The 54872-nt window shown below is 70.4% G+C and carries 58 protein-coding genes (1 of these 58 running past the window's edge); 29 read left to right on the forward strand and 29 right to left on the reverse strand.

Annotated elements, in window-relative coordinates; translation table 11 throughout:
* The first annotated feature begins 142 nt into the window (after positions 1-142).
* The 6 genes from I5Q34_RS05365 (at position 143) to I5Q34_RS05390 (ending at position 6328) form a co-directional block, all read left to right on the forward strand.
* Complete coding sequence (locus tag I5Q34_RS05365) at positions 143-676, forward strand: MarR family winged helix-turn-helix transcriptional regulator (protein ID WP_199890985.1); 534 nt, start codon at positions 143-145, stop codon at positions 674-676.
* A 48-nt stretch (positions 677-724) separates the two neighbouring features.
* A complete protein-coding gene (locus I5Q34_RS05370) occupies positions 725-1060 on the forward strand; it encodes a DUF3817 domain-containing protein (RefSeq protein WP_199890986.1) in 336 nt (111 codons plus the stop codon).
* Between the two features lie 123 nt (positions 1061-1183).
* Positions 1184-2884 (forward strand): methylmalonyl-CoA mutase, encoded by a 1701-nt coding sequence (locus I5Q34_RS05375; RefSeq protein ID WP_199890987.1) that lies wholly within the window; start codon positions 1184-1186, stop codon positions 2882-2884.
* 269 nt (positions 2885-3153) lie between these two features.
* Complete coding sequence (locus I5Q34_RS05380) at positions 3154-4299, forward strand: serine hydrolase (RefSeq protein WP_199890988.1); 1146 nt, start codon at positions 3154-3156, stop codon at positions 4297-4299.
* Positions 4300-4403: 104 nt separating this feature from the next.
* The gene (locus I5Q34_RS05385; protein WP_199890989.1) at positions 4404-5402 is read left to right on the forward strand and encodes an alpha/beta fold hydrolase; all 999 of its coding nucleotides are present in this window, start codon (positions 4404-4406) and stop codon (positions 5400-5402) included.
* A 53-nt stretch (positions 5403-5455) separates the two neighbouring features.
* Positions 5456-6328, forward strand: a complete 873-nt coding sequence (locus I5Q34_RS05390; protein WP_199890990.1) for an SAM-dependent methyltransferase — start codon at positions 5456-5458, stop codon at positions 6326-6328.
* Positions 6329-6346: 18 nt separating this feature from the next.
* Here the strand turns inward: I5Q34_RS05390 and I5Q34_RS05395 are convergent, their stop codons facing one another.
* From I5Q34_RS05395 to I5Q34_RS05405, 3 genes are read right to left on the reverse strand one after another with little or no spacing between them, the layout of a single operon-like run.
* A complete protein-coding gene (locus I5Q34_RS05395) occupies positions 6347-6772 on the reverse strand; it encodes a hypothetical protein (protein ID WP_199890991.1) in 426 nt (141 codons plus the stop codon).
* Positions 6773-6809: 37 nt separating this feature from the next.
* Positions 6810-7193, reverse strand: a complete 384-nt coding sequence (locus I5Q34_RS05400; protein ID WP_199890992.1) for a toxin Doc — start codon at positions 7191-7193, stop codon at positions 6810-6812.
* 3 nt (positions 7194-7196) lie between these two features.
* Positions 7197-7448 (reverse strand): antitoxin MazE7, encoded by a 252-nt coding sequence (locus I5Q34_RS05405; protein WP_199890993.1) that lies wholly within the window; start codon positions 7446-7448, stop codon positions 7197-7199.
* Between the two features lie 178 nt (positions 7449-7626).
* Here I5Q34_RS05405 and I5Q34_RS05410 point away from each other — a divergent pair, with 178 nt between their 5' ends.
* The gene (locus I5Q34_RS05410; protein WP_199891317.1) at positions 7627-8412 is read left to right on the forward strand and encodes a helix-turn-helix transcriptional regulator; all 786 of its coding nucleotides are present in this window, start codon (positions 7627-7629) and stop codon (positions 8410-8412) included.
* Complete coding sequence (locus I5Q34_RS05415; protein ID WP_199890994.1) at positions 8409-8612, forward strand: DUF397 domain-containing protein; 204 nt, start codon at positions 8409-8411, stop codon at positions 8610-8612. Before I5Q34_RS05410 ends, I5Q34_RS05415 begins: the two co-directional genes overlap by 4 nt.
* A 23-nt stretch (positions 8613-8635) precedes the next feature.
* On the opposite strand, the gene I5Q34_RS05420 is transcribed toward I5Q34_RS05415, so the two are convergent.
* Positions 8636-9280, reverse strand: coding sequence for a TetR/AcrR family transcriptional regulator (locus I5Q34_RS05420; RefSeq protein ID WP_199890995.1), 645 nt, complete (start codon positions 9278-9280; stop codon positions 8636-8638).
* Between the two features lie 218 nt (positions 9281-9498).
* On the opposite strand from I5Q34_RS05420, the gene I5Q34_RS05425 reads away from it, so the two are divergent.
* From I5Q34_RS05425 to I5Q34_RS05440, 4 genes are all read left to right on the forward strand, one after another.
* Positions 9499-10470 (forward strand): tetratricopeptide repeat protein, encoded by a 972-nt coding sequence (locus I5Q34_RS05425; RefSeq protein WP_199890996.1) that lies wholly within the window; start codon positions 9499-9501, stop codon positions 10468-10470.
* 585 nt (positions 10471-11055) lie between these two features.
* Positions 11056-11712 carry a DUF6230 family protein gene (locus I5Q34_RS05430; RefSeq protein WP_199890997.1) on the forward strand — a complete coding sequence of 219 codons (657 nt, stop codon included), beginning with the start codon at positions 11056-11058 and terminating at the stop codon, positions 11710-11712.
* 118 nt (positions 11713-11830) lie between these two features.
* Positions 11831-12328, forward strand: coding sequence for a DUF6114 domain-containing protein (locus I5Q34_RS05435; RefSeq protein WP_199890998.1), 498 nt, complete (start codon positions 11831-11833; stop codon positions 12326-12328).
* Positions 12329-12339: 11 nt separating this feature from the next.
* The gene (locus I5Q34_RS05440) at positions 12340-13608 is read left to right on the forward strand and encodes a hypothetical protein (RefSeq protein ID WP_199890999.1); all 1269 of its coding nucleotides are present in this window, start codon (positions 12340-12342) and stop codon (positions 13606-13608) included.
* An 84-nt stretch (positions 13609-13692) separates the two neighbouring features.
* Here I5Q34_RS05440 and pyk read toward each other — a convergent pair whose 3' ends face one another.
* From pyk to pta, 3 genes are all read right to left on the reverse strand, one after another.
* Positions 13693-15120, reverse strand: a complete 1428-nt coding sequence (gene pyk / locus I5Q34_RS05445) for a pyruvate kinase (RefSeq protein ID WP_199891000.1) — start codon at positions 15118-15120, stop codon at positions 13693-13695.
* 96 nt (positions 15121-15216) lie between these two features.
* Positions 15217-16434 (reverse strand): acetate kinase, encoded by a 1218-nt coding sequence (locus I5Q34_RS05450; RefSeq protein ID WP_199891001.1) that lies wholly within the window; start codon positions 16432-16434, stop codon positions 15217-15219.
* Between the two features lie 44 nt (positions 16435-16478).
* The gene (gene pta / locus I5Q34_RS05455; protein WP_199891002.1) at positions 16479-18575 is read right to left on the reverse strand and encodes a phosphate acetyltransferase; all 2097 of its coding nucleotides are present in this window, start codon (positions 18573-18575) and stop codon (positions 16479-16481) included.
* Positions 18576-18860: 285 nt separating this feature from the next.
* Here pta and I5Q34_RS05460 point away from each other — a divergent pair, with 285 nt between their 5' ends.
* Complete coding sequence (locus I5Q34_RS05460; RefSeq protein ID WP_199891003.1) at positions 18861-19886, forward strand: ATP-dependent 6-phosphofructokinase; 1026 nt, start codon at positions 18861-18863, stop codon at positions 19884-19886.
* Between the two features lie 84 nt (positions 19887-19970).
* Here the strand turns inward: I5Q34_RS05460 and I5Q34_RS05465 are convergent, their stop codons facing one another.
* Positions 19971-20282 (reverse strand): hypothetical protein, encoded by a 312-nt coding sequence (locus I5Q34_RS05465; protein ID WP_199891004.1) that lies wholly within the window; start codon positions 20280-20282, stop codon positions 19971-19973.
* A 169-nt stretch (positions 20283-20451) separates the two neighbouring features.
* Positions 20452-21378 (reverse strand): alpha/beta hydrolase, encoded by a 927-nt coding sequence (locus tag I5Q34_RS05470; RefSeq protein WP_199891005.1) that lies wholly within the window; start codon positions 21376-21378, stop codon positions 20452-20454.
* Positions 21379-21537: 159 nt separating this feature from the next.
* On the opposite strand from I5Q34_RS05470, the gene I5Q34_RS05475 reads away from it, so the two are divergent.
* Positions 21538-21978: a hypothetical protein gene (locus tag I5Q34_RS05475; protein WP_199891006.1), complete on the forward strand. Its 441-nt coding sequence runs from the start codon at positions 21538-21540 to the stop codon at positions 21976-21978.
* A 6-nt stretch (positions 21979-21984) separates the two neighbouring features.
* Here I5Q34_RS05475 and I5Q34_RS05480 read toward each other — a convergent pair whose 3' ends face one another.
* Positions 21985-22254, reverse strand: a complete 270-nt coding sequence (locus I5Q34_RS05480; RefSeq protein WP_199891007.1) for a DUF6255 family natural product biosynthesis protein — start codon at positions 22252-22254, stop codon at positions 21985-21987.
* Entirely contained in the window at positions 22254-22634 is a 381-nt protein-coding gene (locus I5Q34_RS05485) for a DUF6415 family natural product biosynthesis protein (protein WP_199891008.1), read from the reverse strand. The genes I5Q34_RS05480 and I5Q34_RS05485 overlap by 1 nt, the downstream gene beginning before the upstream one ends.
* A gap of 270 nt (positions 22635-22904) precedes the next feature.
* Here I5Q34_RS05485 and I5Q34_RS05490 point away from each other — a divergent pair, with 270 nt between their 5' ends.
* Both I5Q34_RS05490 and I5Q34_RS35725 read left to right on the forward strand, forming a co-directional pair.
* Complete coding sequence (locus I5Q34_RS05490; RefSeq protein WP_199891009.1) at positions 22905-23774, forward strand: helix-turn-helix transcriptional regulator; 870 nt, start codon at positions 22905-22907, stop codon at positions 23772-23774.
* Complete coding sequence (locus I5Q34_RS35725; RefSeq protein ID WP_199891010.1) at positions 23704-24195, forward strand: DUF397 domain-containing protein; 492 nt, start codon at positions 23704-23706, stop codon at positions 24193-24195. The genes I5Q34_RS05490 and I5Q34_RS35725 overlap by 71 nt, the downstream gene beginning before the upstream one ends.
* On the opposite strand, the gene I5Q34_RS05500 is transcribed toward I5Q34_RS35725, so the two are convergent.
* Positions 24176-25852 (reverse strand): alkaline phosphatase, encoded by a 1677-nt coding sequence (locus I5Q34_RS05500; RefSeq protein ID WP_374192981.1) that lies wholly within the window; start codon positions 25850-25852, stop codon positions 24176-24178. The two genes, I5Q34_RS35725 and I5Q34_RS05500, sit on opposite strands and share 20 nt — an antisense overlap.
* Before the next feature lie 149 nt (positions 25853-26001).
* Here I5Q34_RS05500 and I5Q34_RS05505 point away from each other — a divergent pair, with 149 nt between their 5' ends.
* Both I5Q34_RS05505 and I5Q34_RS05510 read left to right on the forward strand, forming a co-directional pair.
* Complete coding sequence (locus I5Q34_RS05505; RefSeq protein WP_199891012.1) at positions 26002-26265, forward strand: hypothetical protein; 264 nt, start codon at positions 26002-26004, stop codon at positions 26263-26265.
* Complete coding sequence (locus tag I5Q34_RS05510; protein ID WP_199891013.1) at positions 26262-26648, forward strand: hypothetical protein; 387 nt, start codon at positions 26262-26264, stop codon at positions 26646-26648. The genes I5Q34_RS05505 and I5Q34_RS05510 overlap by 4 nt, the downstream gene beginning before the upstream one ends.
* 247 nt (positions 26649-26895) lie before the next feature.
* Here the strand turns inward: I5Q34_RS05510 and I5Q34_RS05515 are convergent, their stop codons facing one another.
* Together I5Q34_RS05515 and I5Q34_RS05520 are read right to left on the reverse strand one after the other, a co-directional pair.
* Positions 26896-27309, reverse strand: a complete 414-nt coding sequence (locus I5Q34_RS05515) for an ML domain-containing protein (protein WP_199891014.1) — start codon at positions 27307-27309, stop codon at positions 26896-26898.
* A 308-nt stretch (positions 27310-27617) separates the two neighbouring features.
* Complete coding sequence (locus I5Q34_RS05520; RefSeq protein WP_199891015.1) at positions 27618-28112, reverse strand: hypothetical protein; 495 nt, start codon at positions 28110-28112, stop codon at positions 27618-27620.
* A 475-nt stretch (positions 28113-28587) separates the two neighbouring features.
* Between I5Q34_RS05520 and I5Q34_RS05525 the strand changes: the two genes are divergently transcribed.
* Positions 28588-29028, forward strand: coding sequence for a hypothetical protein (locus I5Q34_RS05525; protein WP_234428446.1), 441 nt, complete (start codon positions 28588-28590; stop codon positions 29026-29028).
* A 78-nt stretch (positions 29029-29106) separates the two neighbouring features.
* On the forward strand, positions 29107-30462 hold the full coding sequence (locus I5Q34_RS05530) for a VanZ family protein (protein ID WP_199891016.1): 1356 nt from the start codon (positions 29107-29109) through the stop codon (positions 30460-30462).
* Positions 30463-30697: 235 nt separating this feature from the next.
* Here the strand turns inward: I5Q34_RS05530 and I5Q34_RS05535 are convergent, their stop codons facing one another.
* The 7 genes from I5Q34_RS05535 to I5Q34_RS05565 all read right to left on the reverse strand — a co-directional run bounded on the left by I5Q34_RS05535 (position 30698) and on the right by I5Q34_RS05565 (position 38886).
* Positions 30698-31396, reverse strand: a complete 699-nt coding sequence (locus I5Q34_RS05535) for a DUF4097 family beta strand repeat-containing protein (protein WP_199891017.1) — start codon at positions 31394-31396, stop codon at positions 30698-30700.
* A gap of 300 nt (positions 31397-31696) precedes the next feature.
* Positions 31697-32698 carry a DUF1259 domain-containing protein gene (locus I5Q34_RS05540; RefSeq protein WP_199891018.1) on the reverse strand — a complete coding sequence of 334 codons (1002 nt, stop codon included), beginning with the start codon at positions 32696-32698 and terminating at the stop codon, positions 31697-31699.
* A gap of 144 nt (positions 32699-32842) precedes the next feature.
* Entirely contained in the window at positions 32843-33406 is a 564-nt protein-coding gene (locus I5Q34_RS05545; RefSeq protein WP_199891019.1) for an SMI1/KNR4 family protein, read from the reverse strand.
* Positions 33407-33526: 120 nt separating this feature from the next.
* Positions 33527-36082, reverse strand: coding sequence for an ABC transporter permease (locus tag I5Q34_RS05550; RefSeq protein ID WP_199891020.1), 2556 nt, complete (start codon positions 36080-36082; stop codon positions 33527-33529).
* A gap of 115 nt (positions 36083-36197) precedes the next feature.
* The gene (locus tag I5Q34_RS05555; protein WP_374192982.1) at positions 36198-36974 is read right to left on the reverse strand and encodes an ABC transporter ATP-binding protein; all 777 of its coding nucleotides are present in this window, start codon (positions 36972-36974) and stop codon (positions 36198-36200) included.
* A gap of 432 nt (positions 36975-37406) precedes the next feature.
* A complete protein-coding gene (locus I5Q34_RS05560; RefSeq protein WP_199891021.1) occupies positions 37407-38243 on the reverse strand; it encodes a carbohydrate ABC transporter permease in 837 nt (278 codons plus the stop codon).
* A gap of 37 nt (positions 38244-38280) precedes the next feature.
* Positions 38281-38886 carry a TetR/AcrR family transcriptional regulator gene (locus I5Q34_RS05565; protein ID WP_199891022.1) on the reverse strand — a complete coding sequence of 202 codons (606 nt, stop codon included), beginning with the start codon at positions 38884-38886 and terminating at the stop codon, positions 38281-38283.
* Positions 38887-38983: 97 nt separating this feature from the next.
* Between I5Q34_RS05565 and I5Q34_RS05570 the strand changes: the two genes are divergently transcribed.
* The gene (locus tag I5Q34_RS05570) at positions 38984-39781 is read left to right on the forward strand and encodes an SDR family NAD(P)-dependent oxidoreductase (protein WP_199891023.1); all 798 of its coding nucleotides are present in this window, start codon (positions 38984-38986) and stop codon (positions 39779-39781) included.
* Between the two features lie 21 nt (positions 39782-39802).
* On the opposite strand, the gene I5Q34_RS05575 is transcribed toward I5Q34_RS05570, so the two are convergent.
* Positions 39803-40231 carry a CBS domain-containing protein gene (locus I5Q34_RS05575; protein ID WP_199891024.1) on the reverse strand — a complete coding sequence of 143 codons (429 nt, stop codon included), beginning with the start codon at positions 40229-40231 and terminating at the stop codon, positions 39803-39805.
* A 211-nt stretch (positions 40232-40442) separates the two neighbouring features.
* On the opposite strand from I5Q34_RS05575, the gene I5Q34_RS05580 reads away from it, so the two are divergent.
* From I5Q34_RS05580 to I5Q34_RS05595, 4 genes are all read left to right on the forward strand, one after another.
* The gene (locus I5Q34_RS05580; protein WP_199891025.1) at positions 40443-41228 is read left to right on the forward strand and encodes a VOC family protein; all 786 of its coding nucleotides are present in this window, start codon (positions 40443-40445) and stop codon (positions 41226-41228) included.
* Between the two features lie 145 nt (positions 41229-41373).
* On the forward strand, positions 41374-41820 hold the full coding sequence (locus I5Q34_RS05585) for an MmpS family transport accessory protein (RefSeq protein WP_199891026.1): 447 nt from the start codon (positions 41374-41376) through the stop codon (positions 41818-41820).
* 595 nt (positions 41821-42415) lie between these two features.
* Complete coding sequence (locus tag I5Q34_RS05590; protein ID WP_199891027.1) at positions 42416-43243, forward strand: helix-turn-helix domain-containing protein; 828 nt, start codon at positions 42416-42418, stop codon at positions 43241-43243.
* A gap of 85 nt (positions 43244-43328) precedes the next feature.
* Complete coding sequence (locus I5Q34_RS05595; protein ID WP_199891028.1) at positions 43329-44378, forward strand: PhlD; 1050 nt, start codon at positions 43329-43331, stop codon at positions 44376-44378.
* Here I5Q34_RS05595 and I5Q34_RS05600 read toward each other — a convergent pair.
* From I5Q34_RS05600 to I5Q34_RS05620, 5 genes are all read right to left on the reverse strand, one after another.
* Entirely contained in the window at positions 44282-45265 is a 984-nt protein-coding gene (locus I5Q34_RS05600; protein WP_199891029.1) for a helix-turn-helix domain-containing protein, read from the reverse strand. The two genes, I5Q34_RS05595 and I5Q34_RS05600, sit on opposite strands and share 97 nt — an antisense overlap.
* 229 nt (positions 45266-45494) lie before the next feature.
* The gene (locus I5Q34_RS05605) at positions 45495-46361 is read right to left on the reverse strand and encodes a carbohydrate ABC transporter permease (RefSeq protein WP_199891030.1); all 867 of its coding nucleotides are present in this window, start codon (positions 46359-46361) and stop codon (positions 45495-45497) included.
* Positions 46358-47728 carry an extracellular solute-binding protein gene (locus tag I5Q34_RS05610; protein ID WP_277965647.1) on the reverse strand — a complete coding sequence of 457 codons (1371 nt, stop codon included), beginning with the start codon at positions 47726-47728 and terminating at the stop codon, positions 46358-46360. The genes I5Q34_RS05605 and I5Q34_RS05610 overlap by 4 nt, the downstream gene beginning before the upstream one ends.
* Before the next feature lie 38 nt (positions 47729-47766).
* Positions 47767-48477 carry a response regulator gene (locus I5Q34_RS05615; protein WP_199891031.1) on the reverse strand — a complete coding sequence of 237 codons (711 nt, stop codon included), beginning with the start codon at positions 48475-48477 and terminating at the stop codon, positions 47767-47769.
* Positions 48474-50129, reverse strand: a complete 1656-nt coding sequence (locus I5Q34_RS05620) for a sensor histidine kinase (protein ID WP_199891032.1) — start codon at positions 50127-50129, stop codon at positions 48474-48476. Before I5Q34_RS05620 ends, I5Q34_RS05615 begins: the two co-directional genes overlap by 4 nt.
* A 186-nt stretch (positions 50130-50315) precedes the next feature.
* On the opposite strand from I5Q34_RS05620, the gene I5Q34_RS05625 reads away from it, so the two are divergent.
* The 4 genes from I5Q34_RS05625 to I5Q34_RS05640 are packed head-to-tail and all read left to right on the forward strand — an operon-like array spanning position 50316 to position 53594.
* Positions 50316-51674 (forward strand): cation:dicarboxylate symporter family transporter, encoded by a 1359-nt coding sequence (locus tag I5Q34_RS05625; RefSeq protein WP_199891033.1) that lies wholly within the window; start codon positions 50316-50318, stop codon positions 51672-51674.
* A 60-nt stretch (positions 51675-51734) separates the two neighbouring features.
* Positions 51735-52106, forward strand: a complete 372-nt coding sequence (locus tag I5Q34_RS05630) for a helix-turn-helix transcriptional regulator (protein WP_199891034.1) — start codon at positions 51735-51737, stop codon at positions 52104-52106.
* Complete coding sequence (gene arsB, locus I5Q34_RS05635) at positions 52103-53194, forward strand: ACR3 family arsenite efflux transporter (protein WP_277965646.1); 1092 nt, start codon at positions 52103-52105, stop codon at positions 53192-53194. The genes I5Q34_RS05630 and arsB overlap by 4 nt, the downstream gene beginning before the upstream one ends.
* Positions 53187-53594: an arsenate reductase ArsC gene (locus I5Q34_RS05640; RefSeq protein WP_199891035.1), complete on the forward strand. Its 408-nt coding sequence runs from the start codon at positions 53187-53189 to the stop codon at positions 53592-53594. Before arsB ends, I5Q34_RS05640 begins: the two co-directional genes overlap by 8 nt.
* Positions 53595-53878: 284 nt before the next feature.
* Here I5Q34_RS05640 and I5Q34_RS05645 read toward each other — a convergent pair whose 3' ends face one another.
* The gene (locus I5Q34_RS05645) at positions 53879-54733 is read right to left on the reverse strand and encodes an alpha/beta fold hydrolase (protein WP_199891036.1); all 855 of its coding nucleotides are present in this window, start codon (positions 54731-54733) and stop codon (positions 53879-53881) included.
* Positions 54730-54872, reverse strand: the final stretch of a protein-coding gene (locus I5Q34_RS05650) for a VlmB-like protein (protein WP_199891037.1). It continues 832 nt past the right edge of the window; 143 of the gene's 975 nt are visible here — the last part of the coding sequence; its start codon lies off the right edge, out of view; its stop codon occupies positions 54730-54732. Before I5Q34_RS05650 ends, I5Q34_RS05645 begins: the two co-directional genes overlap by 4 nt.

A 54872-nucleotide genomic window follows, 5' to 3' on the forward strand; every position in this document is an offset into this window, starting at 1 on the left:
GCCCGGAGGGCGGACGGGGTCCGGGGTCTCCCCGGGAAACGGTGAAAGGGCGGGGCCGGGGCGGAAAACCCCCCATGCTCAACCCCGTCCCGATCCCCGAGACAACCCCGACCGCGATATGCCCGGGCGGTACCCTCGTCCCGTGCCCAAGCCCCTCAGCCTCCCCTTCGACCCCATCGCCCGAGCCGACGAGCTGTGGCAGCAGCGCTGGGGCGGCGTGCCCTCCATGGCCGCGATCACCTCGATCATGCGGGCGCAGCAGATCCTGCTCGGGCAGGTGGACGCCGTCGTCAAGCCGTACGGGCTGACCTTCGCCCGCTACGAGGCACTCGTCCTGCTCACCTTCTCCAAGGCCGGCGAGCTCCCGATGTCCAAGATCGGTGAGCGGCTGATGGTGCACCCCACCTCCGTGACCAACACGGTCGACCGCCTGGTCACGGCCGGTCTCGTGGACAAGCGCCCCAACCCCCGCGACGGCCGCGGCACCCTCGCGTCCATCACGGAGAAGGGCCGGGAGGTGGTCGACGCGGCCACCCGCGACCTGATGGCGATGGACTTCGGCCTCGGGACGTACGACGCCGGGCAGTGCGGCGAGATCTTCGACATGCTGCGCCCGCTGCGCATCGCGGCCGGGGACTTCACGGAAGCCGAAGGCGAAGGCGACGGCGAGGCATAGGCGGGGGCAGACAAGATCGCCCCGGAACGTACCGCTACGCTCGGCAGCATGAAAAAAGCCGTGCTGACCCGCTACCGCGTCCTCGCGTACATCACGGGTGTCCTGCTGATCCTCCTGACGTTGGGCATGATCGCCAAGTACGGGCTGGACATGGACGGCGTCTCGGGCCTCGTCCGGGTCGTCGCCATCGCGCACGGCTGGCTGTTCGTCGTGTACCTCGTCCTGGCCTTCGACATGGGCTCGAAGGCCAAGTGGTCGTTCGGGAAGCTCGCCTGGGTCCTGGTCGCGGGCACGATCCCCACCGCCGCGTTCATCGTCGAGCGCAAGGTCTCCCGCGAGCTGGAGCCGCTCTTCGTGGAAGAGGCCGCTCCGGTCAGGGCCTGACCGCTCCGGCAACGCCGCCCCGGACATCCCTTGTGTCCGGGGCGTTCTTGCGCGACCATTTACTAGGACGTCCTAGTAAATTCACGGTCGCGCGGCGCGCGCGGAGAGGCGGACGGCACCACCATGGACGCAGCATCGATCGACGCGGGGCGCACCCGCTGGCAGGCCCGCTTCGACGCGGCCCGCAAGCGCGACGCCGACTTCAGTACGCTCTCGGGCGACCCGGTCGAGCCGCTCTACGGCCCCCGCCCCGGCGACACCTACGAGGGGTTCGAGCGGATCGGCTGGCCCGGCGAGTACCCCTTCACCCGCGGCCTGTACGCGACCGGCTACCGCGGCCGCGCCTGGACCATCCGCCAGTTCGCCGGCTTCGGCAACGCCGAGCAGACCAACGAGCGCTACAAGATGATCCTGGCCAACGGCGGAGGCGGGCTCAGTGTCGCCTTCGACATGCCGACGCTGATGGGACGGGACTCCGACGACCCCCGCTCCCTCGGCGAGGTCGGCCACTGCGGCGTCGCCATCGACTCCGCCGCCGACATGGAGGTCCTCTTCAAGGACATCCCGCTCGGCGACGTCACCACCTCCATGACGATCAGCGGGCCCGCCGTGCCCGTCTTCTGCATGTACCTCGTCGCCGCCGAGCGCCAGGGCGTGGACCCGTCCGTGCTCAACGGCACGCTCCAGACGGACATCTTCAAGGAGTACATCGCGCAGAAGGAGTGGCTCTTCGGCCCCGAGCCCCATCTGCGCCTGATCGGCGACCTGATGGAGCACTGCGCGCGCGACATCCCCGCGTACAAGCCCCTCTCCGTCTCCGGCTACCACATCCGCGAGGCGGGGGCGACGGCCGCGCAGGAGCTGGCGTACACGCTGGCGGACGGCTTCGGTTATGTGGAGCTGGGATTGAGCCGCGGCCTGGACGTCGACACCTTCGCCCCCGGCCTCTCCTTCTTCTTCGACGCGCACGTCGACTTCTTCGAGGAGATCGCCAAGTTCCGCGCCGCGCGCCGGATCTGGGCCCGCTGGATGAAGGAGGTCTACGGGGCGGAGACCGACAAGGCGCAGTGGCTCCGCTTCCACACCCAGACCGCCGGCGTCTCGCTGACCGCCCAGCAGCCGTACAACAACGTCGTCCGCACCGCCGTCGAGGCCCTCGCCGCGGTGCTCGGCGGCACCAACTCCCTGCACACCAACGCCCTCGACGAGACCCTCGCCCTGCCGAGCGAGCAGGCCGCCGAGATCGCGCTGCGCACCCAGCAGGTGCTGATGGAGGAGACCGGCGTCGCCAACGTCGCGGACCCGCTGGGCGGTTCGTGGTACGTCGAGCAGCTCACCGACCGGATCGAGGCCGACGCCGAGAAGATCTTCGAGCGGATAAAGGAGCGCGGGCTCCGGGCGCACCCCGACGGAAAACACCCCATCGGCCCGATCACGTCCGGCATCCTGCGCGGCATCGAGGACGGCTGGTTCACCGGCGAGATCGCCGAGAGCGCCTTCCGCTACCAGCAGGCGCTGGAGAAGGGGGAGAAGCGGGTCGTCGGCGTCAACTGCCACGAGGGCTCGGTCACGGGCGACCTGGAGATCCTGCGGGTCAGCCACGAGGTGGAGCGCGAGCAGGTGCGCATCCTGGCCGGCCGGAAGACGGCTCGTGACGACGCCGCGGTCACGACGGCTCTGAACGGCATGCTCGCCGCCGCCCGCGACGGCTCCAACATGATCGGGCCCATGCTGGACGCGGTGCGCGCCGAGGCCACGCTGGGCGAGATCTGCGACGCGCTCCGGGAGGAGTGGGGGACGTACACGGAGCCGGCCGGCTTCTGAGCGTACGAGCGGCTGCCACGGGCCTGTCCGCTTGCCGGGCGGGCCCGTTGTCGTGCCGCCCCCCGGCCGCAGCAGGTTGTTCAGCGGGCCGTGGTGACGACCACGCGCTCCGGCGGCGGCGGTCGGCCGCTCCCGCGCGCGGTCCACGCCGCCTCGGCCGAGGGGCCGGCCGGTTGGCCGGGCCCCACCGAATATTGAGTCGAACGGCCTGGTCAGGGCACGTAGGGTGACTCGGTCGTCCGACCACAGCGCATGAGGGGGAACAGGCCGTGCAGCACAGCGGATACGTCGAGGAGGGCTACGGCCCGGTCGCGGACGCGTTCGCGCGCAACTTCGCGGAGGCCGGCGAGATCGGTGCCGCCGTCACCGTCTTCGCGGGCGGCCGGAAGGTCGTGGACCTGTGGGGCGGTGTGGCGGACGAGCGCACGGGCCGCGCCTGGGAGGAGCACACGGCCGTGCCCGTGATGTCCGCGTCGAAGGGCATCGTCGGCGTCTGCGCCCACCTCCTCGCCCAGCAGGGCCGTCTCGACCTCGACGCGCCCGTCGCCCGTTACTGGCCGGAGTTCGGGCGCGAGGGCAAGGAGGGGATCACCACCCGGATGATCCTCGGCCACCGGGCGGGCCTTCCGGTGCTCGACGCGACCCCGGCCTTCGAGGAGATCCTCGGCTGGACGGGCGTCGTCCGCGCCCTGGAGGAGCAGAAGCCGCTCTGGGAGCCGGGGACGGCGCACGAGTACCACGGGCACACCATCGGCTGGCTCGTCGGCGAGGTCATCCGGCGGATCGCCGGGCTGACCCCCGGCCGCTTCTTCCGCTCCGCGATCGCCGACGACCTGGGCCTGACCACCTGGATCGGCGTCCCGGAGGCCGAACTCCCGGGCCTGGCCCGGCTTTCCCTCGGCGGCGCGGAGCCGGTGCAGCTGCCGCCGGACTCCCTCTTCGCCCGCATCCTCACCATGAACGGCGAGCTGGTCTTCCCCGGTATCGACGACCCGCGCGGCTGGAACTCCCCGGCCCTGCTCACCGCCGAGATCCCCGGCACGGGCGGCGTCTCCTCGGCGCGCGGCCTGGCCACGACGTACGCGGCGGCGGTCACCGGCGTCGACGGCGGCGAGCGCCTGCTGTCCGCCGGGACCGTGACGGACGCGGTCCGCGTCCAGTCCTCCGGCCCCTCCTGGTCCGGCTTCCCGGACCTGGGCGTCAGCTGGGGCAGCGGCTTCCACCTCGACTCGGGGGACCAGGTCCCGATGCTGGGCCCGCGCAGCTTCGGCCACGACGGCGCCGGCGGCCATCTCGGCTTCGGCGACGACGAGTTCGGCGTCGGCTTCGGCTACGTCGCCAACCGCATGATCGGCGAGGGCGACGAGCGGGCGGTGCGGCTGGTGGCCGCGGTGCGGGAGTGTCTGGGGCGCTGAGGCGCCCCCGGGACCTCTCAGGGGCCCTCTCGGGGAACTCCCGGGGTGCGCAGGCGACTTGGGGGTGACGCCCCGCGCGGTGGCGGCCGGATACACAGGAGGGCATGAACACCCACCACACCGGCGAGACCGTCCGTCACCGCACCGTCCGCACCAACGGCATCGACATGCACATCGCCGAGGCGGGAGAGGGCCCCGCCGTCCTCCTCCTGCACGGCTTCCCCGAACTCTGGTTCTCCTGGCGCCACCAGCTGCCCGCGCTGGCCGCCGCAGGCTTCCACGCCATCGCGCCGGATCTCCGGGGGTACGGGCGCACCGACGCCCCCGCGGACCCCGCGCTCTACACCACGCGCCTGATGACGGCCGACCTGACCGGCCTGCTCGACGCGCTGGGACTCGACACGGCGGCGGTCGTGGGCCACGACCAGGGCGCCGGCATCGCCTGGGCCTGCGCGGAACTGCTCCCCGAGCGGTTCCGCGCCGTGGCCGCCCTCGGGGTGGCGTATTCGGCGCGTTCCCCCATGCCCCCCACGGAGTTGCTGCGGCGGACCTACCCGGGCAAGTTCAACGTGGTGCTCTACTTCCAGCCGCCCGGCGTGGCGGAGGCGGAACTGGAGGCCGACGTGGCCCGCACGCTCCGGCTCACGATGTACGCGCTGTCCGGGGAAGCGCCGCCCGACCTGGTTCCCCGCTGGCTCACCGGGACGCCGGAGGGCTCGGGGTTCCTGACCCCGCTCCCCGATCCCGGGAGGCCGGGCGAGTGGCTCGGCCGGAGGGCGTTCGACCACTACGTCCGCGAGTTCGAGCGCACCGGATTCACGGGTGCGGTCAACCGCTACCGGGCGTTCGACCTCGACTGGGCCGACCTCCCCGAGCTGGGGACGGGCTCCGTCCGCCTGCCCGCCCTGTTCCTCACCGGCGAGCTGGACTCCGCGTACCGGTTCGGCGGTCTGGACGCGATGAGGGCCGCCGTGCCGGGGCTGCGGGAGATCGCCGTGCTGCCCGGCTGCGGCCACTGGACGCAGCAGGAGCGGCCCGCCGAGGTCAACGCGCACCTGATCGCCTTTCTGAAGTCCTGCGCCGGAAGCCGGGATTGGCGATGAGGGATGCTGTCGTGGAGGGTGACGGACTGATTGAATCGTCCCGGGAGGTGCTCATGAGCACGGAACGGCAATGGGACATCGTCTCAGGAGTCGGCATCACGGCGCTGGCGGTCGCGGCCGCCAGAGCCGTCGAGGCGAGCCGCCCCGACGCCGTGGCCAGGGACACGTACGCGGCGCGCTTCGTCGAGGAGGCCCACGCGCCGCTGCCGCTGGCGACGAGCGTCGCCGAGGCGGCCGCCATGGATCCGACGGGGAGCTGGCCGGCCTTCGCCACGTACGCGGGTGTCCGCACCCGTGCCTTCGACGAGCACTTCGAGCGGGCCGTGGAGGCCGGCGTCACCCAGGCCGTGGTACTGGCCTCCGGCCTGGACACCCGGGCGTTCCGCCTGCGCTGGCCGTCCGGCGCGGTCTGCTACGAACTCGACCAACCCCTGGTCCTGGACTTCAAGTTGAACGTCCTGCGCGGGGACGGCGTCACGCCCACCGTCCCCGCGCACCGCCCGGTGGCCGTGGACCTGCGGCACGACTGGGCGGCGGCGCTGGAGGCCGCGGGCTTCGACCGCACCCGCCCGACGGCGTGGCTGGCGGAGGGCCTGCTGCCCTACCTTCCACCGGAGGCGGAGGAGTCCCTGTTCCGCGAGATCCACCGCCTGTCGGCGCCCGGCAGCCTGCTCGCGGTGGAGTACTACACCGACCTGCGGCAGGCGCTGGACAGCGCGGAGGAACGCACCCGGGAGTGGGCCAGGAACCTCGAAATCATGATCCACACGGATCCCCGGCCCACGCCGGGGGAGCGCCTGGGCGGCCTCGGCTGGGAGACGAGGGACGTGCCGGTGACGGAGGCGGCCCGGGAGTACGGGCGGGCGTTGGACGTCCCGGCCCATATCTCGGGCAATGCGGTGTTCGCGTTCGCGCGGCGGGGGTAGTGGCGCGGCGCGCGGCGATCAGGTGCGGCGGGTCCGGAGAAGTTCCGCCATGCCGCCGATGGAGACCGAACCTGTCGTCCCTTCGGACACGGCCTGGTCGGCCAGCCGGTTGAGCCAGGTGTCTTCGCCCGATTCGTCGGCGACGTGGACGCCGGAGAAGTCCCCGGACTTGAGGCGCGCGATCAGCTCCTCTTCGTCCGGGTCGTATGCCTGCGGGGTACGCAGCGCCCACCGGGCCAGGACGCCGGCGATCTCGTCTGCCCCGGCGTGCTCGGCCTCGCGCTCGAACTCGGCGCGCTGCTTCTCGGGCAGTGCCTCGCGGATGGAACGAATGGTGCCCGGGAGTTCGATCCTCCGGCCAAGGACGGTGGTGGTGAAGTATTTCGCCATGCTCGCTCCATAGGTGGGCGACCGGATCTCGTCGATCGAGGAGACCAGGTTCACCTGTGTCGGTGATCCATCGGGCGCAGAGTGACCCGGCCTAGAGCACCGGCACTTGCCACGAGCGGAGACGGCTGGCGATGTCGAATACCGAGAGTCGGAGCGCGCGGATGTCATGGATCAAGTCGCGCCACTGTTCGTAGGGGGCCTGCACGGTTTCCCCGGAGGCGACGATGTAGGCGACGGCCACCCCGTAACCGAAGAACGAGTTGCGGGTGGGCAGCGGTCGTTGGAGGACGATCGTGTCGAGCAGAGCGGCGGCACGCCAGTACGCATCGGGTGCGTCCACGTCCAGGCTCGGAGTGTTCACCCGGTGGCGGGCAATCGCGGCGACGAGTCCGGAATAGTCCTTGATGTCCAGCTCTTTGCCCAGCAGATCCTGCTGTCGGTCGAGGAGCCAGCGGATGTCGATGAGCAACTCCACTGATCACGCTGCCTGGGATGGTGTGCGTGCGGGCCGAAGGGCGTCGTCACTGAAGTCGCGATCGAACGCCTCGGCGAAACCCGGTCGTGCGATGGCGGCGCGGAAGGCGGCCGTCGCGGTGCCGAGCTTCTGCTGGGTCTCCATCTCGACGGCCAGCTGTGCCAGGTAGGCGCGCATGCTCATGCCGGCGTCGGCCGCGAGGGCCTGGAACCGGTCTCTGGTCTGATCGTCGATCTTGACGGTGGTGTCGGCCATGTGGTCAGTATGCGCTCGCGTATGCCGTTCCGAATACCTCAGGCCCGGGTGTTCACCCGTCCGTGCGACGAGGTTTCGGACATGGCTCGTAGGCGGCTTGTGCGCCCTAGCCTCCGTCGGTACCAGCAGAGGTACGAGAGGGTGGGCAGCAGTGGCGAATGGGACGTCTCCGCATCCGATGGCGTGGCGGTTGTGCGGGAACCAGGTCAAGTTGTGGCGGCAGGACGCGGGTGTCAGCCGCGAGCAGCTCGCCGATGAGGCGGGGTACGGGCCGGAGACCATCAGGGCGATGGAGCAGGGGCGGCGTCGGCCGACGCAGCGGTTGCTCGACATCGCGGATGAAATGTGCGGTGCGCGGGGGAAGTTGCGGGCCGCGTCGGCCTACCTGGAACCGGAGCGGTACGGCCCGCGCGTGCGGGAGTTCGTAACGGCCGAGGCCGCGGCGATCGCCGTTCACTCGTACCAGACGCTTCTGATTCCCGGACTGCTCCAGACCGAGGAGTACGCGCGGATCATGATGAGCCTGCACTGTCCTCCGCTGGACAACGACACCGTGGAGCGACGACTGGCCGGTCGGCTGGGCCGACAGGAACTGCTGACGAAGCAGGACGTGATGTTCACGTTCGTGATCTACGAAGCCGCGCTGCGCACGGCGATCGGCGGGCCGGAGGCCATGAAGCGTCAGCTTCGCCATCTGCTCAAGGCCGGGGAGCAGCGCAACATCACGATCCAGGTGCTCCCCGAGGTCCGGGGAATGCACCCCGGCCTCTATGGGCCCTTCGTGCTGCTGGAGATGCCCGAATTCGATTACTGCGCCTTCGAAGAAGGGCAGAACACCAGTGCGTTGTACGCGGAGCCCGAGCAGGTCAGCCTTCTCTTGAGGCGTCACGCCTTGATCCGCGCCGAGGCGCTGGGCGCCGAGGAGTCGGCGGAATTCATCTCCAGAACAGCGGAGCAGCTATGAGCCGTGGCAAGTACCAGTGGTCCAAGTCCAGCTACAGCCAAGGAGACGGGGAATGCGTCGAGGTGGTAGCCGTCGGCGGTGCCGTCCTTGTACGCGACTCCAAACGCGGGGCCCGCGTCCCGCTCTCCATACCCATATCCGCCTGGGCGGACTTCACCACCCGCCCCGGGGGCTGGGGGCTCGCCCCCAGGAAACGGTGAAAGGGCGGGGCGGGGCAAAACCCCTACGCCGAAGGCGAAGCCGCCCCCGCCCCGGACAGGCCGCCGATCAGCAACGCCGTAAACCCCCGCGCCCACTCCCCGTCCACCGGCTCCGCGCTCACCAGCGTCCGGTGGACCACCGCCCCCGCGATCACATCGAAGATCAGGTCCGCCGTGCGGGCGGCCGCGCCCGCGGACTCCTCCGCCGGGAGCTCCCCCCGGGCCTGGGCGCGCGAACGCCCCAGCAGCACCAGCCCCTTCTGCCGCTCCACGATCGCGGAACGGATCCGCTCCCGCAGTGCCTCGTCCCGCGTCGACTCCGCGACGACCGCCATCAGCGCCGTCTTCGTCTCGGGACGGTCGAGCAGTTCGGCGAAGCGGAGCACGACGCCCTCGATGTCGGCCTGGAGGCTGCCCAGGTCCGGGAGTTCGAGGTGTTCGTCGAAGAGGTCGGCGACGGCGTCGACGACGAGGGCGTTCTTGCCCGCCCACCGCCGGTAGAGCGTCGTCTTCGCGACCCCGGCCCGCGCCGCGACGTCGCCCATGGTCAACTTGGACCAGCCGAGTTCCACCAGCGCTGCCCGCGTCGCGTCGAGGATCGCGCGGTCCGCCTCGGCGCTGCGCGGCCGGCCGGGGCGGGGCGAGGGGGACGAGGGCGCGGAAGTCATGACGGCGACCTTACCGCCGAGTAGTCAACCGGGTATGAGGCAGATCACCAAGGGCCCCCTGCCGCCGCCCGTGCCCTTCCAGTTACGCTACGGGTCGTAGCGAAAGACGCGGTGACGCGTCAGCGAGCGACAACCACGGACGCCGAGTGGGGACCCGGCGTTTGCCGATTTCGCTGCGTACTTTTCCGATCGCGCCGCGGAAGGGGGAGGATAGGGCCATGCAGCCACGGAACATGTCCATGAGTGGAGTGGTCGACCTCGCCGCGGTGAAGGCGGCCGGGGAGGCCAAGCAGAAGGCCGAGCAGGCGCGGGCCGAGTCCGCGCGCCGCGGTGGCGCGCCGGCGGCCGGCGCGGGCCGGCTGGTCTTCGACGTAGACGAGACGAATTTTGAAGCGGAAGTCCTCCAGCGCTCCGCCGAGGTGCCCGTCGTCATCCAGTTCTGGGCCGAGTGGTGCGGGCCCTGCAAGCAGCTGATGCCGGTGCTGGAGGGGCTGGCCGCGCAGTACGCGGGCCGGTTCGTCCTGGCCAAGGTGGACATCGACAAGAACCCGCTGCTGATGCAGCAGTTCGGTGTCCAGTCCGTGCCGACGGTCTTCGCCGTGGTGGCCGGGCAGGCGCTGCCGCTGTTCCAGGGCGCGCAGCCGAAGGCGCAGGTGCAGCAGGTGCTGGATCAGCTGGTCCAGGTGTCGGAGGAGCGCTTCGGGATCGTGGGCGCGCCGGTCGAGCCGGGCGACGGGCAGGAGGCGGCCGAGCCCGCCCCGGCGCCCGTGGGTCCGTACGACGCGGCCCTGGGCGCGGCGCACGACGCGCTGGACCAGGGCGACCTGGCCGGCGCGATCCAGGCGTACAAGAACGTGCTGTCCGACGACCCGGGTCACCCGGAGGCGAAGCTGGGCCTGGCCCAGGCGGAGCTGCTCCAGCGGGTCCAGGGCCTGGACGCGCAGCAGGTGCGCAAGGCCGCGGCGGAGGCGCCGGGCGATGTGCGGGCGCAGATCGCGGCGGCCGACCTCGACCTGGTCGGCGGGCACGTGGAGGACGCCTTCGGGCGGCTCATCGACGCGATCCGGCGCACGGCGGGCGACGACCGCGACGCGGCGCGCGTCCGGCTGCTGGAGCTCTTCGAGGTGATCGGGGCGGACGATCCGCGGGTCTCGGCGGCCCGTGCGGCGCTCTCCCGGGCGCTGTTCTGACCCATCGGGTGACCCTCCGGTGACCCATCCGGCACAGGGACCGCGCTATATCAAATCTTTATAAACGCGTTCGCCGTTACGGCGAGTAAGGGAAACCCGGGCATTCGCCCGGGTTTTTCCCGTTGTTCACCGATCCTCGCGGGTGCGGCCCGGCGACGCGGCGTGTCCGGTCCCGGCGGGGCCGGCCCCCGTCGGCCGACCGCCGAATTACTCGCAAGTAATGAACCTCTTGTGCCCCGCTCCGGAATGCACCACGATCGGCGGGACCCGGTCCAGCACCGCGGCCCGGCATCCGGCCGGGGCAAGGGAGTTGGGTCCCCACCGGGCCGGCCGGCGGCTGTCCGCCGGCCGTGGGACAGGGGGGTCCCCGCCGTCAACGGCTGGGCCTGTCCCGGAGGTTGCGCGCAGGCGTGGCCACGTGGTTGTCGCTCGGGGGTGATCGCCGGTGCACCGGTCGCGACTTGGCGTCGGACGCCGTCGCGCGCGTCGGCGTTCGGCTTCCCGAGGACGTAGCACGTCTCCCACCCCGGGCCGGGGGTTGTTCCCAGCCCGTGCCGGGGTGTACGTCCGAGAAGGAGGCAAGTCATGAAGTCCCAGGCACGCGGTGGGACCAGATGGAAGCGCTTCGCCGTCGTCATGGTCCCGAGCGTCGGTGCTGCGGCCGTGGTGACGATGGCCATCGCGCAGGGCGCGCTGGCGGCGTCGTTCAGCGTCTCGGGTCAGCAGTTCCAGATCGAGGCCGGCGAGATGAAGGGCAAGGGCTTCGTCCAGTACGGATCCCTCGACCAGAACAAGCAAGGCGCCCACCCTGTCGTGGTCGTCGGTGTCCATGACGCGACGATCAGCAATCTGTGCCAGTCGGTGTCCGTCCGCGTCCCGCTCCTCAACAAGGACGTGTCGATGAAGCTGCGGGCCGGACAGGGCCCGAACGAAGCAGACAAGGTCAAGGCGGGCAACCTCTACATCGACGCCGATATCCTCAACGCCAACGCCAAGTTCGAGAACATCGACATCGGTGTGCCGGTGGACAACGCCCCCAAGGGCCCGGGTCCGGCCAAGGGTGACCACTACGTTCCCGGTTCCTTCGCCCAGCAGGCCGACAGCGTCGTCTTCACCAACGCTAAACAGCAGGCCTGGGCGACTTCGGCGGGCACCTTCGAACTCAAGGGCCTGAAGATGGACATCAAGTTCGGGAAGAACGAGTGCTTCGACCCGAAGTCCGTGAAGAGGCCGGACGACTGACCCGACGGGCGTGGGGAACGGTGCGATCCGTCCTCCGCGCCCGGACGTCAACTTCCGCCGGGCCAGGCTGCCTTGAGCGCCCGAACCACCTTTTCGTCAGCCCCGAGGAGCTTTACGCATGAGCGCCGACACGCGATCCCTGCCGTCCGGCTCAGGCTCGTTCGGCCGAGCACGCCGTGCCTTCCGCGGATGGCGGGGGAGGCGACCGTTCTGGGGCGGGCTGTGGACCATCCTGGCCGGCGTCCCGATCATGTACATCCCGTACCAGACCATGACCCTCGGCGACCTGCACATCCGCCTGGCCACGACGGCGGGTGCCGGCTCGCTGATCATAGGGGTGCTGCTGATCGTCCTCGGTCTGACCATGTGGTTCCAGCCGCAGTCCAGGGTCTTCGCGGGCGTCGCGACGATCCTGCTCGGGCTGGTCTCGCTGGTCGTCTCGAACTTCGGCGCCTTCATCATCGGGCTCCTGCTGGCGCTCGTCGGCGGCGGGCTGGGCGTCTCCTGGGCACCCGGCAGGCCGGTGGCCGACGGACCGGCCGACGATCCGGGTGCCGACGACGGGCCCTCCGGCGCACCTGCCGCGTCCGGCGGCCCGTCCCTGCTGAAGGAATGAATGGGGCCACCGTGTCCACTGAGTCCACTGACGAAGACCCGGGGGCGAAGACGGGCCCCCGCCACGCCGCGCCGAGAAAGCCGCTGCTGGCCCGGCTGCACATGCCCGCCGGCAAGGCGATCGCCCTCGCGGCGATGCCCACCGCCGTGCTCATGGGCATGGGCTTCACCCCCCAACTCGCCCAGGCGAAGCCGGTGGAGCCGCCGAACCCGTTCGGTGACGCGTTCTGCCTGACGAAGCCGGACGCGTCGCCGTCGCCGTCGCCGGATGCCACCCCCGGCACCCCGTCGCCGAGTCCGGACGCGAGCAGGACCGCTGACGCCGATGACAAGCCCAAGTCGTCCGGGAAGGTGCCGCCTTCGCCGGCGGGCACGCCGTCGCCTTCGCCGTCGCCGAAAGCGAAGCCGAAGTCGACGCCGTCACCGACGCCGTCCCCTACCGAGGACCCGGTCGAGAAGGACCGTGGCAAGCTCCCCGGATCGCTGCCGCTGCCCCTGCCGCCCATGACGGCCTCGCCGTCCCCGACGCCCACGGACACCCCCACCCCCACGCCGACTCCGAGCGCAAAGAGCCCCGAGAGCCCCGAGAGCCCCAAGAGCCCGGCCCCCACCCCGTCCAACGGCGCGCTGAAGAAGGCGCCCCCCTCGCCCACGCCGAAGGCGACGCCCCAGCCGCGCAAGACCCTGGACGTACCGGAGACGCCGGAGGCCACTCCGACCCCGGACGCGTCCGGCAGCGCGTCGCCGTCGCCGTCGGCGACCCCGTCGCCCACGGCCACGGGTGAGAAGACCCCCAAGCCCTGCCCGACCACCAAGGCCGGACCCGACCGGCAACAGGCCGGCTTCGCCAACAACCCCTGGTTCCTGGAGGCCAGCAAGCTCACGCTGCGCGGGCTGACCTACGAGGGGATCAAGGAGATCACCACCATAGGCGGGCAGAAGAAGTCCGTCGTGAAGTTCACGGCCGACGGCCTGGACATCAAGGATCTGCACGCGCTGGTGAACGACCGGGGGAAGGTCTTCCACCAGAGGGGCCCGGGGCCGGAGGTCCCGACGATCAGGGGCGGCAAAGTCACCCTGTACACCGAGGAGTTGAAGGGCAAGCTCCTCGGCATCCCGATGACCGTCAACGCCTCCCACCCCCCGCCCCTCATACCCGGCCTGAAGCTGCCGATCCCCATCAGCTACACGGACGTCAAGATCCGCCAGGCGGGCCAGTACGGCGGGACTCTCACGATCCCGAACATGAAGGTCTACATCACCGACGGGACGTACCCGTAGGGCAGCACAAACGGCCGTGGCCGCCACCCCCGTCGTCGGAACGAGACGGGAGCGGCGGCCACGGCCGCGTCACGCGCGGGCGAACTAGCGGTTCTCGCCGCCCAGGTGGTGCACCCGGACCATGTTCGTCGTGCCGGGGACGCCGGGGGGCGAGCCGGCGGTGATGATCATGGTGTCGCCGTCGCTGTAGCGGTGGAGCTTGAGCAGCTCGGCGTCGACCAGGTCGACCATCGCGTCCGTGTTGTCCACGTGCGGGACGACGAAGGTCTCGACGCCCCAGCTCAGGGCGAGCTGGTTGCGGGTGGCGGCGTCCGTGGTGAAGGCCAGGATCGGCTGGGCCGTGCGGTAGCGGCACAGGCGGCGGGCCGTGTCGCCGGACTTGGTGAACGCGACCAGCGCCTTGCCGCCGAGGAAGTCGGCGATCTCGCAGGCGGCGCGGGCGACGGAGCCGCCCTGGGTGCGCGGCTTCTTGCCCGGGACGAGCGGCTGGAGGCCCTTGGAGAGGAGCTCCTGCTCGGCCGCCTCGACGATGCGGGACATCGTCTTGACGGTCTCGATCGGGTAGGCGCCCACGCTCGACTCGGCGGAGAGCATGACCGCGTCGGCGCCGTCGAGGATGGCGTTGGCGACGTCGGAGGCCTCGGCGCGCGTCGGACGCGAGTTGGTGATCATCGACTCCATCATCTGGGTCGCGACGATCACCGGCTTGGCGTTGCGGCGGCACATCTCGATCAGGCGCTTCTGCACCATCGGGACGCGCTCCAGCGGGTACTCCACCGCCAGGTCGCCACGGGCCACCATCACACCGTCGAAGGCCATGACGACCTCGTGCATGTTCTCGACGGCCTGCGGCTTCTCGACCTTGGCGATCACCGGGACGCGGCGGCCGACCTCGTCCATGACGCGGTGGACGTCCTGGACGTCCTTGGCGTCGCGGACGAAGGACAGGGCGACCATGTCGCAGCCCATCGCGAGCGCGAACTTCAGGTCCTCGACGTCCTTCTCGGACAGGGCCGGGACGTTGACCGCCGCGCCGGGCAGGTTGATGCCCTTGTGGTCGGAGATGACGCCGCCCTCGATGACGATCGTCCTGACCCGCGGGCCGTCGACCTCCGTCACGCGCAGCTCGACGTTGCCGTCGTTGATCAGGATCTGGTCGCCCTTGGAGACATCGCCCGGCAGACCCTTGTAGGTCGTGCCGCAGATGGTCTTGTCGCCGGGGACGTCCTCGGCCGTGATGGTGAACTCGTCGCCGCGCACCAGCTCCACCGGGCCGTCCGCGAAGGTCTCCAGGCGGATCTTCGGGCCCTGGAGGTCGGCCAGGACGCCGATCGCGCGCCCGGTCTCGTCCGCGGCCTTGCGGAGGCGGTGGTACCGCTCCTCGTGCTCCGAGTGGGAGCCGTGGCTCATGTTGAAGCGGGCCACGTTCATGCCGGCCTCGATCAGCGTCTTCAGCTTCTCGTAGGAGTCGACGGCAGGGCCCAGGGTGCAGACGATTTTGGAACGGCGCATGGGGCAGATCCTATCGGTTTGTTTCGGAGCGGAATATTCGAGCTGTGGGAAAGGACAGGGGCGGAACCCCGGATTCCACCGGGATCCCACTGGGATTCAGGCGCTGACCAGGGCGTATGCCTGGGTGGCGATCTCCAGCTCCTCGTCGGTCGGGACGACCGCGACGGCGACCCGGGCGTACTCGGGGGAGACCAGCCGCGCCGAGTCGCCCCGCTGCGCGTTGAGCTCCGCGTCCACGGCCAGGCCCAGCTCCTCCAGGCCGGCCACGGCGGCCTCGCGGACGGGCGCCGCGTTCTCGCCCACGCCCGCCGTGAAGGCGATCGCGTCCACCTTGCCCAGCACGGCGTAGTAGGCGCCGATGTACTTCTTCAGCCGGTGCACGTACACGTCGAAGGCGAGCTTCGCCTGCTCGTCGCCCTCGTCGATGCGCCGGCGGATCTCGCGCATGTCGTTGTCGCCGCACAGTCCGATCAGACCGCTCTTCTTGTTGAGGAGCGAGTCGATCTCGTCGGTCGACATCCCGGCGTTGCGGGCCAGGTGGAAGATGACCGCCGGGTCGATGTCACCGGAACGGGTGCCCATGACCAGGCCCTCCAGCGGGGTCAGGCCCATGGAGGTGTCCACGCAGCGGCCGCCGGCGACGGCGGACGCGGAGGCGCCGTTGCCCAGGTGCAGGACGATCACGTTGACCTCGGACGGGTCCTTGCCCAGCAGCTTCGCGGTCTCGCGGGAGACGAAGGCGTGCGAGGTGCCGTGGAAGCCGTAGCGGCGGATCATGTGCGCGTCGGCGGTCGCGGTGTCGATCGCGTAGCGCGCGGCGTGCTCCGGCATCGTCGTGTGGAAGGCGGTGTCGAAGACCGCGACCTGCGGCAGGTCGGGGCGCAGCGCCTGGGCGGTGCGGATGCCGGTGATGTTGGCCGGGTTGTGCAGCGGGGCCACCGGGATCAGGCGCTCGATCTCGGCCAGCACCTCGTCGGTGATCAGCGTCGGCTCGGTGAACTCGCTGCCGCCGTGCACGACGCGGTGGCCGATCGCGGCCAGCTCGGGGGAGTCCAGGCCGAGCCCGTCCGCGGCCAGCTCGTCGGCGACGGCCTTGAGCGCGGCGGCGTGGTCGCCGATGCGCTCCGTGATCTCGCGCTTGGCACCGCCGCTGGCCAGCGGGGTGTGGACCAGGCGCGAGGTGTCCTCGCCGATGCGCTCGACCAGGCCGACGGCCAGGCGGGCGCCGTCCGCCATGTCGAGCAGCTGGTACTTGACCGAGGACGAGCCGGAGTTGAGGACGAGGACGCGGGTCGCGTTGGCGTTGGCAGTCATGGAACTTTCCGTGGTGGGGGGAAGGTCGGGGGACATGGCGGGCATCACGGCTCGACGCGGTCGCCGCGCTGCTCGCCCTGCGCCTGGATGGCGGTGATCGCGACGGTGTTGACGATGTCCTGCACCAGCGCGCCGCGCGACAGGTCGTTGACCGGCTTGCGCAGACCCTGCAGGACCGGGCCGACCGCGACCGCGCCGGCCGAGCGCTGCACGGCCTTGTAGGTGTTGTTGCCCGTGTTGAGGTCGGGGAAGACCAGGACGGTGGCCTTGCCGGCGACCTCGGAGCCCGGGAGCTTGGTGGCGGCGACGGCCGCGTCCACGGCGGCGTCGTACTGGATCGGGCCCTCGACCAGGAGGTCGGGACGGCGCTCGCGGACGAGCTCGGTGGCCCGGCGGACCTTGTCCACGTCCGCGCCGGAGCCGGAGGTGCCGGTGGAGTACGACAGCATCGCGATCCGCGGCTCGACGCCGAACTGGGTGGCGGTGGCGGCGGACTGGATGGCGATGTCCGCGAGCTGCTCGGCGTTGGGGTCCGGGTTGACCGCGCAGTCGCCGTAGACGAGCACCCGGTCGGCCAGGCACATGAAGAAGACCGAGGAGACGATCTGGGCGCCCGGCGCGGTCTTGATGATCTCGAAGGCGGGGCGGATGGTGGCCGCGGTGGAGTGCACCGCGCCGGAGACCATGCCGTCGGCCAGGCCCTCCTGGACCATCAGCGTGCCGAAGTAGGAGACGTCGGCGACGACGTCGTGCGCCAGCTCCACGGTCATGCCCTTGTGGGCCCGGGCCTTGGCGTAGATCTCGGCGAAGCGCTCGCGCAGCGGCGACTTCTGCGGGTCGATCAGCTGGGCCTCGCCCAGGTCGATGCCGAGCTCGCCGGCCCGCTTGCGGATCGCGTCCTCCTCGCCGAGCAGCGTGAGGTCGCAGACGTCGCGGCGCAGCAGCACGTCGGCGGCGCGCAGCACGCGCTCCTCGGTGCCCTCGGGCAGGACGACGCGGCGGCGGGCGGAGCGGGAGCGCTCGATGAGCTCGTGCTCGAACATCATCGGGGTGACGCGGCTGGAGCGGGCGACGGAGATCCGGCCGGCCAGCTCGCTGGTGTTCACGTGGCGCTCGAAGAGGCCGAGGGCGGTCTCGGCCTTGCGCGGCGAGGAGCCGTCGAGCTTGCCCTCGATGGCGAACAGCTCGGCCGCGGTCGGGAAGGAGCCGCCGGGCACGGAGATCACCGGGGTGCCCGGGGCGAGGCGGTTGGCCAGCGCCAGGATGTCCTGGCCGGGGCGCTCGTCGAGGGTGAGCAGCACGCCGGCGATGGGCGGGGCGCCGGCGCTGTGCGCGGCGAGCGCGCCGACGATCAGGTCCACGCGGTCGCCGGGGGTCACCACCAGGCAGCCCTCGGTCAGGGCGGGGAGGAAGACGGGGAGCATGGCGCCGCCGAAGACGAAGTCCTTGGCGTCGCGGTCCAGGCCCGCCTCGTCGCCGAGCAGCACGTAGGCGCCCAGCTTGCGGACGATCTGCGCCACGGTCGGGGCGGAGAGGGACGCCTCCTCGGGCAGCGCGTAGCAGGGCACCGGCAGGCCGGCGGTCAGGCCCTCGGCGACCGCCTCGCGGTCGGCGGGCGCCACGCGGTTGACGACCAGGGCGACGACGTCGCAGCCCAGCGCCTCGTAGGCGCGGTAGGCGTTGCGCGCCTCGGCGCGGACGGACTCGGCCTGCTGGCCCTGGGCGCCGACCACGGTGATCACGGAGGCGCCGAACTCGTTGGCCAGGCGGGCGTTGAGGGCGAGCTCCTCCGGCAGGTTGCTGCCGATGAAGTCGGTGCCGAGGACGAGGACGTACTCGTACTCGCGGGCGACGGCGTGGAAGCGCTCGACGATGCGGGAGACCAGCTCGTCCGCGCCCTTCTCGGCCTGGAGGGCGGCGGCCTCGCCGTACGTGAGGCCGTACACGCTTTCGGGTGACTGTTCCAGCCGGTAGCGCGTCCGCAGGAGGTCGAAGAGCCGGTCCGGCCCGTCGCCGTGGACGAGCGGGCGGAAGATCCCCACCCGGTCCACCTGGCGGGTCAGGAGCTCCATGACTCCCAGCTCGATGACCTGGCGTCCGTCGCCGCGATCGGTCCCGGTCACGTACACGCTGCGCGTCACGCGTGCTCTCCTTGCTCCATGCCGTGGGGTAGCCGTTGGGTGTTACAGCCGTGGGGTGTTACGGGCGTTGCAGGCCGTTCTTCTGTTCTTCGCCCGGCCTGTGAAAATACCCGTTAGGGTGGTCTTGCCCTCTTGACAATACCTGCGACCCTGGATAAGGCGCGCGTCAGGCGGGCCACGGTGGACGGTGACTGCACCACCGCAGCGCCACGGCAGCACCGCCGGGCCCATGGAACAATCGGGTCCGGCTCACAGGTACCAGTAGCGAGCAGGAGACACAGCACGATGCGCATCGGAGTCCTCACCGCGGGCGGCGACTGCCCCGGCCTGAACGCCGTCATCCGCTCAGTGGTGCACCGTGCCATCGCGGAACACGGTGACGAGGTCATCGGCTTCGAGGACGGCTTCAAGGGCCTGCTCGACGGCCGCTTCCGCAAGCTCGACCTCGACGCGGTCAGCGGCATCCTGGCCCGCGGCGGCACCATCCTCGGCTCGGCCCGCCTGGAGCGCGCCCGGCTGCGCGAGGCGTGCGAGAACGCCAAGGACTTCTCCCGCGAGCACGGCATCGACGTCCTCATCCCGATCGGCGGCGAGGGCACCCTGACCGCCGCGCGGATGCTCTCCGACGCGGGCCTGCCCGTCGTCGGCGTTCCCAAGACGATCGACAACGACATCTCCTCCACGGACCGCACCTTCGGCTTCGACACCGCCGTCGGCGTCGCCACCGAGGCCATCGACCGCCTCAAGACCACCGCCGAGTCGCACCAGCGCGTCATGGTCGTCGAGGTCATGGGCCGCCACGCCGGCTGGATCGCCCTGGAGTCCGGCATGGCCGGCGGCGCCCACGGCATCTGCCTGCCCGAGCGCGCCTTCGACCCGGCCGACCTGGTCAAGATGGTGGAGGAGCGCTTCGCCCGCGGCAAGAAGTTCGCCGTCATCTGCGTCGCCGAGGGCGCGCACCCGGCCGACGGCACCATGGACTACGCCAAGGGCGCCATAGACCAGTTCGGCCACGAGCGCTTCGCCGGCATCGGCACCAAGCTCGCCACCGAGCTGGAGCGCCGCCTCGGCAAGGAGGCCCGCCCGGTCATCCTCGGCCACGTCCAGCGCGGCGGCACGCCCACCGCGTACGACCGCGTCCTCGCCACGCGCTTCGGCTGGCACGCCGTCGAGGCCGCGCACCGCGGCGAGTTCGGCAAGATGACCGCGCTGCGCGGCACCGACATCGAGATGGTCCCGCTCGCGGACGCGATCACCGAGCTGAAGCGGGTGCCGGAGGACCGGATGGACGAGGCGGAGTCGGTCTTCTGACCTCAGGCCGATCATGGATCAGCCCGGGTCCGCTGCCATTTGGCAGGGGCCCGGGCTGATCTTTACGGGATTTCGGGGAGTTGATCAGTTGGTGTCGGGGTTCCGGCCGACGAGGTTGGTGAGAAGCTCGATGATCTGCGCCTGGTTGCGCTCCGTCTGCTGTTGATTGTGATCGATCTTCTCGCTCAGCCCCTGGAGCTCTTCGGGCACAGGGGCCAGTCTCTTGAGCTCCTCACCCAGGTAGGCCACCTTCTGATCAAGGTTGCCGACCTGGAGCCGCAGGGCGGTGAGATCCGACTTGACGATCCCGAACTCGCGATCCGTTCTCTCCTGCGCTTCTTCGAAGCGGCGGGTGAGAGCGGCGAGCGCGCTCTGCGCGATGGGGTCCTCAGGCACGTGGCGCTCCTGCTGGATCAGGAAGGGGGATGGGTATCAGAAGTCCCACGATAAGCCTTGCTGGAGAAAGCCGGCCCTCGGTGATCAGTAACGATCATCTTGCGCCTGCACAGGACGGAAGACCTGTGGCCGAGGGCCGGCGGATGACCGCACGCTGTCGGCAGGCCGCTCAGGCCAGCCGCGCCGCCAGCTCCGCGAACAGCTCCGCCGTCGCGGCGTCCGACGCCGCCGAGTGGTCGAACAGGCTGAGGAAGCCGTGGACAAGGCCGTCGTACGTGCGGTGGAAGACGTCCGCCCCGGCGTCGGCCAGGGCCTTCGCGTACGCGCGGCCCTCGTCCCGCAGCGGGTCGTACTGCGCGGTGCCGACGACGGCCGGGGCGACGCCGGTGAAGTCCGGCGCGCGGAGCGGGGAGATCCGCCAGGAGCGCAGGGTGCCGGGATCGCCGCCCGTGTAGGCCCGTTCGAGCTCGCTCATCGCGTCCGTGGTGAGGAGATAGCCCTCGCCGTTCCCGGTGCGGGACGGGTGGTCGCCGACGCCGTCCGTCGGAGGGTAGGCCAGCAACTGGGCGTCCAGCGGCCGCTGTTCGTCGCGGAAGACGAGGGCGGTCACGGCGGCCAGATTCGCGCCCGCGCTGTCGCCCGCGACGGCCAGCCGGCCGCCCCCGTACGCGCCGGGGTGACCGGCCACATGACGGGCGGCGGCCAGGCAGTCGTCGAGCGGCGCCGGGTACGGGTGCTCCGGCGCCCGCCGGTAGTGGACGGCGACGACGACGGCCCGCACGTCGCGGCACAGGCGGCGCGTGATCTGGTCGTGCGAGTCCAGGTCCCCGGCCACCCAGCCGCCGCCGTGGAAGAACACCACCGTCGGGACGGGACCGCTCGTCCCGCCCGGCCGGTAGACGCGTACGGGGATCTCCCCGGCCGGGCCGGGCAGTACGCCGTCCTCCACGGCGCCGACCTCGATCGGCTCGACGGCCGGGACCCGGGCCCAGCTCTGTTTCCGCAGCTCCTCGACGCGCGCGAAGTCGTCGAGGCGCAACGGCGGCAGGGCGCCGATCTGCGCGATCTGGGCGGCGATGGCCGGTTCCACGGGCATGCGGGACTCCTCCGGAGGTGTGACGACGACGGTTGCCCCTGGGAGGAGGTCACTCCGGAGTCTGACGGCAAGACCATGCCTCGGAGTGACCCGGGACGGCGCGAGGGCCCGAATACTGGAATTGGCCGTTCCTCTCGCCCCTCCCGGAAAGCCCCTCCCATGAAGACCAAGATAGTCATCGGCGCCGTCGCGGCGGCCGCCGTCGTCGCCACCGCCGCGGCCGCCGTCCCGGCCGCCAAGGACTGGTACGAGAGCCGTCACGACCAGTCGTCCCGCTACGCGACGGGCGCCGAGGCCAAGGCCGACCGCGCCTCGGTGCCGCGCTGGCTGCCGGACGAGGCGGCGGACGTCCGTTACGCGATGAAGACGACGGGCGGTGAGCGTCTGCTCCGGGCCACGCTGGCCGACGGCAAGCTCCCGTCGGGCTGCGAGCCGCTCTCCGGCGGCGCGTCGAAGCGGCCGGCGCTGTCGGCGTCGTGGTTCCCCAACGACGCGTCCGCCAGGGCCCGTTGCGGGCTCTACTATGCCGTGACGGACGGCAGCACGCTCTACGCGTGGCAGGACAACGAGGACTGGGTCGCGGACAACAAGTCGCGCTGACCGATGTCAGGCCGCCCGCCAGAAGGCCGCCGCACCGAACCCCCAGCGGCTGAGGTGCCGCACGGTGCGCGAGACGACGATCGCGGCGGCGCGGTCGGCGCGGGCGAGGTCCTCGGGGGACGGCGTGACGGCGGACGGCAACTCCCGCGGGCGCAGAGCGCCGTAGTCCGTGAAGCGGCGGGTCCCGCACGTCCGGCAGCGTTGCTCGCCGCCGATTTCGTCCCAGCCGGAGAGGTGCCGGCAGTGCGGCATGAGACGGCCCACGGTGCTGCGCATCAGCTGTTCTCCTTCGTCAACGTCCGCTGGAAGTGGAGGAGTTCCTCGGCGGCCCGGCCGAGGCTCCGGGCGAAGGTGATCGCCGACCCGTAGCCACCGCTGTAGCCGGGCCCGAGCCCGAGACGGTGCCGGGCCTCCCGCGTGGCGGCGAGGACGTCCGGGCGTACGCCGGCGGAGTTCTCCAGCTCGGCCGCCGCCGCTTCGATGTAGACGCGGAGCCGGTCGGTGAGCACGTGGACCCGGTCGAGCGTCGGAAACTGCCGGTGGGCGGCGGTGGCTTCGCGGATCACGGTGTCGATGGCGGGGAACGGGGGTGCGCTCCGCGCGGGGGCGGGGGTGATCCCGCCGCCGGTGTTGCCGGTGCAGGGGAAGACGGGCATGGGGGGCTCCTTCATGGCGACGGGGAGTCCGTCGTCGTGGCCGAACAACGCTCCCGCAGCGGCTACGCCCCTGGCAACCGCAATAGCCGAGGCCATTCAGATTGACATATGCCGGATACCCGGCATCGATCTGTAGCAGGGTCATAGGCGCTGGAAAACTGCCAACATGGTCGCCCTGAAAGGCAACAGGGCGTTGTCGGGAACCAACAGGCATGCACCGACGGGGTACAGAGGCACGCCGATGGGGAACAGCACCAGGAGGGCTCAAGAGTGGCAGCACGACGCGGTCCGACGTTCCGCAGGCGGGAACTCGGCAAGGAACTGAGGCGGCTGCGGGAGAAGTACGGGATCACCCTGCGGGACGCCGCCGCGCACATCGAGAGCTCCGAGACGAAGCTCAACCGGGTCGAGACCGGTCACAACCAGCTGCCGCGCGTACGGGACATGACGGACCTGCTCGACCTGTACAAGGTCACCGATCACGTCGACCGCGAGAACATGCTGATGCTCCACCGTGACTCGCTCAGCAAGGACTGGTACCGGCCGTACCGGAACGTGATGCCCTCGGGCACGCCGATGTACGTGGGGCTGGAGGCCGAGGCGTGCACGATGCGGGCCTGGCACTCCCGGGTGGTCTTCGGCCTGCTGCAGACGGAGGCTTATGCCCATGCCCTGTTCATGTCCGCGAAGCATGTGGAGGAGAGGACAAGTGAGTTCGTCGAGGAATCGGTGGCGCTCCGAATGGCCCGGAAGAGCATCCTCACCGGCGAGGACCCCGTCGAACTACGAGTGATCCTGGACGAGGCCGCGCTGCGCCGCGTGGTCGGTGGACCGGGCGTCATGCGTGAGCAGTACGCGGAGATCGAGCGGATGGCGGGGCTCGACCATGTGACCGTGCAGATCATTCCGCTGTCCCACGACACATTCCGGGACGATGCGAACTTCGTCCTGCTGGACTTCGACTGCGACCTCGATCCCGTGGTCATGGAAGAAGAGACCTACGTCCTGACGGTGACCGACAAGGTCCGTGAAGTTCGCAGGTACGGGCGGAAGTTCGAAGCGATGCGCGATGGTGCTCTGGCTCCGGCCGCGACGCCCGGGTTTTTGCAGCGACTGGCCAGAGAGGTCGACGATCATTAACACTCAACTGACAGCTCTCGAAATAGCCGACGAGGCCGTCTGGTTCAAGTCCTCCTACAGCGGCCAGAACAACGGTGGTGCCTGCGTCTCTGTCGCGGCGCTCCCGGAACGGATCGGCGTCCGCGATGCCAAGCGCCGCAACGGTCCTGCGTTTCTGATACCCAGGCTCGCCTGGACCTCGTTCGTTGGCGACGTCCGGGCGGGTCGGCTCGATGGGGCGGCCTGGTCCTGGTCCTCTTACAGCAACGCAGGCCAGAACTGTGTCGAGGCCGTGCGCATGCCGGCCGGTCCGGGGCTGGTCGGCATACGCGATTCCAAGCGGCGGAACGGCCCCGCGTTCCTCGTACCCGACCCCGCCTGGGGCGCGTTCGTCCACGCGCTCCGGGCGGGGCCGCGCGCTCTTACCCCGGCACCCGCGTGAAGCCGGGGGCGCCCGCCGCCGACACGAAGACGGCATCCGTCGCGACGGGCGCGCCCGGCCGCGTCGCGTACGGGATCGTGCGGAAGTCCGCCCGTACCTGCTCGGGCGTCAAGGTGACGACGACGTAACCACGGCGTTCCTCGTAGTACTTCATGTGGGGGTTGACGGCGAGCGCGTTCTCCCAGTCGTCGGGTTTTTCGACGCCGTCGAAGCCGCTGGAGACCGACGTGCCGACGATCTCGACGCCGAGCGTCCGGGACGCCGGGTCGTCGAAGTCCTCCTTGATGTCCATCGCGTAGTGGACGTGGACGTCGCCGGAGAGGACGACCAGGTTGGCGATCCCGGCGTCCCGGGCACCGTGCAGGACGCGCTGCCGCGAGGCCGGGTACCCGTCCCAGGCGTCCATGGAGACGCGCGAGCGCCCCGTGTTGGCCTTGCGCCGGCAGAAGGCGACCTGCTGGACGAGGACGTTCCACGTGGCGTCCGACCGGCGGAAGCCGTCGAGGAGCCAGCTCTCCTGCTCGGCGCCGGTGATGGTGCGGGCCGGGTCCTCGGACTCGGGCCCGGGGTACTTCCAGCCGTCGCCGTACGCCTGGTCGGAGCGGTACTGCCGGGTGTCGAGGATGTCGAACTGTGCGAGCCCGCCGTGCTGGAAGCGCCGGTAGAACGGCAGGTCGGGGCCGGAGGGGCGGCGGCCGGCGCGCAGCGGCATGTTCTCCCAGTAGGCGCGGTACGCGGCCGCGCGCCGCAGGAGGAACTCGTCGGTGGGGAGGTTGTTCTGCGAGACGGCCGCCGCGTAGTTGTTCTCCACCTCGTGGTCGTCCCAGGTGACGTACCAGGGGTGGGCGGCGTGGGCGGCCTGCAGGTCGGGGTCGGACTTGCCGAGGGCGTAGCGCAGCCGGTACTGGTCGAGCGTGGTCAGCCAGTGGTCGAACACTTCCGGGAGCTGCCGGTCGCCGGTGTAACCGCGGGCTCCGGCCTGGGCGTTGATCTCGTTCTCGTAGATGTAGTCCCCGAGGAAGAGGACGGCGTCGAGGTCCTCCTCGGCGAGGTGGGCGAGGGCGGTGTAGTAGCCCTCGTCGTACTGCTGGCAGGAGGCCAGGCCGACGCGGGCCCGCGCGGGCGAGGCGGTGGGGGCCGGGGTGGTGCGGGTGCGTCCGGTGGGACTGATCCAGGGGCCGGTGCGGAAGCGGTACCAGTAGGTCCGGGCGGGGGCGAGGCCGGTGACGTCCACGTGGACGCTGTAGTCGTCGTCCGCGTGGGCCAGGAACTCCCCGCGCCGCGCGACGTCCCGGAAGCGTTCGTCGTGGGCGAGCTCCCACTGGACGGTCAGGCATCCGCCCGGCGGCAGCCCGCTGCCCGGCTCGAAGGGCCGGGGGGCGAGTCTCGTCCAGAGGACGACCCCGTCGGGGAGGGCGTCGCCCGAGGCGACGCCGAGAGTGAACGGGTCCTCGTTCAGCGAAGGTTGACGTGCGTCACGCGTCATACGGCCCACCTCTTCCGTCCCGGAGCGCGGCGAGTCGAGGCTACTGCGGTGGGTGCGGCGGGAGGAGGGTTCGGTGATGAACTCGGCGTCCGATGGCTTCAGTTGTGCCGTACGGCCCCGGGGGTGGCCGGGTGGGTGGCGCCTCGTTGTCCTCGGCGCGCAGGGCCCCATTGGGCAGTCAGCGGTGCCTCATCATAGGAGTCGCCGAAGGCCGACTCCGGCATGCGACCGGCTCGGGTGTCGCCGCAGCCACTGGAGTGCCTGGTCGGGCCCGTCTCACGCTCCTCGCAGAATTGTATACGTTGACGTATACTCGACGTATGTCTGATGCGATGATTCGGGTTCCCGCCGAGGTGCGGGACCGTCTGGCAGTGATCGCGGAATCCCGGGGTACGTCGATCCGTACGCTGGTGCAGGAGTTCGCGGAATCGACGCTGACCGAGGAGGAGCGCCGTGAGCGGGCGGAACGGACCCGCGCCTACCTAGCCGAGCACTTCGGTGTCGAGGTGACGGATGAGGAGAGCGCGGCGATGGGTGCGAGGCTGCGCGAGGCCTTCGCTCGGCAGGAGGACGCTGCCGCATGATCTTGCATCATCTCGTCCTCGACACCCCGACGCTGGTGGCGTTTGCAGGGAACCGGCAGGTGTCCGCGTTGGTTCACCGGGCCCACTTCGAGACCGAGACTCGCCTGTGGGCTCCGGTGCTGTCGGTCGTGGAGGCCGACCGGGAGCACCTGGGGATCGCTGAGCACGTCGGGCAGCTGGAGGTCGTCCACACCGTGGATCTGGACTATCCGGCGGCTCTGGAGGTGGCACGGCTGCACCGTGACGGAGTGCCGCTGGGCATCGCGGCTGCGATGCATGCCGCTCGGCACCTGCCCGAGTGGGGAGCGGGCGCGCTGGTCGCGACGGTCGATCCCAAGGCGTACAAGGGTCGGGGAGTTCCTGTTTTCGATCTCACTCGCTGAGTGCTCGCCGAGCGGGGGGCTCACCGGTTTCGGGAGACGTGGCCGCTCAATGTCCTGTGCCGCTGAACCTTGACCGCTTGCCACTGAAGATTGACCGACACGAGTTCGTGTCACCGAAGATTGACCGCATCGGTCAGCGGGCGGCAGGTGGACTGCGGGGTGCCGGTCTCCGGGTGCGATCTTGACGCGCCCGCCACACGTGGCGTGTGGCGGGCGGTATTCGGGACTGGGCCGGCGGGCGTACGGGCTACCGGCGGAAGTCGATGTGCAGGTTGAGGTCCATGAAGTCCTTCTCCTCCCCGTCCCCGGTGTACGACTGGACGTAGATCCGGAAGTCCCCCTTCGGAAGCTCCCGGGGAATCGCGAAGGTCCAGGTCTGCGTCCACTCCCCGGAGGGCGCTTGGGTGTCCCCCTCCAGCTCCGCCCCCAGCATCTTCAGCACCTCGGGCAGCGTGGCCGTTTTCCGCAGCAGCGTCACGAGTCCCAGCTTCACCTGGATCTGGCACTGCACCTGGGTCAGATCGATCTGCTCCTTGAGCCGGCCGGTCATCTCCCACCGCAGGTCCTTCCCCGGTTCGGGGAAGGAGGGCGTCAGGGTGATGTCATCGATTTCGAGGACGTAGGAGTCGTCACTGCGGTCTTCGATCAAGTCGGTAGCCATGATCCAATAGTAGTCGGAGACATACGCTCTGCGTCTGACGTTCTTCAAGCTGCCCGCGATCCCAAGCCTCTGGTCGGGCCACGTCCGAGTTCTGCGTGGCGATGTCGCGCCTGGCGTGGCTCAGCGCACATGATCTCGCGTCGGTCACTCTTCAGTGGCAAGCGGTCAAGGTTCAGTGGCACAGGACACTCAATTCGCGAAGAGGCGGGTGCCTGCCCAAAGGCGGACACCCGCCGGGACCGGAGCGTCAGGCTGCCGGGGAAGACGCCCCGGACGGACGCCCGGTGCCGCTCAGAAGCGCGGCATTCTCAGCAGCTTGACGTGGGGGCTGTTGCCGGAGTTTGGAATGTCCCCTGACCGTCCACCTTGAGGAGCCCGATCGTGGGCGCACAAAGGTTGAAGTCGTCATACCTCGTGTCGGTTTCCTCTCGGGACTGGCCGGCGGAGTAGTCGTGCCATCCTCCCCAGCGCTCGCTTCCCTTGTACGAGTAGCCGAGCTTCGCGGTGACCCGGCTGCCGCTTCGCTTTTCGTAACGCGAGTGGATCACGGCTGCGGTGCCGTAGCCGCCCTTGTCGTGAAACAGGGCGCCGTTGCTCAGAGTTGTGCACACAGCGTTGTAGTCAAGGTGCCCGTCTCTGGGGCAGCTCGTGCGAAGTGTGGTGTGGGGCTTTGTGGCGGCAGTCGTGTGGGGCCCGGGCTTTGCGCTGTGCTCGGCGTGGGCTGCGGTGGTTGCTCCGAGGGCCGCCGCGGTGAGCGTGGAGACCGCAAGGAGGCGTGCAACCTTCGTCGAGAAGGTCCGCATGGATTGCTCCTCGTGTGGTTGATTTCGCAACGTCTGCTGTTGCGAAGTGCAGGGGCGAAGCATGTTTCGGTCATCGCTCCGCACGAGGGGGAAATCTAGGCCTTGTCCAGCGCAATCCTCCAGCGCAGATGAACGGGTTGGCTTGTTCTGGCAGAGGAACACGATCTTCCGTCGTGCCGTGGAGCGGTGATATCCGGGCGGGGCGGGAGTGATGTTCCGGTCGGAGCGGTGATGCTTCGACGGATGCGCTTGCTGCCGGGGCGGGTATATCAGGGGTCAGAACGAGCCAACTCGCCAATTGATGCTGGAGATTTGGTGACGCAAGGCCTTAGGTTTCCCCCTTGTGTGGAGCTGTGATTGAACAAGCTCGGCACTCGTGCAGGGAGCACCGATCCGCACTCAAGTCAAGTACTTTCACTCCCCCTGCGCTTCGCAACGGAAGGTGTTGCAACAACAACCACACGAGGAGCAACCCATGCGGACCTTCTCGACGAAGGTTGCACGACTCCTTGCGGTCTCCACGCTCACCGCAGCGGCCCTCGGGGCAACCACCGCAGCCCACGCCGACAGTGCGACCATTGTCCAGGCGGGGTGCCCCAGGGACGGGCGTCTGGGGCCCAACTATGTGTGTACTTCTCTGAGCAACGGCGCCGTCTTCCACAACAAGATGGACGACGGGAACTTCATAGCGATCCACTCGAGCTACGAAAAGCGGGGAGGCGGCCGGATAACGGCGAAGCTCGGCTATTCCCACAGAGGTAATGAGCGTTGGGGAGGATGGCACGACTACTCCGCCGGTCAGTCCCGGATGGAGGAGGACCGCAACTACGATTTCGCGTTCCTGTGCGAGCCCACGATCGGGCTGCTCAAGGTGGACGGCCAGGGGATGTTCCAGACTCCGATGGCCAGTTGCTGAGTCTCGTCTTCCCCCGCCATCCCTCATCCGGGATGGCGGGGGTGTCATTGTTTACTCCATCAAAGTGGATGCGGATCAATGCTTTCTGCGATATTCGATGGGCAGAGGGATTTCATTGTCGGTGCATCGATTTTTTCGATGGTTTCCTTCGTGGTGTGCTTTGTTGTTGCCCGCAGGGCCGGTGGCAGGGCTTGGTCCTGGGCGGCTTTCGGGGGCGCCGTTGCCGCTGAAGTGTCACTGACCTTGCTGTTCACCGGGGGCGGAGGCGCGAGCGGTCAATGTGTGATCAACAAGGATCTCGCGGAACCGTTCGCAACGGAGCAAGGGGTACTGAACGCCGCCCTGTTCGTGCCGATCGGGTTGTTCGGGGTGCTGGCCGCCAGGGCAGTTGTCCCTGTGCTCGTGGGCGGCGTGCTTCTTTCCGCTGCCACGGAGCTTCTCCAGGCGCTGGTTCCAGGAATCGGCAGGGACTGTGACAGCAGCGACCTCGAGATGAACTCCATGGGGGTCGTGGCGGGGGTTGTTGTGGCCTGGACGCTGATCCTGCTTGTGCGGCGCACCATCGAGCCACTCTCCGCAGGGGTCCGAGCCACCTCGACCGGGAGTGCGGTTGCGCTGTTGGCCGCGGGCATGGCCTGGTACTTCGGGATCACTCCTCTGGTCATGGAGGCCACGAGCATCCAGGTTGCGGGAAGCAAGGAAAAGCGGGCCGCCGAAGAAGTCATCCGTCAGACATTCGGGGATCGGTACGGCGTCGCCAACGTGCAGGTCATGCCCGGAACTTATGGCGGTGGTGACCGCCTGCTCATCGCCCTCGAAAAAGGATCGGCGGAACTCAGCTGGCCGGACCGTGAGCAACTCAGTGTAGAACTCGAGCACTCCAGCACGCCCAGCGACGCAAGTTTCCCTGTCCCCGGGGTATCTGTAAGGCCCAGAGACAAGGGCGAAGCTCTGGTGGTCGCCGAGACGTTCGCCAGGAAGACCTTCCCGTGGGGAGTCGCGAAGTCCGGAGTCGAGGTCTACCCGGTGGGCGAGAAGGCCGAGTTGGGGTGGATAGCCAGTTGGCGCCGGCGCGTCAATGGTGTTCTCATGCCGATGAGACTGGACGTACAGGTGAACAGGGCCGGGAGGATTTCCCAGATCCTCGCACGTCACGTCGATGACCCGGTGCGCCTCCCTCGCGTATTGATCAAGGAATCAGATGCGGTGGACATCGTGCGCAGGGCTCAGCATCAGCCGGCGGGCGCTGTGAAGACCGGGCGGGGAGAGCTGCTGGCGATCAAGCGGCAGGGCGAATGGCGCGCGCAGTGGTTGATCCCGTACCGGATCAAGGATCAGACCGGGCGCGCGTACGTCGATGCCACGACGGGGGAAGTCGACGACAGTGCGTCGCCGCAACAGTCGTTGCGGGCGGAGAGGACGGGAGGCAGCTGAAGTTCACCCGTACTCGGTGTAGTCCCGTCCAGCATCGGAGTGCCTGCCCCTGACCCCGTCTCCTCCGCACGGCTCGGCAAGGCGCCGTCGGACGATCGGACGCATCATGCCCTGGCTCGTCGGCTGCCGCCGCCTGCACTGCCGCTACGAGTGCAAGGCCGAGCACTTTCCGGCCTTCACCATCATGGCCTGCAGCCTTATCTGCTACACGCAGATTGACCAAATGAGATGAGTCCTAGCCTGCCGACTCCACAGTCAAGTCACCGTTCGTTGTCGACAGATCCAAGCGGTACTTGCTCGACGGGTCGTTCTCGAATGCCACCTTCTTGTCGCCGTGGGAGGTGTTCGCCGAGATCTGGTACTTGGCAGGCGGCGCCGTAACCGTGAGGCTGCCGTTGGTCGTGCGGGCCTTGATGTTCTGCGGGGTGGCCGCCTGGATCGTCACCTCGCCGTTCGACGTCTGCGTGTCGATGTCGCCACCCTTGACGTTTTTGACATCGACGTCACCGTTGGACGTGCGCAGCTTTACCGGGCCCGTCGCGCTGTTCACCGCGATCTCGCCATTGCTTACGTGCACGTCGACCGTGCCGACATCGGTCAGTGTGAGGCTGCCGTTGGACGTGTCTCCCGCCACCGCAAGACCGGCCGGCGCCTTGACGACGTAGTCGATACCGCAGTTCTTGCCGCAGCCGGAGAGCACCAGGACGCCGTTCTCGACGCTGAACGACGTGCCACTCGGCCTGTCACCGCGGTAGTTGACCTTGCGGTGCACGGAGATCGTGGAGATGTTCGCCGAAGCGTCCACCCTCACCCCGCCGTTCCTGCTGTCGAGACGGATCGAGGTGACTTTCTGGGGCACCTTGGCGTCGTCCTCGAAGGTCTTCTGGTCGAGGGCCGAGCACGCGGAGAGCCCGCTGACTGTCAGAGCAGCCAAGGCCACTGCTGCAAGGACGCGTGTCTGCCGGCGTCGCATGAAGGTCCCCCCATGTGGAGCGAGTCGGATCGGTGATCGGTCACTGCGATCCTACGCAGCTGCAATCCCGCCTCCGATGGGGAAAACCCCCGAACGCCAGGACTGGGCCGACCTTCATGGTGATCACAGCCGCCGGCCCCCTGTGGGCGTGTGGGAGGGCAAGGCGCCACATGCCGGGAGAGGTCGTACGACTCGTCCGGCACCCGGCGTTCCACGATCAGCACAAGCCCAGGCTGCCGACCAGCCCAAATGTGACGATGTCTATGAGCCGGGCGCGGGCGCCACGTTCGTGGCCGCGATCGCGGGCCGGAGGGCTCGTGCCAGGGCGACGGCGTCGCCGACCGCCCAGAGGTGGAGGAAGAAGAGGCGCGGTTCGTCCATGAGGCCGTGGTTGTGCAGTTCGACCAGGTCGATCGAGCCGCGGCGCAGGGCGACGATGACGTCCTGCACCTCCTTGCCGGTCATGGCGAAGTCGCCGCTGAGCGCGGCGCGGCCGTCGCCCAGCGGCTGGAAGGTGAAGGCGGTGGTCGCCCCCAGGCCGGGAGGCAGGGCGTGGTCCTCGTCCACGATGGTTTCGCGGCGGATGAACGTGCAGACATGGACGCCGTTGGCGGTGGTTCCCGGGACGCCCAGTGCGGCGTCGATCCCCGCGGTGTCCAGGTCGATCGGGCACGGGCCGGTCGGCGGGGGAGGGGGCGGGGTACCCGTCTCCTCCACGACGCTGCGCAGGCGCCGGGCCAGGTCGGCGGGGTCGCGGCCGTGGGTGTGGACGTGGGTCCACCAGAGCGGCGGGGCGTGGGCCAGCAGGTGCTTGTGGATGGCGGTCTGCAGGAATCCGTGCCGGTGCAACGCGTCGGTGAGCTTCTGCAGCAGGCACTCGGTGATGATCAAGTCGCCCATGACCAGGGTGCTTCCGTCGTCGTAGCGGACGAACGAGGCGTGGGAGCCGAGCGCGAGGGCGGTGGCGACAGTGATTCCGTGGGAGACGACGTGGAGATCCCAGCGGGGGAAGGCCGTGTGGTAATAGAGGCCGCGGATCATGTTGCCGGGGCGGCCGAGGACGGCGGCGACCCCGGCCCAGGTCTTCGTGGTCGAAGGAACCGGGGTGGCGGGACGGCCCGGTGCCGGGTGAGAGGAATCGGCGCGGGAGTCGACGACTCCCAGTCTCGCGGCCGCGGGCGTCAGCGCTGCCAGGGCCAGCAGATTCCGCCGGCGCATCCCGGGTTCCCGGTCCGCGTCGTCGTGTGGCTGGTGTGTGCTCATCCCGGCCACCCTTTTTAACGGGTCGGAACAGGTTTAACGGGTCGGAACAGGCGGCCGGGTTCGCGCACGAGCCGGCCTTTCCCGAATGTGTTCCCCTCCTTACTCTTCGCAAACGGGTGTGTGCTGGGTGTGAAGGACCCGTGGTCAGTCCGCCCGGCGGCTCCATATCTCGGCGTTGGGCTCGAAACGGTGTTGCTCGGCAGGGAAGCCGGAAAAGTAGAACGAGGTGATCCCGCCGGTGAGGATGCCCAGCAGGAACTCGGCCGCCGAAGCGTCGTCATGCTCCCAGAGCGGGCCTCGGCCCTCGTTGAAGATGACTGTCCAGTCGTCCGGATCGATGCCGGGGCGGGCGATCCAGTAGAGGTACGCGCCGCTGCCTTCCATGTAGGCGAACGGAAGGACGTCGACGGCGCCGTCCGGGCAGGTCAGGAGCTCGGGGGGCTTCGGCTCGCCGCCCGCCCACAAGTCGCCCAGTATTTCGGCGCGTTCACGGGCCATGCCGATCAGGTCGTAGTCGGGGTCGGCGCAATCGGGTTCCAGGAGCCGGATTTCCTCGTCCAGGATTCCGCCTCCGTAGACGTCGACGAGTTCCTTGTAGTCGTCGGGGAGTCGGCTGCCGAGTCGCTTCTCGATGTCGGCCCAGTCGCGCGGGGCGGGTGGCTGCGGAGGCGGGACGAGGGCGGTGAGTTGGCGTACGGCGGGGTGCAAAGCGTGGCTCCTGGATGCGGGTTGTGGCCGTTTACGAAAGGGTATCCGGCGGTGTGCGCGGGCAAATGGGGTGTGCGGCACGCGGAAATCCGCGTGCCGCACACCCCATTCAGCCCGTTCTCACTGCGCGCCGATCGACTCCAGCATGTTCAGCTTCGCCGCCCTGCGGGCCGGCCACACGGCCGCCAGCACGCCCACCGCGAGGGCCAGCAGGAGGAAGATCCCGATCCGGCCCCACGGCACGATCATCTCGTACGTCGGGAACGACGACCGCAGGATGTGACCGCCCGACCAGGCGAGGAAGATGCCGAGGCCGACGCCCAGCACCGCGCCGAACATCGCGATCATCACGGACTCCAGGCGCACCATCTGCTTCACCCCGGAGCGGGCCAGGCCGATCGCGCGGAGCATGCCGATCTCGCGGGTCCGCTCGAAGACCGACATGGCCAGGGTGTTGACGACGCCGATCACCGCGATCACCACGGCCATGCCCAGCAGGCCGTACATCAGGAAGAGGACGTCGTCGATGTTGCCCGCGCTCTCGCGCCGCAGGTCGTCCTGGCTCTGCACCTTGATCAGCGGGTTGGCGCCGAGCGACTTGCGGATGGTGTCGGGCAGCTCGCCGGCCTTGCCGGGGGCGGCCTTCACCAGGACTTCCTGGTCGAGCACCTTGTCCAGGTGCGGGTTGACGAAGGACGGCGTGCCCATGACGTCGCTCAGCACGTCGTTCTTGGCGTAGACGGCGACGACGCGGGCGGTGCCCTTCTTCCCGTCGTAGAACTCCATGGGCAGGGACGAACCGATGCGCAGCGAGCGCTGCTTCGCGTACTCGTCGGAGACGGCGACGGACTTGCCGCGCACCGCGGCGAGCGAGCCCTCGCGCACCTTGAGGTCCGTGACCTTGCCGATCGACGCGACGTCCGTGGCCCGCAGGCCGGCCGGGGTGTTGTCCGACTGGAAGCCGGTCATGCGGAGCGGGACGGCGGCGTCGACGCCAGGCTGCTCGGCGAGGGTGCGCGCGACGTCGGGGGACAGGCCGCCGAAGCCCGACGAGGTGACCTTGTAGTCGGCGGTCAGGTCCTGGCTGCCCATCCGGTCCACGCCCCGGTCGGCGGAGATCGCGACCACGGTGAAACCGGTGATGAGGGTGAGGCCGATCATCAGCGCCGAGGCGGTGGCGGCGGTGCGGCGCGGGTTGCGGAGCGCGTTCCGGCGGGCGAGCATGCCGCTCACGCCGGTCAGCCGGTCCGTGACCTTGCCGAAGAGGGCGACGAACGGCCGGGAGAGCAGCGGGGCCAGGACGATCACGCCGGTGAGGGTGATCGCCGAGCCCGCCATGGCCGCGGTCAGACCGCCGGAGTCGCGGAACGTCGTGACGTAGAGCATGATCGCCACGCCGAGGGCGGTGATCGCGCCGCCGAGGGAGTTGCGCAGCACCAGGCTGCGGGGGGTCGCGGGCTGGTCCACGGCGGACAGTGCCTCGACCGGGGCGATCCGCGCGGCCTTGCGGGAGGGCAGCCAGGCGGCGAGGACGGTCACGAGGACGCCGACGGCGAGGGCGGAGAGAGCGGCCGTCGGCTCGATGACCAGCGGGCCCTCCGGCAGGCTCGCGCCGGTCGAGTCGAGGACGGAGCGCAGGCCGACGGCGATGCCGAGGCCGAGGACGAAGCCGACGGCGGACGCGACGAGGCCCAGCAGGCCGGCCTCGATCAGCACCGAGCGCACGACCTGGCGGCGCGAGGCGCCCACCGCGCGCAGCAGCGCGATCTCGCGGGTGCGCTGGGCGATGAGCATGGTGAAGGTGTTGGCGATGATGAAGACGCCGACGAAGAGGGCGATCCCGGCGAACACGAGGAAGGTGTTCCGGATCGACTTGGTCTCCTTGTCGATGATCTTCGACTGCTCGGCGGCGAGGGCCTTGCCGCTCTGCGCGCCGAAGCCCTTCGGGAGGGCGGAGCGGACCTTGGCGGCCAGGGCGTCCTGGTCGGTGCCCGGCGTGGCGGAGACGACGAGCTCGGTGAACTCGCCCTTCTTGCCGAGGAGTTTCTGGGCGGTCGGGGTGTCGAAGAGGGCGAGGCTGCCGCCGGACTCGACGCGGGGGTCGTCGGTGCCGACGATGCCGACCAGCTTCTTGGTGATCACCGGGCCGTCGATGGCCAGGCGGACGGTGCCGCCGAGCTTCACGCCGGCCTTGTCGGCGGTGCGGGCGTCGAGGGCGACCTCGTCGCCGGCGGCCGGACCGCGGCCGCTGCGCAGGGGATAGCGGCGGTCCTTGCCGCCGTTGTCCTTGTCCGGGACGTAGTTGGCGCCCTCGCTGCCCCATTCGCGGCCGGCGGGGTTGCCGTCCTTGTCGGCGACGGTGGTGGTGCCGTGGACGGACGGGCGGACGTGGGTCACGCCGGGGATGGCGCGGATCTTGTCGACGGTCCTGGTGGTGAGGGCGCCGCTTGCGTTGCCCGGACCGCCCGAGCCGCCCGGACCGCCCGGACCGCCTTCCGTGACGGAGACGGCGACGTCGTCGAGGCTCTTCGCGGTCTTGTTGCGGAAGGCGGAGCCGACGGAGTCGCTGAAGACGAGGGTGCCGGAGACGAAGGCGGTGCCGAGGAGGACCGCGAGGGCGGTCATCAGGAGGCGGGCCTTGTGGGCGAGGAGGTTGCGGAGGGCTGTGCGCAGCACGGGTGGGTGTCCTGGGGGTCGGGTGTCCTGGTGCGGGTGGGGTGTTGGGGTTTTGTTCCCCGGCCCCGCCCGGGGGCGACGCGGCTCGGCCGCGTTCGTCGTCCGGCGGGCTCGGTCAGTTCGTGCGGCCCTTGGCCTCGAAGGCCTTCATGCGGTCCAGGACCGCCTCCGCCGTCGGGCGGTGGAGCTCGTCCACGATGCTGCCGTCCGCCAGGAAGAGCACGCGGTCCGCGTACGAGGCGGCCACCGGGTCGTGCGTCACCATGACGACCGTCTGCTCCAGGGCCCGTACCGACTCCGCGAGGAAGCCCAGGAGTTCGGCGCCCGAGCGGGAGTCGAGGTTGCCCGTGGGCTCGTCCGCGAAGATGATCTCCGGCTTGGCGGTGAGCGCGCGGGCCACGGCCACGCGCTGCTGCTGGCCGCCGGAGAGCTGGTTCGGCCGGTGGCCGAGGCGGCCGGACAGGCCCAGGGTCGTCACGATCTGCCCGAGCCACTCGGGGTCGGGCTTCCGGCCCGCGATGTCCATCGGCAGGGTGATGTTCTCCAGCGCCGTGAGCGTCGGCAGGAGGTTGAACGCCTGGAAGACGAAGCCCACCTTGTCCCGGCGCAGCCGGGTCAGCTGCCGGTCGCCGAGCGAGGCGAGCTCGGTGTCGCCGATGACGGTGGAGCCGGAGGAGACGGTGTCCAGGCCGGCCATGCAGTGCATGAGCGTCGACTTGCCGGAGCCGGACGGGCCCATGATCGCCGTGAACTCGCCCCGGCGGAACTCGACGGAGACCGAGTCCAGCGCGGTCACCCGGGTCTCCCCGTGGCCGTAGACCTTGCTCAGGCCGGTGGCGCGGGCGACGACGGTGCCGGCGCGGGGGGTGGTCAGGGGGGCCGTTGGGGACACGGGGGCTCCTCGGGGGAGGGGGGACGGTGAGCTCCTCCCATCCTCGGGGGGCGGGGGTGGGGTGGGCGTCGGCCGGAGGACCGGAATGTGGGGTCGCACTTTGGGGTGGGGGAGGGGTGGGGCGTAGTCCTTGAGATGTACGTGGGCAGCGCGGGGCGTGTGTGGGTGGGTGCGGGCTCGCGGGGGGCGGTTTGGTTTGCCCCTGCCCCGCCCCCAGAGGGGGCACCCCCACTTTCACCGTTTCTCGCCGCGCTCCGCGCGGGGCAACGCGGCTTCGCCGCGTTCGTCCTCAAACGCCGGACGGCTGATTCCCGCGCCCGGGCGCGCATTCAGCCCGTCCGGCGTTTGAGGACATCGCCCGAGGGGCGGAGCCCCGGAAGAAACGGCGAAAGGGCGGGGCAGGGGCAAAACCAACTCACCCGCCCCGCAGGGCTACCCCTTCACCGCCCCACCCAGCGCGAAGCCCCCGCCGATCCTCCGCGCCACCACCGCGTACAGCAGCACCACCGGCGTCGAGTACAGGATCGAGAACGCCGCCAGCTGGCCGTAGGCCACCTGTCCGTAGCTCCCGAAGAACGTGAAGACCGTGACCGACGCCGGCAGCTGGTCCGGGGAGAGCAGGAGCAGGAACGGGACGAAGAAGTTTCCCCACATCAGCGCGAAGCAGTAGACCGCCACCACCCCCACCCCCGGGCCCATCAGCGGTAGCACCACCCACGTCAGTGTGCGCAGCCGGCCTGCGCCGTCCGTCCAGGCGGCCTCCTCCAGCGATCGGGGCACGCCGTCCATGAAGGTCTTCATCAGCCAGATGGCGAAGGGGAGTTGGGCGGCGGCCAGGAAGAGGATCGTGCCGCCCATGGTGTCGATGAGGTTGACCCGGACGAACAGCCCGTAGACCGGCACCATGATCGCCGTGATCGGGAGGCACGTGGTGAACAGGACGGTCAGCAGGTAGGGGCGGACGAGACGGGAGCGGAAGCGGGACAGCGGGTACGCCGCGAGGGCCGCGCAGGCCACGGTCAGCGCGGCCGCCCCGCCGCACAGCACCAGGCTGTTGAGCATCGGCGTGAAGGTGATCTCGTCGGTCAGGACGGCGGAGAAGTTCTCCGTCGTCGCCGGCGACGGGGCCCGTACGCGCAGCCCGGCCCCGCCGTCCACGGAGGCCAGCACCAGCCACACCAGCGGGAGCGCGAACGCGGCGGCCGCGACGATCAGCGCCGCGTCGGCGGCCAGGCGGTGGCGGGTGCGGCGGGAGAGGAGCGGTGGCATACGGCAGGCACCTCCGCCCCGGAGCGTAGCGAGGCGCTCAGGGCGCGGGGAAGGTGCCTCGGGGCGAGGGGAAGGCGCTCATCGCGATGTCGACCGCCCGGTGCAGCTCCTCCGGCGTCGCCCCGCCCGCCGCCTGCACGGCCACGCCGTACCAGACGAGGCCGACGAACTGGGCCAGCCCGCGCACGTCGGCGTCCGGCGCCAAGTCGCCGTCCCGCCGGGCCTGTTCGAAGCGGCGGCAGAGCGCGGCCTCGGCGGCGTGCCGCCGGGCGGCCGTCTCGTCGCGGACGGCGCCGGCCTGCTCGCCGGTGGCCAGTGCGCCCTGCACCATCAGGCACCCGGGGGCGTCCCCGCCCGTGGCCGCGGCGACCGTCCCGCGCAGCAGGGTCTCGGCGCAGGCGCGCGCAGTGGGCTGCTCGAACGCCTCGCGCACATGGTCCGCGCGGTCCGCGTAGCGGTCGAGGGCCTTGCGGTAGAGGGACTCCTTGTTGCCGTACGCGGCGTACAGGCTCGGGCGGTTGATGCCCATCGCCGCGGTGAGGTCGGAGAGCGCCGTCCCCTCGTAGCCCTGTCGCCAGAAGACGGCGACGGCGCGGTCCAGTCGTTCGTCGAGGTCGAACTCGCGCGGTCGTCCGGTCGTCATGCCCTGCCTCCGTGACCCCGTTCCCACTTCTGTACCGATCGATATGATACCTTCTCGCTGTTGCGTACCGAGCAGTACAGAACTAGGGGAGGCTGTCATGCCGGAGAAGACGGAAAAGACGGAAAAGACGGAGAAGGCGGAGAAGGCGGAGAAGGCGCTCAAGGGCAAGGTCGCGCTGGTCACCGGAGGCTCGCGGGGCATCGGCGCGGCGACGGCGCGGGTACTGGCCGAGGCGGGGGCGGACGTGGCGATCGGTTACGCGGCGTCCGCGGACCGGGCCGCGGAGGTCGTGCGGGAGCTGGAGGCCAAGGGCGTACGGGCCGCCGCGTACCGCGCCGACCTGGGCGACCCCGGGCAGGTGGCCCGCCTCGTCGCCGGCGTGGCCGAGGACTTCGGCCGGCTGGACGTCCTCGTCAACAACGCCGGGGTGATGGCGCGGGCCGCGGTGGACGACGCCGGTGCCGACATCGCCGCCCTGGACCGGCAGTTCGCGGTCAACACCGGCGGCGTCGTGGCCGCGATACGGGCGGCGGCCGGCCTCCTGGAGGAGAACGGCCGCATCATCACCATCGGTTCGAACCTCGCCAGCCGCACGGCGTTCCCGGGCGTCGCCGACTACGCGGCGGCCAAGGCGGCCGTCGTCGGCTACAGCAAGGGGGCCGCGCGGGACCTCGGCCCCCGGGGGATCACGGTCAACGTGCTCCAGGCCGGCTCCACGAACACGGAGATGAACCCCGAGGACGCGCCCAAGGCGGACCTCCAGCGGTCGGTCAACGCCCTGGGGCGCTACGCACGGCCCGAGGAGATCGCGTTCGGCGTCCTCTTCCTGGCCAGTCCGCAGGCCTCGTTCGTGACCGGCGCGGTCCTCGACGTCGACGGCGGCGCGCTGGCGTGACCGGGCCCGGCCCGGCGGGTGTCAGGTCTGCGGCGGCGACGAGTAGACCTGCGCCGCGAACGCGTGCACCTTGTCCTCCGGCAGGTTCCGCGCCACGTCCGCCTCGCTGATCATCCCGACCAGCTTCTTGTTCTCGATCACGGGGAGCCGGCGGATGTGGTGCTCGCCCATCTCCCTGACGACGTCCTCCACGCTGGCGTTGGCGTCGATCCAGCGCGGCGTGCCCTGGACGAGGTCGGCCGCGGTGCACTGCGAGGGGTCGTGGCCCTCGGCCACGCACTTCACGACGATGTCGCGGTCGGTGATGATCCCGCACAGCCGCTCGTTCTCGTCGCTGACGGGCAGCGCGCCGACGTGGAGGCGGCGCATCCGCTGCGCGGCGTGGAGCAGTGTCTCCGTCTTGGGGATCCACTGCGCGCCCTCGTGCATGATCTCCTTGGCTGTGGTCATGGTGTCCCTCCTGTCTGCCGCCCCGTTCTGAGCGGGTGCCCCGCCCGGTGCGTGGTGAGCCCGGACGGGGCACGCCGACCATCCATCCCCTCCATGGTTGCTCCGCCGCCGGGGATCGGCGACCGGGCGGGGCGGTGCCGCCGGTGCCAGACTGGGACGAAAGGTGCCCTCGCGCATCGTGTCGTCCGTCCGGAGAGGGGGCGTGTTCCCCATGCTCACCACCGACTTCGTCGCCGGGGCGCCCAACTGGATCGACCTGGGCAGCCCCGACACCGGGCAGGCCGCCGGCTTCTACACGTCCGTCCTCGGCTGGGACTTCGCGTCGGCGGGGCCCGGCGCGGGCGGCTACGGCTTCTTCCGGAAGGACGGCGCCACGGTCGCCGCGCTCGGTCCGCTGACGGAGGAAGGCGTTTCGTCGGCGTGGACCGTCTACTTCCAGTCGCCCGACGCGGACGCCACGGCCAAGTCCGTGGAAAAGGGCGGCGGTACGGTCCGGGTGGCGCCGTCCGACGTCATGGACGCGGGGCGGATGGGCTGCTTCACCGACCCCGGCGGGGCCGAGTTCGCCGTCTGGCAGCCGGCCGGGGTCGGCGGCCTGGAGCGGACGTCGGAGGAGGGCGCGCTGTGCTGGGTCGAGGCGCACGTGCCCGACCCGACCGTCGAATACGCCTTCTACCGGGGCGTGTTCGGGTGGCGGGCCGTGGACATGGAGGTGCCCGGGCTGGTGTACAAGGTGCTGTCCACCGCCGAGGGCGACCAGCAGGAGGCGGCCTTCGGCGGCATGGCACCGCTCCTGGAGGGCGACCGGCCGTGCTGGATTCCGTACTTCTGCGTCGGCGACCCGGACGCGACGGTCGTGGCGGCGGAGGTCGGCGGCGGTTCGGCGCGGATGGCGCCGGCGGACGTGGCCGGCGTGGGCCGGATCGCCTGGATCGAGGATCCGTCCGGGGCGGTGTTCGCCGTCATCAGGCCGGACCGGCCGGCGGCGGCCGCGTAATCCCTGTCATCCGTAATCCCTGTCGTCTCCGACGGGCTTGCCTTTGACGGGGTTTGTTGCGGATAGGACTTGTTTTTACCTTTGCTTTGCGTTTAGATCGGCTCCGCCTGATCATCCGTGCTTGCCCCGAAAGGTCCCCGTACTCGTGAAGCGTTCCGTCCGTCATGCCCTCTCCGCCCTGGCGCTGGCCGGTCTCGCCGTGACCGCCGCGGCCGGGTGCGGGGCCGGGGACTCCGTGAAGAAGGCCGTCGAGGAGGTCGAGCAGTCGGCCTCGGCTGCGGCCGACGAGGTCGAGAAGAAGGCCAACGGACCCTTCGAGGTGACCTACGAGGTCACGGCCGACCAGCCGCTGGACTCCGTCGAGTACGAGGAGGGCCGCGAGGCGCAGAAGGCCGTGGAGTCCCCGAAGGCTCCGTGGCGGACGACGGTGACGCTGAAGGACATGACGCCGCCGAGCGTGATGGCCACCGGTGCGGAGGAGAGCGGGTCGGTCACCTGCCGGATCCTCTACAAGGGCAAGGTCATCAAGGAGAAGACGGCGAAGGGGGAGTTCGCGAGTGCGTCGTGCGTGGCGGTGGCGCCGCGGCTGTAGTGCGGGGTGGTGCGTTGTTTTCGGTGCGTTCGGTGCGTTCGGTGCGTTCGGTGCGTTCGGTGCGCGGGCCGGGCGCGGCGCCCTGTGGGGAGGGTGCCGCCGGCCCGGCGGGTGCGGCGTGGGTACCCCTTCCGGTCGCTCAACTACCCGTGCGGGCCTGAGAGTTCGCGTACGCCGCGCTGGGGTGCGGGGCGGCGGACGGGAGTGACCGGGGTGGGATCTGCCGCTGATTGATCGGAGGGCCAGCCATCACTTCGCGAGGATGTCTTTTCAGCCAGAGGCTGTACGGCTAGCGTCCCAAGCTGTGCAGAGATGTCCGAAGTGAGGGCGTAAACCCGAACGTGGCAGCTGCCGTCGTATGAGCTCCGCCCATTGCCGCCATTTCCCGTCGAACGATGACCGCATCTTCCCCTCCCGTAACAGCCGGATCACTCGCGGTGTGCGAGAAAAAGGGTTCGATCACCCCCGTAGGCCGAACCCTGAGTTCGATGATGCAGGAGAGATACGATCATTACTTCGGGGAACTTTTCCCAAGAAAAATCATCCGACCAAAGCGGCTTCCCTTCGGGGGGAGGCCGTGGTAAGGGGGGAATCCGTGGACAAAGGAGCGCTTCAGCAGCTTTTGCGTGAGCGGAGAGCGGCTGTCACACCGGAAGAGTACGGATTGACCCGCCCCTCGCGACAGGGGCGACGCGCTCCTGGTCTGAGCCAATCGCAGATGGACCAGCTGCTGCACCGCACCCACGGGACGTACAACCGTTTGGAGGCGGGCAACTACCCGAATCCGCCCGAGGAATTATTGCGGGACGTGGCCCGGCTGCTGGCCTTCAATGAGCACGAGTGGACGTTGCTGTGGCTCTACACGATGCACCGCGACCCTCCCACCCCCCTCCACCCGACCTCCGGTACGCAGGTGCGGGACGCGTGGGGAACCGTGGTGCAGAGCATTTCCCACATCGCCTACATCAGTGACCAGAGCTGGCAGGTCGTGACGTACAACGACGCCTTCGCGGCCATGTTCCCCGACCGGAAGGTCTGTGCGAACACCATGCGCTGGATGGTGCTCGATCCCTCCGCGCGCGACGTGTTGGCAGGCTGGGAGGACCACTGGCTGCCGATGGCCCTGCCCCAGATGCGGGCCGCCGTCGCCGCGCTGCCGCACGACGAGACACTCGCCGAACTCGAGGCGGACATCCTCGCCGACCCCATCGCCGGCCCCCTGTACAAGGCCGGTGGCGGCGGTGCGTTCGCCCACCCCGACGGCGACGAACGGCCCCTCAATCACGCGGAACTCGGAAAGGGCTGGGTGACGCTCTGTGCCGCTGAACCGCTGTCGCATCCCCGTGTCCGCCTGATGGTGATGATCTTCCATCCGGGCGAAGAGCGCCGGAACGCCCCCCAGACCGTTCTGCGAGCGCCGTGAACAAGAAATCTTCCACAAACGCAGGGGACTTACTGCCCCTGCGGCTCCGGCCAGTTCCCCACCTCACCGATCCGTGGAGGCTCCGTTGTCCGCATATGTTGCGCGCCCCGCCATAGCCCTGCCCCAGCACATCGTCACGTTGGACGACATCTGTGACGACATCGCGCGCCATCACTCCGGCCATCCGCGCCTGGCGACCTACATGAGGGTCGCGCGGGCGGCCGGTGTCAACACCCGTAGGTTTACCCGGCCCCTCAACTCCCCCACGGTCTCCGGATCGGCCACGATCGCGGAGCGCAACCTGGTGGCCTTCGAGGACTCCGCCCGCCTTGCCGAGGAGGCAGCCCGCGCGGCCATGGCCAACGCCGGTCTGGAGCCCTCCGACATCGACGCCGTGGTCACCAGCCACACCACGTCCTGGACCACGCCGGGACTCGACGTCCACCTGGTCAACACCCTGGGCCTGCGTCCCGACGTCCGCCGGACGCCGATGGCCTCGCTCGGCTGCGGCGGCGGGGCCCAGGCCCTGAGCCGTGCCGCCGACGACGTGACCGCGCGACCCGGCAGCCGGGTACTGGTGGTCGCGGCCGAGACGCTCAGCACGGTCTACCGCCACGAGGACGACGGACTCGGATCCATGATCTACAAGGCGCTGTTCGGCGACGGCGCCGGAGCGTGCGTCGTCACCGACGTGCCACTGGGCCCGGGTTTCCGCATCGACGCCTGCTGGGAGTATCTGCTGCCCGACAGCCTCGACCGCTACTGGTGCACCGTGGACGAGCTGGGCCTGCACTTCGACTCCACGCGCAAGGCCGTCAACGCCACCGACGAGGTCATGCCACCGCTCGTCCGCTGGCTGGACGGCCCGGGCGGAGCGCGCCCCGAATGGGCCGTCGTCCATGCCGGCGGACCGCGCATCCTCGAGGACGCGGCCAAGGGGCTCGGCGTCGAGGAGAAGGTGCTGCGGCACTCCTGGGGCAGCCTGGAGGACTGCGGGAACCTCGGGGGCGTGTCCGTCCTCGACGTCCTGGCCCGTACTTACGAGGAACCTCCGGCACCGGGTGCGCCGGGGCTGCTGACCGCCTTCGGCCCGGGGTTCTTCGCGGCCGCCTGCCGCGGAGTCTGGTGCGACTGAGCCGCCCGTCCCTGCGACCGCGCTGACAGGGCGGGGAAGAAGTCTGCCGGATCGCGCCCGGCCACCGGCCACCGGCCGGGAAGGGCGGGTTGCCGTGGCGCGCCCTCCGGCCGGAACAGCAGTTGGTAGAGCCGTGTCCCACGGGAGCCGAGCGGTGCGCACACCGAGACGGTGACCCACCCGGGGCCCAGTTCGGTGTGGTGCAGCGGTCGTTCGGCCCCGTCGGGATGGGCGTGGCCCGGCCGGATACTGGTGAACAGGTCCCGGGTCCTGGGGTCGGCCAGGCACTGGTCGGCCAGCGCGCGCAGGGTCCGGTTGTTGCCGGTCTGGGCGAGGGCCGCCCGCAGCTGGGGTGCGACCATCGGGGCCCAGCTGGTCTCCCAGTCGGTGAGCACCCTGTCGCGCGCGTCGTCGCTGAACAGCATCCAGTGCATGGTGTTGTGCGGGGCGAGCCGACCGGGGAAGATCGCGGCGAACGCCTCGTTGTAGGCGAGGACGTTCCACTCCAGGTCGCACAGGTAGGAAATGACCGGGAACGCGTTCATCATCTGCATCCAGTGGGCGGGCACGCTCACCTCGCCGTCCCTGGTGAGCGGGTACGGAGGCTGTTCCCCCCGGGCGTACCCGTAGAAGACGACCCATTCCTCCTCCGTGAGACCCAGGATATCCGCAACATCCCGCAAATACTCGGGGGTTGGGTTGTCCAGGACCCCGCGCTCCAGCTTTCCGTACGTACCCGGGGCGCGGAGGAGCAGGTCGTCCATCTGGGCCTGTGTCAGCCCGGGGGACTTCCGGCCCCGGGGGTCCAGGCGTATCAGGCCGAGACTCTCGGGTTTGATGGCCGCCCGACGCTCGGTGAGCATCTGGCGCAGTACCTCCGCGTCCATGAGGTGACTCCCTTTCTACACCCGGGATTGCCGCTTTTCGAGGTGCTGGTGTCACCTGAAAAACGCCGGGCCGATGTTAGAGCGGTACGTTCGAGAGCGAACGGAGCGGGGTCGATTGTATTCGGGGAGTGATCCCGGTGCGGAATTCGGGGCGGAAAGGGGAGGCGGTGGCCAATTTATGCCCCCGCCGGCCCGTTGTGACGGCGGCCCGTACCAGCGACCGCCACCCTCACCCGTCCTCACGCAACAACCGCACATACACCACCGAGAACACCGCCCCCACCACCAGCAGAAGCAGCGCCACCGCCGTCCCGTAACCGATCAGCGACTTGAGGAACGCCTGGTCGTACATGAACACGGGCAGCGTCTGGCTGCGGTTGGCCGGGCCGCCGCGGGTCATGGACCAGATGAGGCCGAAAACCGACAGGGTCTGAAGGGTGTTGAGCATGAGGTTGGTGCCGATGGAGTGGCGGAGGAGGGGGAGCGTGATGTGGCGGAAGCGGCGGAGGCCTGTCGCGCCGTCCACCAGGGCCGCCTCGTGGACGTCCTGGGGGATCTCCGCGAGCGCGGCGGAGTAGACCAGCATGGAGAACGCCGTGCCGCGCCAGACGTTGGCGAGGGAGACGGCGAGCAGGGGGAGGGTGAACAGCCAGTTCTGGGGCGGGAGATGGAGCTGTTCCAGGATCGCGTTGAGCGTGCCGCGCCGGTGGAAGAAGGTGTAGAGGAGGAACCCCGCCACGATCTCGGGCAGCACCCATGCCGCGACCACCACCGACCCCGTCAGCGTCCGCACCGGGCGCGAGGCCCGGCGCATCAGCGCGGCCAGCGCGAAGCCCAGGGCGTTCTGGCCGACGATGGACGAGGCGACGGTGAAGACGACCGTGAGCACCACCGCGTTGCGGAAGTCCGCGTCGGCGAACGCGTGCCGGAAGTTGGCCAGGCCCACCCAGGACGCCGACGACTGCCCGGTCAGCCGGGTGTCGGTGAACGCGAGGAGCACGCACCACACGACCGGCCCGGCGAGGAAGAGGAGCATCAGGACCGTCGCCGGGGCGAGAGGCAGCCAGCGCAGGGCGGCGGGGCGACGGCGGGTCATGACCCGGCCGCCCGCGCCGTGTCGGCGAAGGAGCGCAGCGCCTCGTCGTAGTCCCGCGCGGCCTCCGCCACGGACGCGTCCCCGGTGGCGACCGCCTCCGTCGCCTCCTGGATCGCCCCGGAGACCTGCGGGTAGACGGGCAGCGCCGGGCGGTGCCGGGTGTAGCGGACCAGGTCGGTGAAGAAGCCGATGCCCGGGACGTACGAGCGGTACGCGGGATCCGCCGCGACGTCGTCCCGCACCGCGATCTGGCCGTCCCGCACCGTCCACTCCAGCGCGTTGTGCCGCGACTGGAGGGTCTCGATCACCTGCCAGGCCAGGTCCGCCTTGCGGGAGCGGGCGCTGATCGCCCAGGTCCAGCCGCCGGAGAGGCTGACCCGGCCGGGGGCCGCGCCGTCCCGCGTGGGGAAGGCCGCCCGGCCCATCACCCGGTCCCAGCCGGGCCACGGCCGCGCGCCGTCGCGCGCCCAGAACTTGGGGAGCCAGCTGCCGTCCAGGGCGATGGCGAGCTTCCCCGAGGGCAGCCACTCGGCGGTGACGCGGGTGCTCACGTTGGGGTCGAGCGCGTCGGCGGGCTCGGGCCCGAGCCTCTCGGCGTAGACGGTGCGGACGAAGCCGAGCGCGTCGCGGAAACCCCGGCTCCCCGTCAGCCACTTCTTCCGGCCCGGGTCGTAGAGCGGGTCCTTCCCCGTCCCGTACAGCAGCATCCCGAAGCCCTGCATCGACGTCGCCTCGCCGGGCCCCTTGCCCGTGTAGAGGTGGAAGGGGATCACCCCGGGCAGGCGCCGCTTGAGCGTACGGGCCGTGTCGAGGACGTCGTCCCAGGTGCGCGGCCGCCAGTCGGCGGGCAGCCCGGCCCGGGCGAAGAGCTCCTTGTTGAACCACAGGCCCCGGGTCTCGGTCCCGTCCGGCACGCCGTACGTCCGCCCGTCCCCGGCCCGCCCGAGCTCCTTCGCGGCGGGCAGGTAGCGGTCCCGGTCCTGCCACCCGGCCACCTTGTCGTCCAGCGGTCTCAAGTAGCCGCTGGTGACGTCGGAGTCGAGGACCGCCGAGTCCTCCCGGACGAGGTCGGGAGCCGTCCTCGGCGAGCGCATCATCTGCTGCACCTTGGTGGCGTAGTCGTTCTGGGACGCCTGGACGGGCATCAACTTCAGCCGCTTGCCCGGGTGTTCACGCTCGAACTGCTTCTTGATCCCGCCCAGGTAGTCGTCCAGGACGCGGTACTTGTTGTCGGTGCTGCGCTGGTAGACGACCTTGACGGTGTCCGGGTCGCCGCCCGGATCCCCGCAGGCGGCGAGCGCGGCGGCGAGGAGAGCGACGGTCAGGGCGGTGGTCCCGGTGGTGCGGAACCAGGGGCGCACGGGCACGGCGACCTCCCACGGTCCGGAGCCTCGGTGGCACCGGATTACGTTCCCTGCGCGCCGCCCGGGCGAACTCCGGTGAGCCAGCGGTACCGCAACTCCGGCCGGCCCACCTGTCCGTACTGCGGCGCCCGCGCCGCCCGTCCCGTGGTCACCAGGTGTTCCAGGTAACGCCGGGCCGTGATGCGGGAGATGCCCACGGCGGTGCCGGCCGGGCCGGCGGCGATGCCGGCGGGGCCCGCCGCGCGCAGGGTGTCGGTGATCGCGGCGAGGGTGTCCGTGCTCAGGCCCTTGGGGAGGGACGCGGGGCGGGGGGCGCGGAGGGCGGCCAGGGCGCGGTCGACCTCGTCCTGGCCGCTGGCCTCGCCCGCGGCGGCGCGGAACTCGGCGTAGCGGACGAGGCGGTCGCGCAGCGTGGTGAAGGTGAAGGGTTTGAGGACGTACTGGACGACGCCGAGCGAGACGCCCTCGCGGACGACGGTCAGGTCCCGGGCGGAGGTCACGGCGATCACGTCCGCGGTGTGCCCGGCGGAGCGCAGGGAGCGGAGCAGGCGCAGGCCGTGGCCGTCGGGGAGGTAGAGGTCGAGGAGCAGGAGGTCGGCGGGGGAGCGGGCGAGGAACTTCGAGGCGTCGCCCACCGAGTGCGCCACGCCCACGGTGGTGAAGCCCGGCACCCGGCCGACGTAGAGGGCGTGGGCGTCGGCGGCCACGGGGTCGTCCTCGACGACCAGGACCCGGATCGGGGACGGCGTCACGCACTGCCTCCCCGGAGCGGGAGGAGGACGGTGAACTCGGCGCCGCCCAGGGGGGACCGGGCCACCGTGACCGTTCCGCCGTTGCGGACGGCCGCCTGCCGGACCAGCGCCAGGCCCAGGCCGCGGCCGTGCGGCGGGGCAGGGGAGCGGGCGGCCTCGGTGGCCTTGGTGGACCAGCCGCGTCGGAAGATCTCGTCCACCGCCCCCGGGGCGAGGCCCGGGCCGGAGTCGCCGACGCGCAGCAGCAGGTCGTCGTCGCCGTCCGGGCGGATGGTGACGGCGACGCGGGCGTCCGCGCCGGAGCGGTGGCCGTCGGGCCGCGGGCCCGCCGCGTCCACGGCGTTGTCGATGAGGTTGCCGAGCACGGTGACCAGGTCGCGGGTGGGCAGGGCCGGCGGCAGCAGGCCGTCGTCGAGGTGGGTGTCGGCGGTGAGCAGCAGGTCCACGCCGCGCTCGGCGGCGTGCGCGGCCTTGCCGAGGAGGAGGGCGGCGAGGACGGGCTCGGCGACGGCGGCCACGACCTCGTCGGTGAGGGCCTGGGCGAGCTCGAGTTCGGCGGTGGCGAAGCCGACGGCCTCGTCGGTGCGGCCCAGTTCGATCAGGGAGACGACGGTGTGCAGCCGGTTGGCGGCCTCGTGCGCCTGGGAGCGCAGGGCCTCCGCGAAGCCGCGCACGGAGTCCAGTTCACCGGAGAGCGCGGTGAGTTCGGTGTGGTCCCTGAGGGTGACCACGGTGCCGCGCCGCTCTCCGCCGGAGACCGGTGAGGTGTTGACGACCAGGGTCCGCTCGGCGGTCAGGTGCACCTCGTCCACCCGCCGCTCGGGCGCCAGCAGGGCCCGGGTGAGGGACGGGGGCAGGCCCAGGCCGGCGACGGGCCGGCCGACGACGTCCGTGCCGCGCAGGCCGAGCAGTTCGCGTCCGCCGTCGTTGACGAGCGCCACCCGCCGCTGCCCGTCCAGCATCAACAGCCCCTCGCGCACCGCGTGCAGGGCGGCCTGGTGGTAGTCGTGCATCCGCGCCAGCTCCGCCGCGTTCATCCCGTGGGTGTGCCGGCGCAGCCGCGCGTTGAGGAGGTACGTTCCGGCACCGCCGACGGCGAGGACGGCCAGCGCCACGCCCAGCAGCGCGACGACCTGCCGGCGGATCTGCGCGCTGATGGTGTCCACCGTGATGCCCGCGCTGACCAGTGCGGTGACCCGGCCGTCCGGCTCCCGGACGGGGGCGACGGCGCGGACGGAGGGGCCGAGCGTGCCGGTGTACGTCTCCGAGAACACCCGCCTCCGCAGCGCCGGGCCGGTGTGGCCGAGGAACGTCTCGCCGATCCGGGCCGGGTCCGGGTGCGTCCAGCGGATGCCCCGCGGGCTCATGATCGTGACGAAGTCGACGCCGGTGTCGTGCCGGACCCGCTCGGCGTACGGCTGGAGTTCGCCCGCCGGGTCCGGGGCGCGGACCGCCGAGCGGACCGCGGGGGACGCGGCCACGGCGGTCGCGGCCGCGGTCACCTCGCGGCGCGCCGCCTTCTCGGCCTCGGCCCGGTCGGAGAGGTAGGCGAACGCCGCGCACCCCGCCACGACGGCGGCCACCAGCACGATCTGCACGGCGAAGAGCTGACCGGCCAGACTGCGGGGGCGGGGGAGTCGGGGTGGGCGCATGGGCGACAGTGTCCCCCGGGCCCTCGCCGTGAACGTAATGCACGCAAGGGTGACCGCGGTCACAGGGGACGTGCATAGTCTCCGGGACCCCCGCGCGTCGGGGCCCGGCTCGTCGGGAGAGCGGGTCCGGAGGCGTACGGGGGCCGTGAACCACGAGCCGTGAGCCGCGAACCGAGGAGCCCCCCCATGACCGATCAGTCGTCGTCCCCGCCCGCCCGGCGGGACCGCACCCACTACCTCTACCTCGCGGTCATCGGGGCGGTGCTCGCGGGCGTCGCGCTGGGCTTCGCCGCGCCCGGGGTGGCCGTCGAACTCAAGCCGCTGGGCACCGGCTTCGTGAACCTGATCAAGATGATGATCTCGCCCGTCATCTTCTGCACGATCGTGCTGGGCATCGGTTCCGTGCGCAAGGCCGCCAAGGTCGGCGCGGTGGGCGGGCTCGCGCTGGGCTACTTCCTGCTGATGTCCACCGTCGCGCTGGCCATCGGCCTGCTCGTCGGCAACGTCCTGGAGCCGGGCAGCGGCCTGCACCTGACCGACGCCGTGCGGCACGCGGGCGAGAAGCAGGCGGAGGGGGCGCACGAGTCGACGACCGCGTTCCTGCTCGGCATCATCCCCAAGACGCTGGTCTCCGCCTTCACCGGCGGGGAGGTGCTCCAGACGCTGCTGGTCGCCCTGCTCGCGGGCTTCGCCCTGCAGGCGATGGGCCCGGCGGGCGAACCGGTGCTGCGCGGCATCGGCCACCTCCAGAAGCTGGTCTTCCGCATCCTGTCCATGATCATGTGGGCGGCGCCGGTGGGCGCGTTCGGCGCCATCGCCGCGCTCGTCGGGGCGACCGGCGTCGACGCGCTGAAGTCGCTGGCCGTCATCATGATCGGCTTCTACGTGACCTGTCTGCTGTTCGTGGTGGTCGTGCTGGGGGCGTTGCTGCGCCTGGTGGCCGGGGTGAACATCTTCGCGCTGCTGAAGTACCTGGGCCGCGAGTTCCTGCTGATCCTGTCCACATCATCGTCGGAGTCCGCGCTGCCGCGGCTCATCGCGAAGATGGAGCACCTGGGCGTCAGCCGCCCTGTCGTCGGCATCACGGTGCCGACCGGCTACTCCTTCAACCTGGACGGCACGGCCATCTACCTCACCATGTCCTCGCTGTTCATCGCCGAGGCGCTGGACAAGCCGCTCAGTCTGGGCCAGCAGGTCTCGCTGCTGCTGTTCATGATCGTCGCCTCGAAGGGCGCGGCGGGCGTGACGGGCGCCGGGCTGGCGACGCTCGCCGGCGGCCTCCAGTCCCACCGCCCCGAACTCGTGGACGGCGTCGGCCTGATCGTCGGCATCGACCGCTTCATGAGCGAGGCCCGCGCGATGACCAACTTCGCGGGCAACGCGGTGGCGGCGGTGCTCATCGGCACGTGGACGAAGGAGATCGACCGGGCGCGGGTGGACGAAGTCCTGGCCGGGCGCCTGCCGTTCGACGAGGCGACGCTGGCGGCGGACGGGCACGGGCCCGCGCCGGCGGTGGCGGACGCGAAGGAGCCGGCGGGGGTCTGAGGCCGTCCGACGCCCATGCCCGGCCTTGCGCCCTGGATCGACGGGCGTCAATATAGACGCATGTCGAATCAGGGATTGACGGTGCTCGGGCAGGGCGACGGTGACGGCTGCTGCCCCGGCCTGCTGACCGCCCCGCTGGACGAGGACCGGGCGGCCGAACTGGCCAGGGTCTTCAAGGCCCTGGGCGACCCCGTCCGGCTGCGGCTGCTGTCGATGATCGCGTCCCGGGCCGGCGGCGAGGTGTGCGTCTGCGACCTCACCCCGGCCTTCGACCTGTCCCAGCCGACGATCTCCCACCACCTCAAGCTGCTGCGCGAGGCCGGGCTGATCGCCTCCGAGCGGCGCGGGACGTGGGTGTACTACCGGCCGCTGCCGGAGATGACCGACCGGCTCGCCGCCGTCCTCACCCGCCCCGCCGAGGTGCCTTCGTGAGCCCCCGGGCGGGCGGCGGTGGTCCGGTGGCGGCCCGCCTCTCCTTCCTCGACCGCTGGCTCGCGGTGTGGATCCTCGCCGCGATGGCCGCCGGCCTCGGCCTGGGCCGGCTCGTCCCCGGGCTGGGCGACGCGCTGGCGGGCGTCACCGTCACCGGCGTCTCGCTGCCCATCGCGCTGGGCCTGCTGGTGATGATGTACCCGGTGCTGGCCAAGGTCCGCTACGACCGCCTCGACGCCGTCACCCGCGACCGCCGGCTGCTGATCCCCTCGCTGGTGCTCAACTGGGTTGTCGGTCCGGCGGTGATGTTCGCGCTCGCCTGGCTGTTCCTGCCGGACCTGCCCGAGTACCGCACGGGACTGATCGTCGTCGGGCTGGCCCGCTGCATCGCCATGGTGATCATCTGGAACGACCTGGCCCGCGGCGACCGGGAGGCGGCGGCCGTCCTGGTGGCGCTCAACAGCGTCTTCCAGGTGATCGCGTTCTCCGCGCTCGGCTGGTTCTACCTCTCCGTCCTGCCCGGGTGGCTGGGCCTGGCGACCACCGGACTGGACGTGTCCGTGTGGGAGATCGCCCGCAGCGTCCTGGTCTTCCTGGGCATCCCGCTCGCCGCCGGGTTCCTCACCCGCCGCCTCGGCGAGCGGGCCAGGGGCCGCGCCTGGTACGAGTCCGTGCTGCTGCCGCGCGTGGGGCCGTTCGCCCTGTACGGGCTGCTGTTCACGATCGTCGTGCTCTTCGCGCTGCAGGGCGACGCGATCACGTCCCGTCCGCTGGACGTCGTACGGATCGCGCTGCCGCTGCTGGTCTACTTCGCCGTCATGTGGGCCGGGTCCATGGCCCTCGGCCGGGCGGCCGGACTCGACCACGCGCGGACGACGACGCTGGCGTTCACCGCCGCGGGCAACAACTTCGAGCTGGCCATCGCCGTCGCGATCGCCACCTTCGGGGCGTCCTCGGGGCAGGCGCTGGCGGGGGTCGTCGGCCCCCTCATCGAAGTCCCCGTCCTCATCGGCCTGGTGCACGTCGCGCTGGCCTCCCGAGCCCGCTTCCCCTCGCCCCTGGCTCCGGAAGGATCCGCAGGTGTCTGAACTCCCCAAGCCGTCCGTGCTGTTCGTATGCGTCCACAACGCCGGGCGCTCCCAGATAGGCGCCGCCTTCCTCGCCCACCTCGGCGGCGGCCGCGTCGAGGTCCGCTCCGCCGGCTCGGCGCCGGCCGACGCCGTCAACCCGGCCGTGGTCGAGGCGATGCGGGAGGTCGGCATCGACATCGCCGCCGAGACGCCGAAGATCCTCACGGCGGAGGCCGTGGAATCCTCGGACGTCGTCATCACGATGGGCTGCGGCGACGCGTGCCCGTACTTCCCCGGCAAGCGCTATCTGGACTGGCGGCTGGCGGACCCCGCCGGGCGGGGCGTGGAGGCGGTCCGCCCGATCCGGGACGAAATCGAGGGGCGGGTACGGGGGTTGCTCGCGGAGCTGGGGGTTTGACTGCGGGCCGTCAGTGGGATGAGGAGCGAGCCCCGCCCCCGCCGACATCGTCACCGCCGCCGACCGCCTCGCCCCCTTTGGCGCCAGAGCACCGCCACTGGCGGCCGGCAGCAGGCCGAAATGCACCCGCGCGTTCACATATGCCAGCATCGCCGCCGACAGCGGGGACGTGAAATGGTCCGCGACCAGGGGGCACCCAGCTTCTGGTAACACGCAATGGACTGCCCGACGGAGGAAGCAGGTCCGCTGTCAAGCAGTTCATGCAATCGTTTCGACTGGCGGGCCTACCCGCCGTAGGCGTCCGCCCATGCGCGGATGCGGTTCGCGATCGGGCCGGAGTGGCGAACCCAGCGGAAGTGGTCCAGCCGGACGTCAGCATCGGCTTCGTAATGGTGCCGCGTCAGCTCCACAGAGGGCACCTTGGCACAGAGTCGGTCGACGGCTGTCACTGGTGCCATTTCGTCACCCTCCACCGACACTGCGAGCACCGGCAGGTCCAGTTTGGCGAGCAACGTCTCGTAATCGATGTCGGCGCCGGACGGCTGAAATCGTCCAGTGCGGCAGACTCTTGCCCAGTCCCGCATCAGTACGCCCGATTGGCGTCCGGCGAAGCCCAGCACATCGCCCGGCCAGTACCCGAAGACGGTGCCCATCACCGCCGTCATGTGCGTGCCTGCGAGCACCTTCGGACCGTGGAGACCGGAGAACCCCCGGTAGTCCACCGAGCCTGCGGCTATCAGCACCACACCGTCGATGGTGACCGGGGCGAATGCCGCGTGCAGCAACGAGATTTGGCCGCCCAGGCTGTGCCCCAGCGTGAAGCATGGAATCCCGCCGAACTTTCCGCGCACCGCTGCCAGAACTGCTGGCCAGTCGCGTGTGGCCAGTTCGTGGTATCCATGACGGGCCGACCGGTCGATCCGGGGCCCGCTCGCACCCTGTCCTCGAAGATCGGTGCACACCACGGCGAAGCCCTTACGGGTCAATTCCGCGCAGAACACCCCGTAGTAGTCCGCCTTAACCCCGAGGGCGGGCCATATCACCACCACGCCGGACGGCTGCCCATCGGGGAGCGTGACGCGCGCAGCCAGCACGGCGGACTGGCCTGGCACCGCGACGGCGAGCGTGTCCGTCGTCATCGTGCATTCTCCCCCAGCAGCATGTGGTCCATCCTGGCCTGCTGCGTCTCCTGCGACCAGTTCTCGGCGACAGTCAGCCGCTCCTCCGGTGTAGTGTCCAGCAGGAGCCGCCCCTGCCATACCTCGTACCCTTCGGCCA

Origin of the sequence: Streptomyces sp. AV19 (assembly GCF_015999245.1) — a bacterium.
In the GTDB taxonomy this organism is placed as follows: Bacteria; Actinomycetota; Actinomycetes; order Streptomycetales; family Streptomycetaceae; genus Streptomyces.

Excerpts from the sequence above, each read along its gene's own strand:
- I5Q34_RS05370 (WP_199890986.1), top strand. The coding sequence starts at position 725 with ATGAAAAAAGCCGTGCTGACCCGCTACCGCGTCCTCGCGTACATCACG.
- I5Q34_RS05375 (WP_199890987.1), top strand. The coding sequence starts at position 1,184 with ATGGACGCAGCATCGATCGACGCGGGGCGCACCCGCTGGCAGGCCCGC.
- I5Q34_RS05385 (WP_199890989.1), top strand. The coding sequence starts at position 4,404 with ATGAACACCCACCACACCGGCGAGACCGTCCGTCACCGCACCGTCCGC.
- I5Q34_RS05390 (WP_199890990.1), top strand. The coding sequence starts at position 5,456 with ATGAGCACGGAACGGCAATGGGACATCGTCTCAGGAGTCGGCATCACG.
- I5Q34_RS05405 (WP_199890993.1), bottom strand. The coding sequence starts at position 7,448 with ATGGCCGACACCACCGTCAAGATCGACGATCAGACCAGAGACCGGTTC.
- I5Q34_RS05410 (WP_199891317.1), top strand. The coding sequence starts at position 7,627 with ATGGCGTGGCGGTTGTGCGGGAACCAGGTCAAGTTGTGGCGGCAGGAC.
- I5Q34_RS05415 (WP_199890994.1), top strand. The coding sequence starts at position 8,409 with ATGAGCCGTGGCAAGTACCAGTGGTCCAAGTCCAGCTACAGCCAAGGA.
- I5Q34_RS05420 (WP_199890995.1), bottom strand. The coding sequence starts at position 9,280 with ATGACTTCCGCGCCCTCGTCCCCCTCGCCCCGCCCCGGCCGGCCGCGC.
- I5Q34_RS05425 (WP_199890996.1), top strand. The coding sequence starts at position 9,499 with ATGCAGCCACGGAACATGTCCATGAGTGGAGTGGTCGACCTCGCCGCG.
- I5Q34_RS05430 (WP_199890997.1), top strand. The coding sequence starts at position 11,056 with ATGAAGTCCCAGGCACGCGGTGGGACCAGATGGAAGCGCTTCGCCGTC.
- I5Q34_RS05435 (WP_199890998.1), top strand. The coding sequence starts at position 11,831 with ATGAGCGCCGACACGCGATCCCTGCCGTCCGGCTCAGGCTCGTTCGGC.
- pyk (WP_199891000.1), bottom strand. The coding sequence starts at position 15,120 with ATGCGCCGTTCCAAAATCGTCTGCACCCTGGGCCCTGCCGTCGACTCC.
- I5Q34_RS05450 (WP_199891001.1), bottom strand. The coding sequence starts at position 16,434 with ATGACTGCCAACGCCAACGCGACCCGCGTCCTCGTCCTCAACTCCGGC.
- I5Q34_RS05460 (WP_199891003.1), top strand. The coding sequence starts at position 18,861 with ATGCGCATCGGAGTCCTCACCGCGGGCGGCGACTGCCCCGGCCTGAAC.
- I5Q34_RS05470 (WP_199891005.1), bottom strand. The coding sequence starts at position 21,378 with ATGCCCGTGGAACCGGCCATCGCCGCCCAGATCGCGCAGATCGGCGCC.
- I5Q34_RS05475 (WP_199891006.1), top strand. The coding sequence starts at position 21,538 with ATGAAGACCAAGATAGTCATCGGCGCCGTCGCGGCGGCCGCCGTCGTC.
- I5Q34_RS05480 (WP_199891007.1), bottom strand. The coding sequence starts at position 22,254 with ATGCGCAGCACCGTGGGCCGTCTCATGCCGCACTGCCGGCACCTCTCC.
- I5Q34_RS05485 (WP_199891008.1), bottom strand. The coding sequence starts at position 22,634 with ATGCCCGTCTTCCCCTGCACCGGCAACACCGGCGGCGGGATCACCCCC.
- I5Q34_RS35725 (WP_199891010.1), top strand. The coding sequence starts at position 23,704 with ATGGTGCTCTGGCTCCGGCCGCGACGCCCGGGTTTTTGCAGCGACTGG.
- I5Q34_RS05500 (WP_374192981.1), bottom strand. The coding sequence starts at position 25,852 with ATGGGGCCCTGCGCGCCGAGGACAACGAGGCGCCACCCACCCGGCCAC.
- I5Q34_RS05505 (WP_199891012.1), top strand. The coding sequence starts at position 26,002 with ATGTCTGATGCGATGATTCGGGTTCCCGCCGAGGTGCGGGACCGTCTG.
- I5Q34_RS05510 (WP_199891013.1), top strand. The coding sequence starts at position 26,262 with ATGATCTTGCATCATCTCGTCCTCGACACCCCGACGCTGGTGGCGTTT.
- I5Q34_RS05515 (WP_199891014.1), bottom strand. The coding sequence starts at position 27,309 with ATGGCTACCGACTTGATCGAAGACCGCAGTGACGACTCCTACGTCCTC.
- I5Q34_RS05520 (WP_199891015.1), bottom strand. The coding sequence starts at position 28,112 with ATGCGGACCTTCTCGACGAAGGTTGCACGCCTCCTTGCGGTCTCCACG.
- I5Q34_RS05525 (WP_234428446.1), top strand. The coding sequence starts at position 28,588 with ATGCGGACCTTCTCGACGAAGGTTGCACGACTCCTTGCGGTCTCCACG.
- I5Q34_RS05530 (WP_199891016.1), top strand. The coding sequence starts at position 29,107 with ATGCTTTCTGCGATATTCGATGGGCAGAGGGATTTCATTGTCGGTGCA.
- I5Q34_RS05540 (WP_199891018.1), bottom strand. The coding sequence starts at position 32,698 with ATGAGCACACACCAGCCACACGACGACGCGGACCGGGAACCCGGGATG.
- I5Q34_RS05560 (WP_199891021.1), bottom strand. The coding sequence starts at position 38,243 with ATGCCACCGCTCCTCTCCCGCCGCACCCGCCACCGCCTGGCCGCCGAC.
- I5Q34_RS05565 (WP_199891022.1), bottom strand. The coding sequence starts at position 38,886 with ATGACGACCGGACGACCGCGCGAGTTCGACCTCGACGAACGACTGGAC.
- I5Q34_RS05570 (WP_199891023.1), top strand. The coding sequence starts at position 38,984 with ATGCCGGAGAAGACGGAAAAGACGGAAAAGACGGAGAAGGCGGAGAAG.
- I5Q34_RS05575 (WP_199891024.1), bottom strand. The coding sequence starts at position 40,231 with ATGACCACAGCCAAGGAGATCATGCACGAGGGCGCGCAGTGGATCCCC.
- I5Q34_RS05580 (WP_199891025.1), top strand. The coding sequence starts at position 40,443 with ATGCTCACCACCGACTTCGTCGCCGGGGCGCCCAACTGGATCGACCTG.
- I5Q34_RS05600 (WP_199891029.1), bottom strand. The coding sequence starts at position 45,265 with ATGGACGCGGAGGTACTGCGCCAGATGCTCACCGAGCGTCGGGCGGCC.
- I5Q34_RS05605 (WP_199891030.1), bottom strand. The coding sequence starts at position 46,361 with ATGACCCGCCGTCGCCCCGCCGCCCTGCGCTGGCTGCCTCTCGCCCCG.
- I5Q34_RS05620 (WP_199891032.1), bottom strand. The coding sequence starts at position 50,129 with ATGCGCCCACCCCGACTCCCCCGCCCCCGCAGTCTGGCCGGTCAGCTC.
- I5Q34_RS05625 (WP_199891033.1), top strand. The coding sequence starts at position 50,316 with ATGACCGATCAGTCGTCGTCCCCGCCCGCCCGGCGGGACCGCACCCAC.
- I5Q34_RS05630 (WP_199891034.1), top strand. The coding sequence starts at position 51,735 with ATGTCGAATCAGGGATTGACGGTGCTCGGGCAGGGCGACGGTGACGGC.
- I5Q34_RS05645 (WP_199891036.1), bottom strand. The coding sequence starts at position 54,733 with ATGACGACGGACACGCTCGCCGTCGCGGTGCCAGGCCAGTCCGCCGTG.